This window comes from Hymenobacter metallilatus (genome assembly GCF_003944705.1).
Classification (GTDB): domain Bacteria; phylum Bacteroidota; class Bacteroidia; order Cytophagales; family Hymenobacteraceae; genus Hymenobacter; species Hymenobacter metallilatus.
The window spans coordinates 1-43,805 of sequence record NZ_RWIS01000021.1 but is presented as its reverse complement, the minus strand read 5'-3'; the positions used below and the strand labels follow the sequence as shown (position 1 = coordinate 43,805).

At 54.2% G+C, this 43,805-nt stretch carries 41 protein-coding genes; 13 read left to right on the top strand and 28 right to left on the bottom strand.

The window, feature by feature from the left end:
• The first annotated feature begins 205 nt into the window (after positions 1-205).
• Positions 206-3,295 (top strand): class I SAM-dependent DNA methyltransferase, encoded by a 3,090-nt coding sequence (locus EI290_RS21575; RefSeq protein ID WP_185817115.1) that lies wholly within the window; start codon positions 206-208, stop codon positions 3,293-3,295.
• A gap of 35 nt (positions 3,296-3,330) precedes the next feature.
• Here EI290_RS21575 and mobV read toward each other — a convergent pair whose 3' ends face one another.
• Positions 3,331-4,986 (bottom strand): MobV family relaxase, encoded by a 1,656-nt coding sequence (mobV, locus tag EI290_RS21570; RefSeq protein ID WP_125433722.1) that lies wholly within the window; start codon positions 4,984-4,986, stop codon positions 3,331-3,333.
• A 1,157-nt stretch (positions 4,987-6,143) separates the two neighbouring features.
• On the opposite strand from mobV, the gene EI290_RS21565 reads away from it, so the two are divergent.
• Genes EI290_RS21565 through EI290_RS21555 form a run of 3 tightly spaced genes read left to right on the top strand, consistent with a single transcriptional unit; the run spans position 6,144 to position 8,166 of the window.
• Positions 6,144-7,082, top strand: a complete 939-nt coding sequence (locus EI290_RS21565; RefSeq protein ID WP_125433721.1) for a replication initiation protein — start codon at positions 6,144-6,146, stop codon at positions 7,080-7,082.
• Between the two features lie 26 nt (positions 7,083-7,108).
• The gene (locus EI290_RS21560) at positions 7,109-7,399 is read left to right on the top strand and encodes a hypothetical protein (RefSeq protein WP_125433720.1); all 291 of its coding nucleotides are present in this window, start codon (positions 7,109-7,111) and stop codon (positions 7,397-7,399) included.
• Positions 7,396-8,166, top strand: coding sequence for a Fic family protein (locus EI290_RS21555; RefSeq protein ID WP_125433719.1), 771 nt, complete (start codon positions 7,396-7,398; stop codon positions 8,164-8,166). The genes EI290_RS21560 and EI290_RS21555 overlap by 4 nt, the downstream gene beginning before the upstream one ends.
• A 241-nt stretch (positions 8,167-8,407) precedes the next feature.
• Here the strand turns inward: EI290_RS21555 and EI290_RS21550 are convergent, their stop codons facing one another.
• The 7 genes from EI290_RS21550 to EI290_RS21520 all read right to left on the bottom strand — a co-directional run bounded on the left by EI290_RS21550 (position 8,408) and on the right by EI290_RS21520 (position 12,898).
• Positions 8,408-8,923 (bottom strand): hypothetical protein, encoded by a 516-nt coding sequence (locus EI290_RS21550; protein ID WP_125433718.1) that lies wholly within the window; start codon positions 8,921-8,923, stop codon positions 8,408-8,410.
• A 126-nt stretch (positions 8,924-9,049) separates the two neighbouring features.
• Positions 9,050-9,556, bottom strand: a complete 507-nt coding sequence (locus EI290_RS21545) for a hypothetical protein (protein WP_125433717.1) — start codon at positions 9,554-9,556, stop codon at positions 9,050-9,052.
• Between the two features lie 198 nt (positions 9,557-9,754).
• Positions 9,755-10,276, bottom strand: a complete 522-nt coding sequence (locus tag EI290_RS21540) for a hypothetical protein (RefSeq protein WP_125433716.1) — start codon at positions 10,274-10,276, stop codon at positions 9,755-9,757.
• Between the two features lie 105 nt (positions 10,277-10,381).
• Entirely contained in the window at positions 10,382-10,690 is a 309-nt protein-coding gene (locus EI290_RS21535; RefSeq protein WP_125433715.1) for a hypothetical protein, read from the bottom strand.
• Between the two features lie 76 nt (positions 10,691-10,766).
• The gene (locus EI290_RS21530; RefSeq protein WP_125433714.1) at positions 10,767-11,426 is read right to left on the bottom strand and encodes an AAA family ATPase; all 660 of its coding nucleotides are present in this window, start codon (positions 11,424-11,426) and stop codon (positions 10,767-10,769) included.
• A gap of 218 nt (positions 11,427-11,644) precedes the next feature.
• Positions 11,645-12,133 carry a hypothetical protein gene (locus tag EI290_RS21525; protein ID WP_125433713.1) on the bottom strand — a complete coding sequence of 163 codons (489 nt, stop codon included), beginning with the start codon at positions 12,131-12,133 and terminating at the stop codon, positions 11,645-11,647.
• 249 nt (positions 12,134-12,382) lie between these two features.
• Entirely contained in the window at positions 12,383-12,898 is a 516-nt protein-coding gene (locus tag EI290_RS21520) for a hypothetical protein (protein ID WP_125433712.1), read from the bottom strand.
• Between the two features lie 203 nt (positions 12,899-13,101).
• Between EI290_RS21520 and EI290_RS21515 the strand changes: the two genes are divergently transcribed.
• Positions 13,102-13,764, top strand: a complete 663-nt coding sequence (locus EI290_RS21515; RefSeq protein WP_125433711.1) for a recombinase family protein — start codon at positions 13,102-13,104, stop codon at positions 13,762-13,764.
• A 261-nt stretch (positions 13,765-14,025) separates the two neighbouring features.
• On the opposite strand, the gene EI290_RS21510 is transcribed toward EI290_RS21515, so the two are convergent.
• The 8 genes from EI290_RS21510 to EI290_RS21475 all read right to left on the bottom strand — a co-directional run bounded on the left by EI290_RS21510 (position 14,026) and on the right by EI290_RS21475 (position 21,923).
• Complete coding sequence (locus EI290_RS21510) at positions 14,026-18,027, bottom strand: tape measure protein (RefSeq protein WP_125433710.1); 4,002 nt, start codon at positions 18,025-18,027, stop codon at positions 14,026-14,028.
• Complete coding sequence (locus EI290_RS21505; RefSeq protein WP_125433709.1) at positions 18,000-18,338, bottom strand: hypothetical protein; 339 nt, start codon at positions 18,336-18,338, stop codon at positions 18,000-18,002. Before EI290_RS21505 ends, EI290_RS21510 begins: the two co-directional genes overlap by 28 nt.
• 12 nt (positions 18,339-18,350) lie before the next feature.
• On the bottom strand, positions 18,351-18,551 hold the full coding sequence (locus tag EI290_RS21500; protein WP_125433708.1) for a hypothetical protein: 201 nt from the start codon (positions 18,549-18,551) through the stop codon (positions 18,351-18,353).
• Positions 18,552-18,561: 10 nt separating this feature from the next.
• The gene (locus tag EI290_RS21495) at positions 18,562-19,932 is read right to left on the bottom strand and encodes a PBSX family phage terminase large subunit (protein WP_125433707.1); all 1,371 of its coding nucleotides are present in this window, start codon (positions 19,930-19,932) and stop codon (positions 18,562-18,564) included.
• A complete protein-coding gene (locus EI290_RS21490) occupies positions 19,929-20,405 on the bottom strand; it encodes a terminase small subunit-like protein (protein ID WP_125433706.1) in 477 nt (158 codons plus the stop codon). Before EI290_RS21490 ends, EI290_RS21495 begins: the two co-directional genes overlap by 4 nt.
• Positions 20,406-20,430: 25 nt before the next feature.
• Positions 20,431-21,219: a hypothetical protein gene (locus tag EI290_RS21485; protein ID WP_125433705.1), complete on the bottom strand. Its 789-nt coding sequence runs from the start codon at positions 21,217-21,219 to the stop codon at positions 20,431-20,433.
• 105 nt (positions 21,220-21,324) lie between these two features.
• Entirely contained in the window at positions 21,325-21,540 is a 216-nt protein-coding gene (locus EI290_RS22630) for a hypothetical protein (protein WP_125433704.1), read from the bottom strand.
• Between the two features lie 23 nt (positions 21,541-21,563).
• Positions 21,564-21,923, bottom strand: a complete 360-nt coding sequence (locus EI290_RS21475) for a hypothetical protein (RefSeq protein ID WP_125433703.1) — start codon at positions 21,921-21,923, stop codon at positions 21,564-21,566.
• Between the two features lie 83 nt (positions 21,924-22,006).
• On the opposite strand from EI290_RS21475, the gene EI290_RS21470 reads away from it, so the two are divergent.
• Positions 22,007-22,423 carry a hypothetical protein gene (locus EI290_RS21470; RefSeq protein WP_125433702.1) on the top strand — a complete coding sequence of 139 codons (417 nt, stop codon included), beginning with the start codon at positions 22,007-22,009 and terminating at the stop codon, positions 22,421-22,423.
• A 358-nt stretch (positions 22,424-22,781) separates the two neighbouring features.
• Here EI290_RS21470 and EI290_RS21465 read toward each other — a convergent pair whose 3' ends face one another.
• The 8 genes from EI290_RS21465 to EI290_RS21435 form a co-directional block, all read right to left on the bottom strand.
• A complete protein-coding gene (locus tag EI290_RS21465; RefSeq protein ID WP_125433701.1) occupies positions 22,782-23,426 on the bottom strand; it encodes a hypothetical protein in 645 nt (214 codons plus the stop codon).
• Positions 23,427-23,455: 29 nt separating this feature from the next.
• On the bottom strand, positions 23,456-24,343 hold the full coding sequence (locus tag EI290_RS21460) for a hypothetical protein (protein ID WP_125433700.1): 888 nt from the start codon (positions 24,341-24,343) through the stop codon (positions 23,456-23,458).
• Positions 24,344-24,436: 93 nt separating this feature from the next.
• On the bottom strand, positions 24,437-26,464 hold the full coding sequence (locus EI290_RS21455; RefSeq protein WP_185817114.1) for a primase C-terminal domain-containing protein: 2,028 nt from the start codon (positions 26,462-26,464) through the stop codon (positions 24,437-24,439).
• A 94-nt stretch (positions 26,465-26,558) separates the two neighbouring features.
• The gene (locus EI290_RS22560) at positions 26,559-27,557 is read right to left on the bottom strand and encodes a hypothetical protein (RefSeq protein WP_185817113.1); all 999 of its coding nucleotides are present in this window, start codon (positions 27,555-27,557) and stop codon (positions 26,559-26,561) included.
• Between the two features lie 12 nt (positions 27,558-27,569).
• Positions 27,570-27,983 carry a hypothetical protein gene (locus tag EI290_RS21450; protein WP_125433698.1) on the bottom strand — a complete coding sequence of 138 codons (414 nt, stop codon included), beginning with the start codon at positions 27,981-27,983 and terminating at the stop codon, positions 27,570-27,572.
• A 101-nt stretch (positions 27,984-28,084) separates the two neighbouring features.
• Complete coding sequence (locus tag EI290_RS21445; protein ID WP_125433697.1) at positions 28,085-28,549, bottom strand: hypothetical protein; 465 nt, start codon at positions 28,547-28,549, stop codon at positions 28,085-28,087.
• Between the two features lie 82 nt (positions 28,550-28,631).
• Positions 28,632-29,396 (bottom strand): KilA-N domain-containing protein, encoded by a 765-nt coding sequence (locus EI290_RS21440; protein WP_125433696.1) that lies wholly within the window; start codon positions 29,394-29,396, stop codon positions 28,632-28,634.
• Positions 29,396-29,611 carry a helix-turn-helix domain-containing protein gene (locus EI290_RS21435; protein WP_044000278.1) on the bottom strand — a complete coding sequence of 72 codons (216 nt, stop codon included), beginning with the start codon at positions 29,609-29,611 and terminating at the stop codon, positions 29,396-29,398. The genes EI290_RS21440 and EI290_RS21435 overlap by 1 nt, the downstream gene beginning before the upstream one ends.
• Positions 29,612-29,712: 101 nt before the next feature.
• On the opposite strand from EI290_RS21435, the gene EI290_RS21430 reads away from it, so the two are divergent.
• The 4 genes from EI290_RS21430 (at position 29,713) to EI290_RS21415 (ending at position 36,485) form a co-directional block, all read left to right on the top strand.
• Positions 29,713-30,465, top strand: a complete 753-nt coding sequence (locus EI290_RS21430) for an XRE family transcriptional regulator (RefSeq protein ID WP_125433695.1) — start codon at positions 29,713-29,715, stop codon at positions 30,463-30,465.
• Positions 30,466-30,613: 148 nt separating this feature from the next.
• Positions 30,614-31,657, top strand: coding sequence for a DNA cytosine methyltransferase (locus EI290_RS21425; protein WP_125433694.1), 1,044 nt, complete (start codon positions 30,614-30,616; stop codon positions 31,655-31,657).
• A 23-nt stretch (positions 31,658-31,680) separates the two neighbouring features.
• A complete protein-coding gene (locus tag EI290_RS21420) occupies positions 31,681-34,626 on the top strand; it encodes an ATP-binding protein (RefSeq protein ID WP_125433693.1) in 2,946 nt (981 codons plus the stop codon).
• Positions 34,627-34,634: 8 nt separating this feature from the next.
• Positions 34,635-36,485 (top strand): response regulator receiver domain, encoded by a 1,851-nt coding sequence (locus tag EI290_RS21415; protein WP_125433692.1) that lies wholly within the window; start codon positions 34,635-34,637, stop codon positions 36,483-36,485.
• 488 nt (positions 36,486-36,973) lie between these two features.
• Here EI290_RS21415 and EI290_RS21410 read toward each other — a convergent pair whose 3' ends face one another.
• Both EI290_RS21410 and EI290_RS22555 read right to left on the bottom strand, forming a co-directional pair.
• Positions 36,974-37,420, bottom strand: a complete 447-nt coding sequence (locus EI290_RS21410) for a very short patch repair endonuclease (protein WP_125433691.1) — start codon at positions 37,418-37,420, stop codon at positions 36,974-36,976.
• A gap of 398 nt (positions 37,421-37,818) precedes the next feature.
• On the bottom strand, positions 37,819-37,980 hold the full coding sequence (locus tag EI290_RS22555) for a hypothetical protein (RefSeq protein ID WP_185817112.1): 162 nt from the start codon (positions 37,978-37,980) through the stop codon (positions 37,819-37,821).
• A gap of 388 nt (positions 37,981-38,368) precedes the next feature.
• Between EI290_RS22555 and EI290_RS21405 the strand changes: the two genes are divergently transcribed.
• Positions 38,369-39,613, top strand: a complete 1,245-nt coding sequence (locus EI290_RS21405; protein WP_185817111.1) for a PDDEXK-like family protein — start codon at positions 38,369-38,371, stop codon at positions 39,611-39,613.
• Positions 39,614-39,678: 65 nt separating this feature from the next.
• Here the strand turns inward: EI290_RS21405 and EI290_RS21400 are convergent, their stop codons facing one another.
• Both EI290_RS21400 and EI290_RS21395 read right to left on the bottom strand, forming a co-directional pair.
• The gene (locus EI290_RS21400; RefSeq protein WP_125433689.1) at positions 39,679-40,239 is read right to left on the bottom strand and encodes a hypothetical protein; all 561 of its coding nucleotides are present in this window, start codon (positions 40,237-40,239) and stop codon (positions 39,679-39,681) included.
• Positions 40,240-40,282: 43 nt separating this feature from the next.
• A complete protein-coding gene (locus EI290_RS21395; RefSeq protein ID WP_125433688.1) occupies positions 40,283-40,525 on the bottom strand; it encodes a hypothetical protein in 243 nt (80 codons plus the stop codon).
• Positions 40,526-41,761: 1,236 nt separating this feature from the next.
• On the opposite strand from EI290_RS21395, the gene EI290_RS21390 reads away from it, so the two are divergent.
• Positions 41,762-42,391, top strand: coding sequence for a class I SAM-dependent methyltransferase (locus tag EI290_RS21390; protein ID WP_125433687.1), 630 nt, complete (start codon positions 41,762-41,764; stop codon positions 42,389-42,391).
• 995 nt (positions 42,392-43,386) lie between these two features.
• Positions 43,387-43,805: type IIL restriction-modification enzyme MmeI (locus EI290_RS22960; protein ID WP_317127486.1), on the top strand; the 419-nt coding region annotated here is incomplete at its 3' end.

Below are 43,805 nucleotides of genomic sequence, written 5' to 3'. Positions count from 1 at the left end.
ACGGGAGCACGGGAGCACGGGAGCACGGGAGCACGGGAGCACGGGAGCACGGGAGCACGGGAGCACGGGAGCACGGGAGCACGGGAGCACGGGAGCACGGGAGCACGGGAGCACTCATTTTGACGAAAGGCGTGAGCTGGGTCTAAGCCCCGAAAAACGCCGTTCTGGACACGCCACCCGCGGCACGGCCAAATGGGAGCAGGTCATGCAGACCGCCCGCCAGCAGGCCCTTAACTACGTCCGCGCTCTGCCGGCCGACGAACCCCGCCCCCTCTTCATCCTGGTCGTTGATGTCGGCTACTGCATCGACATCTACAGCAACTTCGTGGGCGTCGGGGACTCGTTCATTCCCTTCCCCGACCAGAGCAGCTTCCGCTTGTTGCTGCCGGCTCTGGCCGAGGAAAGTAACCGAGAACTGCTGCGTCAGATCTTCCTAGACCCGCAGCAGCTGGACCCCAGTCGCCGGGCCGCCCGCGTGACCCGGGAGCTGGCCGGCTACCTGGCCGGTGTCTCTTCTCAGCTCGAACGTGCTGGCAACTCGCCCGACTTGGTCGCGCAGTTTCTCATGCGCTGCCTGTTTACCATGTTTAGCGAGGACGTGGGTTTGATCCCGAAGGCCTCCTTCACCGGCCTGCTGCAGCAGTACGCTACACCTGAGTTGCGGCAACACCTACCGGATGCGCTGCAGAGCCTCTGGCACAAGATGGATACCGGTGGCTTCTCCACCGAGCTCAAAGCCCGGGTACCGCGCTTCAACGGCAAGCTCTTCCACGACGCGACGGCCCTGCCGCTCACGGCCGCGCAGATTGAATTGTTATTGAAGGCAGCCGAAGCCGATTGGACGGAAGTCGAGCCGGCCATCTTCGGTACGTTGCTGGAGCGGGCACTCGACCCCAAGGAACGCCACCGGCTAGGTGCCCATTATACGCCCCGGCGCTACGTGGAGCGGCTGATCCTGCCGACCGTGCTGGACCCGTTACGGCGCGAGTGGGCCGCGGCACAGGCTGCGAGTGCCCGGCGCCTGGAAGATGAGAAGCCCAAAGAGGCCCGGGCCGAGCTCGTGCGCTTCCACAAACGACTGACGAGCCTGCGCATTCTGGATCCAGCCTGCGGGTCGGGTAACTTCCTTTATGTGACGCTGGAGCACCTCAAACGATTGGAGGGGGAAGTACTGACCGCCATCAACAGCTATGGGCACACGGGCCTGCTTGATCTGGGCGGCGGCACCACCGTGGGCCCACAACAGTTCCTGGGACTGGAGCTCAATCCACGTGCGGCAACGGTGGCGGACGTAGTGCTACGTATTGGGTACCTGCAGTGGCATATCCGCACCTACGGCTTGAGTGAGTTACGCGAGCCATTGCTGGATGAGTACCAGAACATTCGTCAGCAGGATGCGGCTTTGCAGCATGACCCGCCCGTGCCCCGTCTAGACGCCCTGGGGCAGCCGGTAACGCGCTGGGACGGTACCACCAAGTTACACCCAGCTACTGGCCAGCCTGTGCCCGATGAAACCGCCCGCACGCCTGTACTCGATTACCCCAATCCTCAGCCTGCCGAGTGGCCTCAGGCCGATTTCATTGTGGGCAATCCGCCATTTGTGGGGAATAAACGGATGCGGGATTTGTTAGGGGACGGATACGTCGATGCCCTCCGCAAAGCTTATAAAGGCAAGGTGCCCGATTCAGCTGATTTAGTAATGTACTGGTGGGACAACGCTGCTGAAGCATTACGGAGCAGCAAAACAGAGCGGTTTGGTTTTATCACGACAAATTCCCTCACCCAAACATTTAACCGCCGGGTGTTGCAGCGGCACATGGAAGCGAATTACAATCCGATTTCTCTATCATTTGCCATTCCTGACCATCCATGGGTCGATGCCGCAGAAGGGGCGGCCGTACGGGTAGCCATGACAGTGGCGCAGCCCGGCAAAGCTCCTGGTACACTTGCTCTGGTTGTGAACGAATTAGTTATAGAAGGCGAGGATTCACATAATGTAACATTGATTGAGCAGCAAGGGGATATCAACTCTGATCTATCATTAGGGGCTGATTTAACAGGGACGAAACCTTTGAAAGCGAATGAAAGGATCAGTAGTCGTGGTGTTATACCTCACGGAGCAGGCTTTCTTATAACAGTCGAACAAGCTCAGTCATTTGGATTGGGTACAATCGATAGTTCCCGTTCAGTCATACGTCCATTTCTGAATGGTAAAGACGTAATGTCAAAATCAAGAGGTGTCTGGGTCATAGATACTTTCGGAATGACTCAGCAGAGGCTCTTGGACGAATTTCCTCAGATTTATCAGCATTTGCTTGAAACGGTAAAGCCTGACCGGGACGTGAACAAGGATAAAAGCATAAAAGAGAATTGGTGGCTACATGCTCGAGGCAGAGTTGATTTTCGTCCGGCTCTCGTAGGGCTGTCACGTTACGTAGCCACAGTTCAAACATCAAAGCACTGCGTGTTTATATTCTTAGATGCATCAATAATTCCGGATGATAAATTGATAGCTGTTGCATTGGATGATGCTCATTATTTAGGTGTGTTATCCAGCCGTATACACATACTTTGGGCATTAGCGGCAGGTGGGCGTATGGGCGTTGGTAACGATCCGGTGTATGATAAGACTCGCTGTTTCGACCCGTTCCCCTTCCCGGCGGCCACGGCGGAGCAGCAGGTGCGCATCCGAGAGCTGGCTGAACAGCTCGACGCCCACCGCAAGCGCCAGCAGGCCCAGTACCCCGCCCTCACCCTCACCGACCTCTACAACGTGGTGGAGAAGTTGCGTGCCGGCCAGCCCCTCACCACGGCCAAGGAGCAAACCATCAACCAGCAGGGCCTGGCCTCCGTCGTCCTGAGCCTGCACCAGCAGCTGGATGCCGCCGTTGCTGCCGCTTATGGCTGGCCCACCGACCTACCCGATGCCGACATCCTCACCCGCTTGGTGCGACTCAACCACGAACGGGCCCGAGAGGAGCAGGCTGGCCACGTACGTTACCTGCGCCCTGCCTACCAGGCTCCTGAGCTGCAGCAATCGGCACTGTCGTTACCGACCATTACGGCAACGGATGCTACAACCGCCGTCACGGACATGCAGCCTTGGCCGGCCGAGTTAGCCGAACAAATGCAAGCCGTGTGGGCGATGGTTCAACAAGCGGGGCAGCCGGTCGATCCGGCGCAAATCGCCAAGCGATTCCGGCGAACGAAGCCCGAGAAGGTACGCCCGCTGTTGGATACCCTCACTGCACTAGCGTTGCTCAGGAAGACGCGCGAAGGAATATATGTAGCATAGCATACGGGCAGGGTCTGTCTATAATGAAGAGGCTCTTACATAGATATTCCCCGATCCATTCCCTTTGGCTCTCGTTCGCGCTCAATCATACGTACCGCACCTTCGCGCCTGTTGCAGTGCGTATAATCTTCCTGTACCTCTACGCCTTCCGCTTGTCGCGCTTGGCGAAATACGGTGTTGATGCTTTCCACGGTAGTCCAATCAAAGACGTAGCTCACGCTTAAAGCCGTACGCTTATCGGGTAATACCGCGGCCTTCCAGACACTGGCGCCGGCCTTTTCCAACACCGTTGCAATGCGCTCTGCCTTGCCCGCCTCCTGTACCGTAATGGTGGCGTGCATTGCGTGCGGATGGCGCGCGACCTCCAGCCTCTTTTGCTGCAACTGCTCTTGCAATTGCTCCCGTTTGGTACGTTCGACGGCTTGCTTCATTTGTTCCTTCAACGGCTGGCCATTGATTCGCAAGGAGACTACCGTAAGCTGCACGGCAGTTTCTGACTCCCGCAGGATGAGTATACCTTCCTTATTTCTGAAGAGTTTATAGCCTTGCTGGTCCAGCATCTCTTTTACCTGCTTCGCATCCGTTACCGCCCCCCGCAACGCGGTGGTGATCAAATGCTCCGCCCGTTGCCGGCTGCGGGCTTGTTGCTTGCTGCCAAACTCCGTCTGATTGGCGTTCAATTCTTCCCCCTGCAGCGTCCGGACAATCAGGCGGTGGTACTGTCCCTGCACGTTGGATAAAGCCTTCTCCTTTTCCGCCAGCACTTGTGTATTTTGGGCCAACTGTGCCGCCAATCGCTGCTCGTGCTCCTTACTGGTGGCCAGTTGCTTTTCCAGGATACGAACCCGTTCCTGTGCCAGCGTATTAGCTGTGGCGATGGTCGAGACCTGCGCCAGCTTGGCGTTGACGGCGGCCACCTGTTGGGCGGCATGCTCATTCAACCGAGCCTGCTCCCGCTCCAGATACGCCTGCGGGCTGACCCGCTCCAGTGCCTTCATGGCCAGCAGCTGGAAGGGAACGTGGGTCAAGGGCTTGGTCAACTCCGCCAGTTCCTGCTGACTGGTTTTCTGGGCCCCATAATAGCGACGTACATCTTCGTGCACAGCCGTGCTGTACATTACACCCCGCTTAAGTCCGTAGGGTGCCATGACTTGGGCATAGTCGGTTTGCAGTTGCCGCAAGGCCACGGGGCTGAACAAATCCCGGGCTGATAGCCGCTCGGCAGCCCCCACCTTTTCACCCTTATGCAGGCGCTGCTCCTGAGTAATCGGAACGACCATAGCATGCAAGTGGGGAGTGCTCTCGTCCTGGTGCAGCATACACCCGATGACGTTCTGGGCACCGTAGCGTTTCTGCAAAAAGTCCAGATTATCCTTCACCCATTGTGAGCCCCGGATGTCTGCCCGCTGGCCGGTTGCTGGATCTTTGGGAAACTTCTCCTCACTGGCCGTGAGTAAGACTTCCACTACCCGGACAGCATCTTTCCGCAGGCGCGGCAGCTGTAGCTCGGCGATACGCTCATTGGCCAGATCCCAGTAGCTGCGTTGCTCGTGATTGATTAACTCTTGGTTGAGGTGCCGCAGAGCTGGGTCGGCGTTAGGCGTGTCCTGCGTCCGGTAGTTGTGATGAGCCGCGCTCTGCGCCTGCTCACGGCTGGCGATTTTCGTGACGCGAATGATAGCAAAGGCCATGATCAAATAGATAAGATGCGTGGTAATTAAAAGGGCCCTCGCGTTTGGTCAATGTGTAGTGGGTTATACATTGAACGAAAATCGTTGCGCCTGTTCTAACGGTTTGCTTGTCTGTTCTATTGCTACTCTCTTCCGAAGGAAGTGTATATTCTCTAGCTATTACAGCTTCCGGTTTATGATTTATACATAAGGCGATACTCCTCTCTCCGGGCATAGTTGGTCATGTTGCAAGGATCTATTTACTGTATGATGGTTCTATCACCAGTAGGTCGTTGAGCAGCTTGAATAGGTCAGCTTTTTATACCCGGCAGTTCTACCCATTTGTGGTGCGATGAGCAGATCACCCTTGCTCTGATCAACGTGGCTATTACCCCTCCGCCCCTACTGCACATGGTGTGGCTGCAGCATCAGTAGAATCACTGGTTACCCATCGACCTTTATAAAATTCAAATTGCCAGCATTTACTGCCAACAAAGAATCCTAGGTCCTAATGACTCGTAACACCGCTTTTGTGTCTGGCAATTGGAGTAGAAAAGGCACATCTGAAAAACTACTTTTTATCAGTCATACCCTGTCAAAGCAGGCTTTACAACAGCATGACCCCTCACAGGACAGCTGTGAGTCTGGACTGACTGATAAAAAGTCGTTTTTACAACTTGTTGGGATTCTCAAACGGATGAGAGTGGTGACTATGATCATACAGTGACAGTACATAAAGTAAAACAGAGACTGGGCACACGAATAATTAAAGTATAATTAAGTATTAAAATAGTGCAATCACTTAATCCGGTTTTGGACTTCTTTGTGCTTTCCGTTTTGCTGCTTTTTCCATGCCCCTTTTGAGCTATATACTCACATCTTAAAAGCTATCGTTTTGGACTCGCGCGCGTATCAACAACTTGTGTATTTTTAGGTATTTGTCTATTTGCAGGGCTCACAACTCATTGATATACTGTTTAATATGTGATTTAAAAACGACTTTTTATCAGTTAAAAACGACTTTTTATCAGCGAACTACGACTTTTTATCAGTTAAAAACGACTTTTTATCAGTCACTTCAGGAGATAAAAACGACTTTTTATCAGTTAAAAACGTCTTATAAAAACAGTTGTAGTTTTTCGTTGCTTTTCTATATTTGTGATCTATCCCGTTCCCCTATGGAAGCATCTGAATCACTGGAAGTCAGACAGCATAATGCCATCACTACGGCCCGCTACGATTACACGGCTTGCCAACTGGATCTGCTGTTCTTCCTGCTCTCCAAGCTACGCCGCGAAGATAAGCCCAACCAAGAGTACCAGATTCACATGAACGAGGTTGTGGCCATGACCGGACGGGAGTGGCACTACAAGCAGCTGAAGGAAGCAACCGAGTCTATGGGCTCGCGCATGTTCGAGGTGGAGAACGACCACTCGTACGTGCAGCTGTGGATGTTCCAGAAGGTGGAGTACGTCAAGGGCCAGGGCTTCCTGCGTATCCGCCTCTCGGAGGATATCCGCCCGTACCTGTTCGAGCTGAAGAACAACTTCACTTCCTTCCAGCTGTTCTCCGCCCTGAAGATATCGAGCAAGTATGCCAAGCGCATCTACCAGATGGCTTCGCAGTGGAAGGACATCGGGGAAACGAAGACCTATGATCTGGACGAGTTCAAGCTGATGCTTCGACTCAAAGATCCGAAAGGGAAAGAACCGGAGCAGTTTCAGCGCATCAGTGACCTGAAGGCCAAGGTACTGGACATTGCCGTGCGCCAGATCAATGAGAACACGGAACTCAAGATCGGCTATACCCTGCTAAAGCAGGGGCGCTCCTTCAACGCCGTGCGCTTCTACGTGACCAAACAGCAGCCCAAGCAACTCCCGATTCCATTTGATGAATCCCCGGAGCAGGCAAAGGTGCTGATGGCTCGCCGGCACCTGGAGTCGCTCGGCATCAAAGACCAAAAGCTGGTTGCCCAAATCATCGGGGATGAAGGACTCGTAAATGAGCTGTTCAAGTTTATGTACCGCCTTAAGACCGACAAGATCAAGGCTGATAAGAACCCGGCCGGTCTACTGTTGACCGTACTCGGGCTCAAATCGCCGGCCAAGACCGCTTAGTCTGGGGCTCTCTCCCCTACCCTGCCATGACCTCTCACAACCAAGAAGCCTATCGTGCGCTCAGAGCCTATCTAACGCACTTACTGACTGATCCGCGGGATAAGGCCCTGGAAGACATCCCGGCTCCGCTACGCGCCAGCGTAGAGGCGTTCATGCAAGGCAAGACGGTGTATCATGATGCCACTGACCGGCCCGTCATCTACGCGCACGATCTGGCAGCCTGGGCCCACCAGGTCATCCACGTCTCCGGACTGGAGTATCCGATCGCACTGGCCACCGTCGACGTTGACCGCCTGCGCCAGGCCATGGCGGCATGAGTGAGTGGGAAGAGATTGAGCGTCTGACTGCCTTGGTGCACCAACTGCCCGAGGCAGATAGGCTATCACGTCAGCAGTTGAACCACGTGCTGGTATCGGCCCACTCAACGATGATCGAGGGCTCGCGGGTAACCGTGCAGTCGGCCTTCGACTTCTTGGTGAAGGAAGAGGCCGTTATCGACCCAACACTTCCGTGGGACGGTTACGACATGCTGGCCGACCATGCGCAGGCATTGGATATGGCCCTGCAGTGGGCCGACGAGAAGCGCCCCGTCTCGGTGCAGCTGCTGCAGGAGCTGGCCGGCGCGGTGATGCGGACTACCGGATTGCGAACCAACAGCATCCTGGGTAGTACGGATGCTGCCCGGGGCGACTTCCGCGTCGACAAGGTATCCATCATCGGGGCCAGTTCATTCCCCAATGCCCAGAAGGTTCCTGCCCTGGTGGAGCAGCTTACCCAAAGGCTCCGGCAACGCATGGATGCCGCCACAACGCTGCAGGACCAACTGCACATCGCCTTTGATGCGCACCAGCAACTCGTGAGTATTCATCCGTTCAATGACGGCAACGGCCGCACCTCCCGTCTGCTGATGAACTACATCCAACAGTATTTCGGGCAGCCTCTCACTGTTGTGTTTCGGGAGGATAAGAGAGAGTACTTCGCAGCATTGGAAGTTAGCCGTCAAAGTGAAGACTTAGATGTATTTCGGATATTTATGCTATCTCAGCACATTAAATCACTGAATCACTATTTATTGAGCAGTTAGTTTACAACTAATTTTACAACCTATATAACTTCCATATTTAGTTTAAAACAACGATACATCGTTGTGATTCATACAGTCATGTACCAATCGTAGGGGCCTATCAGGAAATTGACCCTTTTCGATAATCTGGCTAAGCGTATAAATCCGCCTCTTTGGAAGAAGGCCCCCTGTTATGAGAAGGTCACACTGGATTCAATCTTATCAAAGCTGTTTTTTGGTTATCGATTGGTCGATAACCCATCTAGTCTGTTAGCTTACTTCCTTCTAAGTTCGCGCGCTGGGCAAGCATTAAAGCAATGGCTTCTTTTACTCGGGCATAATCATTCGCCCGGAAGCAATTAGGTATATCTTCCCCATAAAACTGCAGTTCAAGGTAGGGCACTCCCGTATCCCAGTCCTCATCTATCCCAATGTAAAGTCCGGCTTGTTCCTGCTGAGTTACCAAAGCCTGCTCACCTGTTGCCCATCGGCCGTGTATCATCACCTCTTCTATTGGGATGCTATAGTATGGTTTCAGAAAACCACTACCACGAACTTGAATCACCCAAGGAGTAACCGTGATGTGGCAATATGCCAAGCCGTAAACCAGTCCGAAAATGCCGACAATAGCGCCAGCAATTGTTTCCCACGAAAATTCTCTTCCGAAACTAAATAACGCTGCTCCTATTCCAGGAGCACCCACTACCAACCCCGCGGCCAGTATATTCCAGTTTGGCCACCAGCAGTGAACAGTAACTGATGGTCTGTGCTGTTTCATAGGGCTCCTCTCAGAAAACGGAATACATAGCACGTTAAGAAAGTTGCAAAATATATGTGCACAAAACGCAAGTAATTGGCTTGGCTATGCATTGTGTTATGCTTATGGTTGGCTGTGTGCCAGCCTTCAATTGAGTGCTAGTACATAGTATACCTTGACGGGTATATGGAAAAACGCGCGCTTGCGCTTGTGAAACCAAGGGCGATACCGCGGATTAGGCAGAGAGAAGTGGGTGGTACCCAGATAGAGTGCCTCGCCGGATAAAGAGTATTTCCAATAGGAAAGCGAGCTGCCGGTAGTTTTTCGGAAGAACCTCGCTGTTTTGAATCCCACATAAGTACGCCGGTCGGGTGCAAATGGATCGGCATGTCGCACATGGGTTGGACACAAATCCCCGTGCTGGACTTTTACCCATCGGTCCACGCGCTTGGGCAAAAAGGACGTTTCCATAACAAAGAGCTTGATGGTATCGGCCGAAGGGTGAGCAAGTTCGGGTAAGTCGGAAAAGAAATACGATGTGGCAGTAGCTTTCGCGTTTTCGAAAACAGGATCCTCATGTGCCGAAGAATCCAAGCGCGAAGTAGGCATAAATAGCGTGTGGCTGAAACCGATACTGTGGGCGTACTGCTCCATACAATCGGGTGCGTTTTGGCCGTGACAAGAGCTATACGATGATAGGATTATCACCAACAGACAGATAAAGGGCGTTCTCATGATAGAGTTTCCATACGAGGAGGAGCAAACGCGTACCCGGCAAATTTCAGCCCCCACGGCTCCTTTTCACCCCTTAACGTGCTATGTATTCCGTTTTCTGAGAGGGCGCCTCATATGTCAACTGATGACTTTGCCAGTGTGATCCTGTTCAAAACTATCGCGTAATTCTTTCCACATGGCCACATCTGTGTCAAATTGTTCTTCATCCCTTGCAGGCGGGTATTCTCCTGCGATGTAACTTTTATACGCTCCCGTTACCTGCCTGATTTCTGCTTCTACTTGTATAGCCTGAGCAATATTGTCACCTCCCGCATCCTGGGTGCATCCAACGGAGATACCGAACACCACCTTTCCATCGTAAGTGAACTGGATGATAACACAATCAATATTGTCTCGTATTCCTTCGTCAGTATAATAGTTGAAGGCATGATTCAGGTTTGCAACTGCATAAGCAATTAATTCCGCAATAAAGTGCAGGGGAATATCTACCTCTGGAGTATGGTACTTCTCGTTAGCCGAAACGTGTATCCACCTATCCACCACTGGTTCGAGTAGGGAACGGTCACAGAAATGTGAGAGAAAATTTTCAACAGTAGTTGCGTCACGCTTTGACGAAAGCGCATAAACATCGTAGTACATGATGTGATATCACATTGCTTTACGCCATAATACTTTTTCAATCAGAATGATAGCATTGCAAACATAAAACTAAAAACAAAACTATAGTTACAACTAAAAAAGCAACTATTTTGAGTTGCTCTTTTTGGTCATCTTTCCAATCTTTTCCTTCACGGCAGCCAATACAAAATCGTGAATAGAAATACGGTCACGCTTCGGTAAGCTGTCCTGAATGGCTCGAATCTGCGCCAACTCGCTCTCGTAGATTTTAAAAGTAAAGGACTTGAGTTTGTCTTCCTCAGGCTCCGCTTTGGCAGTACTGGTAGCCGGCTCGAGTACCGATCCCCCTTTGTTGATCATCTCCTGCATCGCAGCATTGGACAATGAAGTCGGAGGCGTAGGAGGGAGGCCCAGTTTAGGTTTCTTGATGGCCATGGGTTGTACTTTGTATTGTCGTAACGCATCTGTATAAACAACCTTTTTTAGTTGTAAAACTAGATGCGTAAACGGTTTATTTTTTAGTTGCTTCTACTGCTGATTGCATGCTATGGCACAGCTCGTTGATTTCAGCAGTAGCCTTCTCATCCGTTGGTTTCATCTCCAATACGCCCAGGCCAGCAGCAGCAGCATTAGCAAAGGAGATGCGATTGCCTACCGATGTCTCCAGGAACTGCAGGTACTCAGATCCCCGCAACAGCTCAGCCGCTTCCTCCTTATAGGTGCCGCGGGCATCAGCCTTGTTGATGAAGGTGAGCGAACGCAACCCAGGATTGAAGGGAGCTACCTCGGCAATCAGGTTCTCTACTTTGCGCAGCGTCCAGATGTCGAGCGAGCGGGGAGCGAACGGAACCAAGTACACATGAGAGATCGTCAGGGCCGAGCGTTGGCTGACGGTATCCCGGCCGCCGGTGTCAATGACGATGTCGTCGCACTTGGTGGCCAGGCGTTGCACCTGGGCATTGAGTTCCCGGCCCGTTACTTTAACGGCCGTGTAACCCAGGTCCCCATCGAGCGACTGGTGACGGAAGGATGTGAAGTCCGTAGCCGACTCTTGGTCATCGGCATCAATGAGGATGACATCGCGGCCTTGCTGGAGCAGGTAGATCGTCAGATTCGTTGCTATTGTGGTTTTACCACTGCCTCCCTTAATGCCACCTACCGTGTAGATCATGTTGTCGTACTTGAACTGGTATGGGTTGTCGATTTAGTTGTAAAACTAGTTGTTTCTCTCAAACTGGCAACAGGAAGGTACTTCTCAGTATTCGGCCGTTTGTATTGATAGATCAGGGGGTTCTCCTTCCTACAGGGCGGACATGTTCCCAGCCCAGTGGAGGCAGTAAAGCCAGTAAGAAAAATGCGTCATCCAGTAGACGGTGGGTAACAGCCGCATTATGGGTAATGCCCTGACTTGGGCACGGTATCCCCCGGAACGTGTACTCCCCGATAGTATAGACTGCCCGCGCTGTAGGCGAATTCCGGGTTCGGCAACAAGCGTACTTCCCTGCGCCGACCCAAGGAGAAGAAATAACGTTGGCCAGGGTAGGACACATAGGGGTCGGTATAGATAAAGTGGCGGTCCTGCCAGTAGTTGGACGTGCCCGGTACCCGCCGAAACGTAGCGATGTCAAGCCCCTTCTTCAAGCTGACCGGGCTCAGCCAATCGAAGTACACAGTCTGCTCGTAATTATAGGGCAGGTCCTGGCTGATGTCTTCGTGCACCTCCCGGTACGGCAGACGGATGAAGACCCGGCCCGTTGGGTCGCAGAAGAGCGTACTATCTTCCAAGCCGATAGGCGTCAAGGAGCGTTCGAAGCGGGTGTATTCCGATTCGCAGGAAGTCCCAAGCACCACCATGCTCCCCGCAAAAGCAAGGGACATACAGCTCTGCATACCAGCCAAGAAAGGATACGCCCCACCGTTTATGCCCATTGCATATTCTATCGTCACGATGGCAAGGTAAACGAGCCTAGGCGATGACGCAAGGAAATCAATCGGTTGTCCGGTGATTGACAGGCCATGGTCTATTCACCGATTTTGGTGCCGTTGAAGAAGTGTAGGAAATTGCGATAGAAACGTACGCGGTGCCTTCCTATTTCTTTTTGCCCTGTGCCAGCCGCTGATGCCGTGCTAGTATGCGAAACATCGGCCCGCCTCTGTGGCCGATATCCGTCTGTAAAACCGAAACACAGGCGTAGGTTCTTTCAACGCTTCGGCACTGGAGCCCGAAAAACGTTTGTAATAATGGACCGTTGTATCAATAGGCCATAAGTGGGCTAATTGAAAACCAGCGTGCCGTCCGCCCGCGGGCATGTACTTGTAGCGGTAAACTGTGCCAGCCAACACGCGGTCGGCCAAGCTGCGGGAAAGAAGTAAGGCCGAATGCTCGGTGCTTAATGCGGGTACCGCCGTGGTGTCGAAATGCAGTAAAAGGATACTCTTGTTGAAAGTGAAAGTACCGCTGCCCATCCTCCCACTATTCACGCCATCGTAACAATAGTGGAATCGATTCCCCCTGAACGTTAGGGTTTCCCTATCAGGATTGGATAAGGTGACCTGCGTCATGTAGCTGCCGTGCAGGCGCGGCGTGCAATCGGCCAAGCCGAAGACAACGACCGATAAAAGCAGGAAGCGTTGTAACAGCATACATTCACAATACACCAGTTGGAGGAAAGATAAGACTAAAGCGGATGAGCAAGTAGGTAAGTTACGCCCGGAAACTTCCTGGTGGCGTGTTCAAAAAAATGGTAACTGAGTAACCTGAATGCTCTATAACATTTTCTAAACGCTCGTTTGTAAAATGTTATAACCACTATCTTGCGGGCCGTTTCCTCCCCACTGCCTTTTAAGTGAAGAAGTACATTCCATATTACAGAGTCTCCACGCTGAAGCAGGGCCAGTCCGGTCTGGGCCTGGAAGCGCAGCGCGCGGCCGTGCACAGCTTCGCCGAAGCAGGGGGGCAGTTGGGAGAAGAATTCGTGGAAGTGGAGAGCGGCAAGAAGAACCACCGGCCCCAGCTGGCGGCCGCCATGGCTGAAGCCCGCAGGGTAGGGGGGACGCTGCTCATCGCCAAGCTCGACCGTCTCTCCCGCAACGCCGGCTTCATCTTCGCTCTGCGCGACTCGGGCGTGGACTTCGTCTGCTGCGACATGCCCGATGCCAATACCCTAACGGTCGGGTTGTTTGCCGTCATAGCCCAGCACGAGCGGGAAACCATCAGCAAGCGCACCCGGGATGCGCTGCAGGCCAAGAAAGCCCGTGGGGCTAGGCTCGGCACGCCGGCCAACCTGACGGCCGAGGCCGTAGCCCGGGGCCAGGAGGTACGTCAGCAGAATGCCCGTACTAACCAGGCCAACCGCCAGGCCGCCCGCCTCGCTTCGCTTTTGCAGGCCCAGGGCCACACGCTGCAGCAGATTGCCCACGAGCTCAACGAATCGGGCTACCGCACCCGCCGTGGGAAGGCGTTCTTTCCTATGTCCGTGCAACGCCTGCTGCAGCGGGTATCCGCTTGAGAAATTCCGGTGGAATTCCACCGGAATTCCTCAAGCCCTATGTTGGAATTCCACCGGATTTACCTGGGAATTCCACCGGAATTCCGAAAGAATTCCATCTGGAAATCTGGAAATACATACCCGTAAGCACACTACTTAGTAGTTTTATCCCGCTACTCTGGATTAACAGGTGTGTGTTCCGGAGTAGTAGAGCAAACACCTGTTGCAACACAACGCCTCTCCTGGACGAAGGAGAGGCGTTGCTATGTCCAGCGGGTCCGGTTATTCCTCCTCCAGTGTGTGTAACTGCGTGATGTTGGTTTCCGGATCGAAGGTTGTTGTCACTCCACCGGGCATAAGAGGAACAACCCGAGTTTTGTCGATCAGCTTCAACTGCGCAATGGCCGTATCCAGCTTCTGGTTGGTTTTAACCAACTCCGCTTGTAGCTCTCGATTGATGACTACTTGTTGCTCCTGCGTCTGCTGTCGCGCTTCCTGAAGCCGGGGTAACACATCGGGCGATATTTTGGGTAGATTGAGCGGAGTAGTCGGTACCGACCACTGTGGCAAGGAAAGCTTCTGCAGAGTCGGATCATCCAGCCGTAGCGTATGCAGCCGATCCTGGTGCAGGGCTTCCAGGAAGCTGCGGTTCTCCCGGGTTTTTTTGTGGTCTACCACAAACTCCTGTCCGTGCACCGGGCCCCGCTCCTCGAAGATGCTGCGCCCACCGGTGTAGCCTCCTTTGAAATAGCCCGGGTTGCTACCACCACCGCCTACATCGCCAGCGGCTTTAAATGCGTTTACTTTGGCCTTGATGAATGCCCCCACCAGCAGGGAGGCTGCTGCAATACCGGCAATGAAGCCGGCCGGTCCCAGCGGGGCGAATACCGCCAGCACATTGGCCGCGGCTGTGGCCACGCTGCTGCCCTGAGTGATACTATCTACTACTACCTGGGCCTGGGCCGCTTTGCGTTGATCAGCCAGCGCTTCTTTGCGGATGCGCTTCTGCTCGTTGATCTGCTCGCGCAGGGTGGCAATGTTGCTGGCACTTCCTTCTTTGCGGAGCGCTATTTCCGCCTGCAGTTGGCTTTGCAACTCAGAGATAGCAGTAGAAGCGGTACCCGCCCGATTGGCTGCGGCCTGCTGCTCGGCCTGAAACATCTGGCCGACAGCCGAGATGACATTTTGCGTGAGCGTATTGAAGGCCTGTTCCGCTTTGGCCCGATCCTCTTCCTTCACCCCGAGTAGCTTCAGCACATCGAACTTGGGGGCTTTGCCCAACTTGTTGAGGGCGGCCTCCGCATCCGTAATGCTGTCCTGCAGGGCTTTTTTGCGTTCGATCCCCTGGCGGGTGAAGTTGTTGCGCATAGCACGCAACTCATCATTGGCACCGTCAATCTGCGCGTTAAGGATATCCCGTTGCTTATCCCGCTCGATATCCACGGCTGCCCGGGCCAGCAACCGCCGAAAGAAGTTCTCCTGCCTGGCACCTTCCAGCGCCGGGTTGTTGGTCTGATCAGCCGTGACGTCCGGACCACCTACGCTGATGATCGGCGTCTTACGGCGGCGAATGGCTTCCACCTTGGCCTGGGTTTCGGCCTGAATCCGGGCGACTTCCTGCGCCTCCTGTAGCTCCTGCAGCTGCCGCTCTTTCGCTTCTTCCAGCGCAATGACCAGCCGCTCGTTCTTGGCGGCCCGGGCCAGGCGAATCTCCTCGTCGAACTTGGCCCGTAGCTGAGCGACCTGCTTCTCATCGGAATCCCGCTGCAGGTCCAGGATCCGGGCGTTGGTCTGCCGCTCTAAGGCTTCCAGCGTTTCATCGTGCCGGCGTTGGGCATCGGCCGTGAGCTTGTTGATCTGTGCCTGCTGCTCCAGGCTAAGCTGGCCGTCTGCATCCAGCCCTTTGCCCCCTTTCTTCTTATAGAGCCGCTCCTTCTCGCGGATGGTGTCTTCCAGCTGCTTGATGCTGGCCAGGTCTTGCTTGAGTTGCTCCTCGGCCTGGGCTTTGCCATCCTTCTGCAATTCGGCCAGCAGGGCCTTATCGTACTCTTCCCGCAGCTTTTTACGAGCGGCCAGTACGGCTTTATAGGCCGCTTCCAGTTGATTGCTACGTGCTTTCTGGCCTTTATTCTCCAGCTCGGCCAGCTTCTTGTCAATCGCCTCAATTTGCGTGTTGAACGCATCAACCTGCTTGCGATAAACCGGGTCGTTGAACTCTCCCTGCAGGGCCGTGCGGCGTTTGATCAACTCCTCGCGTTGCGCCCGCAGCTTCTCAATCAATCCCTGCTGGGCAGCCGTGTTGGTAGTTGTCGCACCGGCAGCTTTCGTTTCTTCAATCCCCAGTTCGCGCATCAAGCGGCGTTTTTCGGCCGACAAATCATTGCCCCGCACATCTTCAGCCGCCAGCTCGATCTGGGCCTGGCGGTAGTCTTTCAGTGCCCCAACCAAACTCAGGTAGGCGGCATTCTGGCGGCTGATACCGGCTTCGCCTTTGGCAATGGCATCGGTGGCCAGCTCCGCCTGCGCAGCCAGGTCAAGGCCGGAAAACTCTTCACGTAAGCTGCGAACCGGCCGTCGATCCCCTGTTTCATCCACGAACGTGCTGCTACGCCGCCGCTGGCTCTCGTTCTGCCGCTGAATGTTGACCAGCTTTTCCCGCAGTTGGCGTTCGGCCTCCAACGCGGCAATGCGCTTATCGGCGGTCTTCTGGGCCTGCTCGCCGATTTCCTCCTCCTTGCGTTGGATGACGATGCGGTTGACCAGCGACTCGCTTACCTTGTCGATAGCAAGTGACAACTGCTGATTCGTGGCCGTCTCGGCATTCAGATTCCCCAGATACGCCGGGTACTGCTGCTGCAGCTCTTTGATCAATTCGATCCGCTCCTTGCTGCCCACGTTGGTTTCCCGGATCTTCTGAGCCGACGTCTCCAGATCGACCAGCTCCTGTTGTAGGGATTGGGAGAGCTTGGCCGGCGCACCTACCAGGTCGGCAATGTACTTGACCACCGGTTCAACCAGAGCACCCACGCGGGCGGCCTGCTCGTCGATGAAGGTATTGATCCGGCTCAGATTGGAGCGTAGCTGGGTAGCCGCATCCGCCGAGCCCTGCCCGTAGGATTTCTGCAGCTCGGCCGCGAACTTGGGCAGGAAGTCCGTGGCTACGATCTGGCCTTTGCGCAGCATCTTATCCAGCTCGGCCGTGCTGACGCCCAGGGCTTTCGCGGCTTTGCCGGTAGCATCGGGTAATACGTCGCCCAACTGCCCCCGAAGTTCCTCGGAGGAGACCACGTTCTTGCTGAGCATCTGCTGCACGGCCCGTAGAGCCCGCTCCAGATCCTCATCCGACTTACCCAGTGCTTTGGTTTCGGCCGTGACGGCCTGGAAGATGGAGCGGGTTTGGGCGACGGTCAGGTTGGCTTCCTTACCGGCGGCGTAAATACCGGTATATGCTTTGGCCAGTGGACCCAGCGTTACCCCGAAGGCATCGGCCTGCTGCTTGATGTACACGAACTCTTTGGCCCCGGCCGAGGCGCTGCCGGCCAGGGCAGTAAACGTCGCCTGGAGCCCGCTTTGCTCGGCGCGTTTACTGATGCCCTCTTTGACTTTCTCAATGGCCTTGTCGACCAGCTGCAGGCCGGCAACGACTGGCAGAATGCGGCCGGCAATCCCCGTGAGCAAACTTCCCCCGCCCGTCAGGGAGCTGAAGATACCGCCACCGGACGAGGGAGCTTTGGGAGTGCTTTGCTCGCGCGCGGCAGCGGCGGCGGCTTTGGCGCGTTCCCGCTCGGCGGCCGCGGCATCTTTGGCAGCCGCTACGGAGAGCTTCTGCTGCGTCACTTCCTGCTGTCGGGCCCGGGTGGTCTCCTCGACTGCTTTGCGGTTCTCCTTCTCGGCCTGGGTAGCTTCTGCTAAACGTTGTCGGGCTTTGGTCAGCTCCTGGGTCCACTTCTGCACGGCTTCGGAGTTGTTGGCCCGCTTCCGGGCGTCAGCCAGCCGCTCCTCGGCTTTGGCGGCGTCTTTGGTTGCCTGCTCCACGGCGGCCTGGGCTGAGCGGAACGCGGCCGTGGCCGCTCGTTGCTCGGCAGCCAGCTCCGCCACGCGCTGCTGAAAAGCCAGGGCCTGCTCGGCCATGCGCTGGTAGTTGCGCTTGCCTACATCGTTGAACGCGTTGATTTCCCGTTGCAGGTTGCGCGCGGCTTCCCCCAACTGATTCAAGCCCTCAATTGGCTGACCTAAGTCCAGCCGGATACCTCCATCTATGTCCATGCGCGCAACTTCGCCCACGCTCGCGCGGTGAGCGAACGGGCCCGGGCGCGCCAACTGAGCACGGGTTCCGGCTCCTGGCGAATCACGTTGATCTGGTGGTCGAGCACGAACTTGCGGAAGTCGTCGTTCGCCCGCTCAATAGCCGGAGGCACGAGCTGATCCAGCAGCATCCCTGCTTGCTCCGGAGAATACTGTAGCGTCGAGCTGCAGAGTGTGGCGGTCAGATGCGTGAGTACGGCAATGTGGCCTTGCTGCTGGATAACCATGGCGCACAGGGCGGTAATCTTGTCGTCGGTAGTTCCGTCCAGGCGGATGGTCACGGTGGGCATCGTGGGGCAGAGTTAAAGCGTGATGGGGTCAAGAGATACCTGCTGCCCGTCCACGAAGACCGTAACGGTTTGCCCGATCAGGGGCAGCTGCTTGCCGGCCAGCAGCACGACGACCGCATCGCGCGGGCCCGCTGCCTGAATCGTCTGGGTTTCTTCCTGGCCGTCTCCCCGGACCAGGCGGACCGTGTAGGAGGTAGTAGGGTATGTTTTCATGAGTGTGTGGTTAAGAGGTAGGGGGTAGGCCCCGGCGTAGGAATTGCTGGAGCTTATCGGGGAAGAGAGCGCAGAACAGGTAATCCACGTCGTCGCTGCAGTGGCCGCGTACTTCGTAGGTGATGCCTTTCTCCTTATCGACTTTCTTTTCTTTGAGCTTCCCGTCAATCCCCAGCTGGGTAAGCTCCAGGTCGGCAATCGTCTCGGTGCAGGACTCGTCGATCCACAACTCGATGTCGGGGTAGTAGCCGCTGAAGATGGCATTGAGCCAATCCCGCCGGCGCAGCACGTTCGGGTTCTGGCGCAGCCACCGGTCCGAGCCACCGGTCAAACACGGGAGCAACTCACTCTCAATGTCCTTCTTGAGCGTTTGATTGCCCTCTCCGGGCTTGCGGTTGTTCATGCTCGCATCTCCCGTGTAGAGCACATCCGAGCTTTGCCAGTGCTGCTGCCAGTCCCGCAGAAACGCCCGGGCCGTGGGCCGCACCCCGGAGTTGGGGGCGGGCAGGGTGTACTCGCGGAAGATGCGCACCCGAAAGCGCCCCTCCGGAAGCTGCTGCAGCTGGGCGCAGAGCATGGCCGAGTATGGGTGGGCATTGGCATCCCAGACCTGCAGAATGGCTACCCCCGGTAAGTAAGGAACGCACCGCACGTGGCGACTGCGCTGGAACTGGTCATAGAACTCGTTGCCGGTCTCGACCTTGCCCCACTCGTTCTGCACGTACACCCGGTAGTAGTTCTTACTGATGGCGGCCAGCTGCAGCAGCGTCTGCCGGTCTTCTTCGGGCAGGAAGTAGTTATCCTGGAACGTGGTCAACAACACCGTTGCCCGCGGGTCGGGGGTATCGAAGAAGCGCTTCTTAAGCCAATGTCCTTCGTCGATGGGGTTGAAGGTGATGATGAACTGTTTGTAGTACTGGGCTTTGCCCCGCAGGCGGATGTCGAGCTGGGTGAAGTCTGTCAGTTCCAACTCGGTGGCTTCCTCAATCCAGATGGAGGTGATGCGGGTGATGGACTTGAGCTTTTCCGGGTCGTCAATACCGGCAAACAGGATTTCCGAGTTGGTGGTCCGGCACTTGATACTGAGCGGGGAAGTGGTGGTCGTCACGTCGTCAAGCATGTCCCAGGCCCGCAATACGTCCAGCAGCTGCTCGTACACGGACTGACGCAGGGTATCCTTTACCTTGCGCACGACCAGCAGGCGGTGGTTGTGTTCGCTTGTCAGGCGCATGGCCAGCTTCTGGGCAGCCCATACCGACTTGCCGCTTCCCCCGCCACCCCGCAACACCAGGTAGCGGCTGGGGTTCTCCAGTAAAGGGATGTAAGCGTCATTGACGTAGCGGGGTGCTGCTTCGGGTGCCTGCGCAACTGCCGTGCTCATTCAGCTTCGGCCGGTAATGCTCCCTCGGGCGGCCGCTGGCTGGCGGGCAGAATCTGGAAGGTGCGGGGGGCAGCCGGCAGCTTCTCGCCCCCACTGGTCAGATCCAGCTTATCGCCGTACTTCTTCGGCTGGCGTTTGCTCAGCAGCCATTTACGGGCTTCAATACGAATTTTAGAGCGGGTGGTGACTTCCTTGTTCTCGACGTTGTATTCTTTATCCCCCTTGGTGATGGTCATGTAATCGTTGGTGCCGTCGTCGGCAATCTCCAGGATTTCCTCCGCCAGCAGCTCGTCGCCCACTTCCCGGGCGCGCACGTACTGGTCGCGGAATTCGGGGTGAGCCGCCACCCAGCGCAGAATCGTGGCCTTATTGGGCATGCCTTCCTGCTCGCTGATCCAGCGCAGGCTCCGGCCCTCGGCCAGGTGCTCACAGACGGCGGCCGTCAGCTCGGGAGTATAGGTAGTACGGGACATGAGGAGTGAGTCAAGCGAATGGGGATTACCGGCGGCGCTTGCGCTTCAGGCGTTTGCGCTCCTGGGCCCGACGAACGTGCTGCTGCACGGGAACCACGTGGATCTTGCGGGGACGAAGCATGGGCTTGGCCGGCGGGCTGGTGGGTTGTGGGGTTTCTACTACTGGTGAATGGCGCTCTACTGCCGGCGTGGGAGATGTGCGGGTCCGCTTGCGCACCGTCGTGGGAGTGGGCGTCGGGGCCGGCGTAGGGGCAGGTGAGGTAGCGGGCACATCGAACGGATGAATCAACTCCGGCGTAGCGTCCAACTCCGACGTAGTCTCTTCGGTGGGCTTGCACAGCTCCCGGCCGAGTCTACCTAATCCCGCTGCCTGGTAGAGGCGGGTATCATCCGGTAGGCGTTCGGTGAGCGGGGCGGTTCTGTGCAGCAGGGGGCGCAGCTCGTGCCAGATCAGGCGGATGCCAGCCGCCAGCTCTCCCGCGTCCAGTAAGACGGCTACTCGCTCCAGGTCTGCCCGGCACAGGCGGGTGATGAGTTCGGGGATGTCGTGCTCTACCCGGCTGTCGGCTTGCCAGTAGACCTGGCAGGGGTCGCGGCGGGTGTGGGCCAGGGCGAAGTGCTCGGGAAAGCTTTCTTCCAGCAGGCGGTCCAGTTCCTGGGGACCTTGTAGCGTTTCGCGGAGCAGGTAGCGGTAGCGCTTCTGGGTGCGCTGCTCCAGCACGTAGTCGGAAACGTGGGCGTCGGCCTGCATGCCGCCCAGCGAAGGAACGAGGCGGTGCGCCTGGGTGATACTGCGAGTGGGGAAAAGTGCCATACCCAAAGATCCTTCGGGTAGGGGGCGGATACCAGATAAGGCCGGATTACTTCCGTACAACCGCTACGGGCCGTTTTTGAAGGTGAGATTGTCGTGCGAAGCAGGTTACGCAGCCGCCTGCTGATCCTGTTGGACCAGCCACCCGGCGAAGGCTTGCCGCGCCGGCTTATCCGATTTGCTGGGGATGAGACGGGAGGTCTTAGTAAGCGGATGTGTGTAGTAAACGGGCTCGGTGAACATCCGTTTGATTGTCCTCCCTGCGTGAATGATCGCCCAGAGAGTGATGCCGGCCTGCAGGATGCTGAGAAGGGAGTAAACCATGGGAGTAGCGTCGTTGGGAGTAGTTATGATAGGGGCCGTAGAGGAAACAGGCCTGGTACAGGAGAGGAGGTTGTATCGGGTACCAAGACGATCTTCTGCTTGGGGGAGTTGTGAGGGAACACCCGCTCCAGCCGGTAGCCGCTGCGGAACTGCCAGGTGGCGCGGTTCTCACTCACGGGCTGGGGAGCATCCGGTCGCAGGTCCAGCCACCAGGGCTCCGTGGCCGAGCCGGGGCGGAGTTCGGCTACGGGCCCAATGTTGAAGTGCGCGGCCGCGGCTTTGGTCAGGCGCACGCGGCCGTCGCGGTAGATGGTGATCCGAGCGTTTACTTCTTCCTGCCAGGGGGTGTGATCGGCCTGCTCGTGTGGTCTGGTTGGTTTCATGTGGTTGAAAGGAATACTTCTTGTGGTGGATGTTTAGCTGTACTTTGCGAAGCGTAGGCGTTTCTCTTTCTCCCGTAGTTTCTGTGCCATCTCCTGCCATCTATTTCGAAAACACCTTGGCCGTCATCACGCAAGAGTCGCGAGGCAGGTATGTGCGAGTGCGCTGGAAGCGGGTACTGTGGGATCTGTTGGCCGGCCAAGAAGCCATGAATTCCTTGCTGGAATGCTTGCTTTACAGTGGTTGGAAGAAAGTGTTGATCAAGCAACCACCTCTGCGGGGCTTCCCGCTATCCTACCATACCTGGCTACTGTATGACTGGCTGCCCAGGGCGCAAATGCTGGGTACGGTATCCTATGCCCTCATTCCGCCCCAGGATTTGAGTGCGCATGTTGGCTTTGCTGATTTCCTCTCGCAGTTACACCGCTTTAAGATTTGCTATTTCGTGGCGAATTCGCGCGAGCAAGCGGTTGCATGGCTAAACAGCCAATCAACAGACTAGCAATCAACTGCGTGAAGCATATCAAATTATTGCCTTGTTATTGTTCAGTTTGAAAACCGAATTTTTCTAGTCACAATTCTAGGGTACTGCGCCTGGATAGTAGGCAGATGTAGCGAATACCTTTGGGGGCTCGCTCTGATTAACTCACACTGTATGGCCACCAATCCCCTCCTACCGTCCCAGCAGCCTCTGCTGGCGATGGTTGCCCTGCTGTTGCTTCAGCCAATGGCAATCGAATTCCCTTTACTCACGATAGAACCCACTTTGGAACCACAAGCAGCGACTCCGGTAATTGCCTGGGAGCAAGCTGCCCCCGGTGTGCTCCAGGAAGCGGCTTGATGCACGTACACCAGCCTGCTTACCGGTCAAGTAGCTTCAACATCTCCTGCAAGCTCCCCCGCGTGCGGGCCAGCTCCTGCACTCGTAGCATATCCTCGGCGTAAGTGGTAGCAAACAGGCTTTGTTCGGCCGCTTCCATCACGGTACGGTTACCCTTTCGGAGCAGCTCACTACGGGTCATGGGCCGGCTGCTGCCGTCGTCGTTGAGGTAGAGCAGTATCCCATCCTTGGCTTCCACGTCGCGCTCGGCCCGGTCGGCAGCTACTTCCGGTAGTAGTTCGATGAAGCGCAGCAGGGCCGGGCTTAGGGTCATGCAGGAGATGTTGGCGCCGCCGGCCAGGTATCCCAGAATGTCGGCATAGGGGTCGTAGGGTAGCTCGGGCGCTTCCATCTCTTCAGTGAACTCATAGCCGAACTCCCGGTAGTGCTCCGGCTCGGTGCCTTCCAGGCCGTGCTTGCATGCCTGGGCGATGTGCTCCAGGCTGTCGCAGTGGTCGTCGATTTCCGCCTGCATGATGGTGGCCTGCCCGACGCTTTTGGTGTAATGGTCGAATATCTCCGGGGTGAACTCATACTGGTCCAACCGGAGTAGGCGGTTGACGAAGTAGTTGGCGCGGATGGAGAGGTGGCCGTAGACGGTTTCGAGGTGATTGATCTTGCTCATGAGTTGGGATGGTTTCTGCTGGTTGGGAATTACTCTGTGAGGCCGGCAAAGCCTCGCGGGGCTTCGAAGCGGGGGATTTCGTGCACGATCGTGTTGAGCCAGCCGTGCAGCTGCAGGTAGAGGGGGAGCGAGTCCAGGGGCATGGTGTGGTAGATCTGCGCCAACTCCTCACACTTGGTGAGCACGGCGTTGAACTCAGCTACCAGGTTGGCGTTGACGATGTCCTCGTTGAGCTCGTCCTCGATCTGGTCGGCCAGGGATACCGGGGAAGTGGTACCGTCGGGTTCCACGCGGCTGATAGAAAGCTCCTTGCCCAGCACCTGGGTAAAGAAATTACGCAGTGAGAGCTCGGTCTGCGTGGCCACGGCGTGGGAGTAGACGGCGTAGTCCTGCGCGCGGCTCGTGCCGATGAACTCTCCCCGCTCGTCGTAGCCAGCAAAGAATTGCGCCAGGTCGTGGTGCAGGGTGTAGGGGGCCAGGCTCTCCGGATCGTCCTTGTAGGTGACCTTCCAGACTTGTCCTTCCTCGTCGAAGCCGTCGGGCTCCCAGTCGGATTCGTCCTCGCTGCCCCACTCGTCGATGCTGCGCATGCGGCTCTCGGCGGCGTAACGAGTCAGGTCGAGCTCATAAGTGGTGAGGAAGGTGGTCAGCAGCCGTAGGGCCCCGGCTATGCTGCGGTGGAGGCTGTGCAGGGAGTTGCTGAGCACCGTCATCTCGTAGTAGCGGCGGGCCTGGTCGGAGATGGGGTACTTGGGGAGCTTGCCTGCTTCCTGTTGGGTAAACAGGGCGTTGCAGGCCCGCATGGACTCGCGGGGAACCGTGACCATGTCGAAGGTGGAGAGTCCGCGCAGGTAGGCGTTGAAGAGCAGGACCAGGTTGTCAGTGGCCGTCAGGGGTTCGAGGATGCGGTGGCGCATGGGGTTGATTGAGATTTGATGGATGTTGGAAGCAGTGGCTCGGTAGAGAGTGCGGGTGGGAAGTGGTCCACGCTCATGGACTACTTGGTCACCCTAGAAGGGGTCGTCGTCCTTGGCGGCCTGGCGGGCTTTCTTGTTGTATTCCCGGATAAAGGCGTCGTGGTCGGGGTAGTTGAGCAGGGGAGCCGGCGAGGGGGCGAAGGATTTGCGCAGGCCGTCGAACTCCAGTAGCTGGTTGAGCATCTTGCCCGAGCCCCGCTTGTTGTAGTACTTGACGTGAGCCAGGTGGGAGCAGTACTGGATGTTCTCCGGCGTACTGCGGGGCACATCGATGATGTTGGCAAAGCAGATCGAGAAGTCGGAGTTGTCGAGGATCTTCTCCGAGCCCCGCACGAAGGGTCTTGCGTCCCGGGTGTGGGCGGCGCAGGCCTTGGTGGTGTGGCAGATCAGCAGGATGAAGAGGTTGTAGCGCTTGGCCAGCTCCTTCAATTCCAGGGTGGCCCGGCTGTAGCGCTCTGTCTCTTCTCCTTTTCCGCCCATGGCACTCAGCCCGTCGATGGCCAGCCCGTCCAGCGAGCCGTAGAGCTCGATCGTGCGCTGAATGTCCCGTTCGTAGTCCTGCACGGTCTTGCCCCCGTTGCTGGTCAGGATGAGTTGATCGGCCACCGTCTGCGAGCCCATGCGCAGCAGCTCCCGGGTTTGCTCCTTGTTCTCGCGGGCGTTCTTCTGCAGGACCTTACTGGCGGATACCCCGTCCTCGGCGTCGAAGTACATGTCCAGGAAGCGGTTGACGGTTTCGGGCTTGCCCATCTCCATCGAAGAGTACAGGAACCGGTTGCCGTAGCCCAGCACGTTCTGGGCAATGATGTTCTGCAGGAAGTAGCTCTTGCGTGTTCCCCCGGAGCCGATGAGCACGGCCAGCTTGCCTTTCAAGCTCATTTCCTGGTCCTCGTCGATTTCCGGCAGCAGGCAGGTCATGGGGCTGGGCGTCTGCGTGTAGTAGTCCAGCCACTCCTCCGTCCAGTCCGACCAGATTTCCACCTTGTCGCCGCTGGCGGCTTCGGGCGTGAGCACCGTCGCGGCGGCCTGGCCCTTGGTGCGGGTCGTGCGAGTGAAGGCCGACTTGACGATCTGCCGCACCTCATCCTCGGGTAGGGGATCGGAGCCGGAGAGGTTGACGCTCTGCACCAGCTGCAGCACGTGGCTTTCGTAGAGCTCCGAGTGGTCGAACAGGTGGCAGGCCTGGCGGAACAGGTCGTTGTTGCGATTACCTGGGGTAGGGGGCGCGAAAAAGTCCCGGTCGATGGGCCCGCTGCCGCGGCCGGCCGACTTGCTGCCCACGGTCGCCTTGGTGAAGGCAGCCACGTCCAGCGTGCGGGCATACTCCCACAGGGCCGAGAGGTCGGGGATGGGGGTCTGGGCCGTGAGCTTGGCTTCGGGCTTGTAGTCGGGCCGGGGAGCATCCGCCAGGGTCAGGATCTGCTCCAGGGGGAGCGTCAGCAGCTCCTGGCTGGTCAGGCCCACCTTGTAGCGGCCGCTTTTGCGGTTGCGGGAGTTGATCACCCGAAACAGGCGGTTGTTGTTGTAGATGCCCAAATCCACGTCGGCGAACTGGCCGCCGGCCTGCTTGGCTTCGTAGGACTTGGTCTGCAGCTCCGCGAGCGTCAGCTCGTGGCACTCGGCCAGCAAGCGGGCCGCCAGCACATTGAGTTGCAGGGGCAGTTGGGGAGAGGGAGCGAACCCGCCGAACAAACTCTGGTGCAAGCCGACGTGAAAGCCCTTACTGCCCGAAAAGCACAGGAAGAGCTGCTTGGGCGAGAGTTGGAAGCGGTTGTAGAGCCGCCGTAGCAGGTCCCGGGTGGCTTCCAGACTGCCGGGTAGGTCTCCGTCCCGGTCGATGTCGAAGTACAGGAACTCGGCGAAGTAGCTGCCGGCAAAGCCTGAGACGGTGGTCTTGCCGGTTTGCGGGTCGCGGTTGACTTCCAGGTGCTCGAAAATGGAATTATCGAAGCCGAACAGGCTCAGGTAAAACTCCTCGTCGGTGGGGGTCAGCTCGATCTGGGATTTGGGTTGCACGAGCCCCCGGTTGGTGAGGGCACCGCGGACGGTTTCGTAGTTCACGGGCGGTTGGGGATGAGGGTGAACGAATAGGAAGGGCCGTAGAAGCCGCTTTTCTGCCCGCTGTGCGACGCAGAGGCCTTTGGGCGGGGCAGAGTCAGCTTGCGGCTGTTTCACGCTTCCTGCGGTTTCGCAGCCAGCTTTGCACGGTGAGGTTGGCTGATTCGTAGTCGGTGAGCAGGGTCCGGCGATTTTGCATGTCCAGCAGCACGCCGGTGATTTCACCGCTGCCGTGCTGGCGGGTCAGCTTGACCAGCTGGGCCGGTAGCAGGGGTTCGGCCATCGAGAAGACCTTGGGCAGCGGGTTGTCCTGTTCCCAGGCCACGAACCGCTCCCAGGTGGCCCGGCCGTCGTCGTCGAGCTCAGCCACGAGTTCCGGCCAGCGGGAGTGGAGTGGCGGTGGGGCCGTGATCGGCACCGACCGGGCGGCGCGGCCCTTGCTGGCCCGTTTGCCGGGTGTGGTCGGCTTTCGGGGCGGTGGGGAGGAAACGGGTTCCGGGCTGGCAGCCTGCTCTTCCCCGGTTCGGTCCCAGGAGGGGTCCTGCTCCGGGCTGGTTGTCTGCTCTTCCCCGATTCGATCCCGACAGGAGTCTCCGGGTGGATGATCCTCACCTTCTTCCAAATCCAAACTTGGATCACGCTCACTCGCCGTGACAGCGTTAGCTGTCTTTCCTTTTGTTTCGTTTAGTTTAGTTTTATGTAGTAGCGGGGTTCCAGGGGGGTAAAGGGGTGGCGAAAGGGTAGGGGAAAGGGGTGGCATAAGGGGGGTGTTTTTCTTACCCCTTTCAGTTTCTTCTTCCTGTTGCTGCTCTTCCGCATCCAGCAGATAGTAGGTCGTCGTGCGCCCCCGGCCGTCCCCGTTCCGAAAGTCAATCAGGCCGGCTTGCTTCAAGCGGTTGCGGGCCGTAGTGAATGGGTCCTTGGTCTTGAGTCGCAGCTTCAGCAGTAGTTCGTCTACTGAGAAGTTGAAGGGATTCTTCCACCCTAATGCGTTGCTGCGCTCCAGTAGTCTGAAGTACACGGCGATGTCATTGGGGGTGAAGGAATGCTCCAGATCCTTGGCCCAGAACTGATTGATCAGACTGAGGTAATTCATGGGGCCCGGCTGTTAGGCAGCCTGGGATGTGAGACCGGTCAGCAGCTCGACTGCCGCCCACTGCTCGGGGCTGCCGTCCAACCCGCACTCGTTGATGCCGCGCTCCACATGGGCGGCCTGCTCCAGCACCCACTTCTCCTGCTGGCTGAGTTCCTTTTCCAGCTTGTCAATCAGCGGCTGCAAGGCGGCTTCCAGCAGTTCGTGGGGAACGAGTAAGGAAACCTCCGCCGTATTGGTCTGCACCGTAAGGCGGGCCACGCTCTCGTTGAGCGTGTTGAATAACGTGTCGTAGAGAGCACGCTTCACGGCGTATTCCTGGCGATAACGTGCCAGCAGCGTCGTGGAAGGGGTCAGTATGTGGCTGTGGAAGCCGTTAGCCTGTTGGTGCTGCAGCACCTGGGGAGCGGTGAACAGAGGAGTTTTCATGAGATGCACGAAGTCGATTAGGTAGATGGGATAGAGGTGACGAGCGGATTCGAGCTAGGCAGCCGGCCGGTGTAGGGTGTATCGGGCTCGAACCAATGCCCCTAGGCGGCCGGCCGGCGCTTGGCTTTTGAGGCAGGCGTATCGGTCAGGAAAGGGCCAGCAGTACCCGAGTCCGGCAGCGCGTGCCCGGTGGAGCCCACCGGGGTGAGTAGCAGGCCCAGCAAGTGCAGGCGCTCGGCACTCTCTCCGTCTTTGGCCAGCGTGGCGTGGGATTCGGCAATGAGCCGGGCCGTCCGGTGCGCGTCGTTGCCCAGGCTTTCGTAGAGGTCCTGGGCAACCGTAGCGCCCACGTCGGTGGAGATGCCCATCGTGATGGAGATGCTGCGGCTGCGCACGGTGATTTCCGTGATGCCTTCGGCCTGCGCCAGCAGCAGCTGGTCCCACAGGGCCATAAGTGTGCGTAGCGACTGCTGGTAGGCGGCGATTTGGCGCGGGAAGTAGTTGGCCTCGAAAGCCCCTTCTACATCCTGAGTAGACTGCGTGATCTGTTGGTGAATCGTTTTCATCTGTAGTGCGTTAGCAGGGTGAATAAGGAGTTATTCATCTTGGCAAGGCGGGTATCTGTTAGGGGGTGCCCGCCTTGTTTTTTCAGGGCTTGTCCGGGCCCTGTTCGTGCTCGACGATCATCTTGGCCACCGAACGAGCCGCCCGCCGGCACTCTTCCGCGCAGGCCGTGTTGCCGCGCACATTGCCTTTCTCAATCCCCTCGGCGGCTAGCAGTTCAGCCAGGTGCAGGCCCACGAGTTCCTTCTCGCTCATGTGCTCACGGGGGTTGGCCTTCTCCGGCAGGTTCTTGCGGACCCGGATGTCGGCGGCCTCCCCACCCCATAGGGGCTTGTATGTAGCGTTGGTGCAGAGCCGGTAGCCGTGCTTGTGCACGCCGTGGCGGGCCAGTACCGTGACCAATCGGTTGCGGGTCGCCTTGCCCAGGAAGCGGGCCCGGATCTGCGCCTCCGTGAAGCCGCGCCGGCGGTAGGCGGCTTCGGCCCGGTCCAGAATCTTGTCGGGGTCCTTCTGCTCGGCCTGCCGCTCAAAGAAGACCTGGTTGACGGCCAGATGCAGTTCCGGGGAAAGCCACTTGGCGTAGGAGAGGGCCAGCGTCTGCTGCGCGTAGGTGCCACCGTAGCGGCCGGCCTGGGAGGCGATCAATTCTAATTGCCCCATTTGTGGGGTAATTAGATTCCGGGCTACTTCCAGCAGTTCCTGGGTGGATTCGCGCGCCAGCCACTCGGCCGGCTTCTTCTTGCGCGGACTCTTGGCAGCCTTCCATAAGTCGGTCATACTCACCCGGCTGGATTCGTCGCGGCGGATGATCACGCCATTGAAGGCGAAAGGGATGGGGGCCGTGCTCATTAGGCGGCCGCGTTAAGGGTAGCCAGGTCCTTCGCCGTGTCCAGTGCCCCGCACTCGCGGGCAATGCGCATGGCTTCGATCACGACCGGATTACCGGGTTTGCAGCGCTTGAGGGCGTCGCCGACGGCCTGCCGGCTCATATTGAGTTTTTCGGCGATTTGGCTTTGGGAGCCACGCGGAAGTAGGTCCGAGAGTTTCTGTGCTCTGTCTTGCATGGTGTCTAGAATTACTTACTTTTGCCCGTCTTTAACTTGACATTATAAATGTAGTACAGTTTATCTGTACTTGCAAGACCCGGTAAAAGATTTTCTTAGCCATGCAAGCATTTTCTTCAGAAAAGGAAAGTATTTCTAAACCAAACCATATTGGCATTAGAATCAAACAGCTAAGAGAACAGTCTGGCTTAACTCAAGAAGAACTTGGGGCAAGAATAAGCAAGACTAAAACAGCAATATCTAATATTGAGAGTGGGCGCAACGGTGCACGCATGTCCACTTTAACTGATATCGCGAATGCTCTGCAAATCACAGTACAGGAAATCTTATACCCAACGCAGAACAAGCAGAGTAGCTATAAAGACAGCATTGGTCATAACAATGTGCAAGCAGTCGGCTTCTTGGCCGACATGGTCGCCGTTGATCTGCCCTTCGTGTCATTCCGGGCCCGAGCCTCATTCATTGAGTTGGGCATGGGTGTACAGCATCCCGATAACTTCGAGACCTTGCGACTATATGTAAATAGTGAGGAGGATGCAGCGCGCTATATTGGTGCGCTAGTGTTCGAAGTAGAAGGGGACAGCATGGAGCCACTTCTACGAACTGGGGAGAAAGTAATAGCCTGGCAGGTGCCGGAAGGTAAGTGGGAGCAGGTGTACAACCAAGTATGCGTGATAGCCTACGATGACACCGTTACCATAAAGGCTGTGCGCGAGAACGAGCTGTTCACGCGCAACCTGCTCACCTTATATGCTCAAAATCCAGCTGCGGGGTTCTTGCCGGTACAGCGCCAGCAGATCCAGAGTGTATGGCGGGTAGAAGAGTTTTTTGACCGGCCAAAGATTCGACTTTAATAGCCCGTAGCCTGAAATTACAAATTGACATTGGCTTACTTGCATCAAGTGCTACCTTCGTGATTTTTCAGCATAGAGCACGGTGTAGCTACAAATTTTCTCTACTAATCAGTACTGCTGAGAACCCTTTTACAATTTTAGGAACAATATGAAGGCTATTGATCTGTTCTGCGGCTGCGGAGGACTCACGGAAGGTCTTAAGAACGCTGGATATGAAGTAGTAGGTGCTGTAGACAATGAGCCTATTGCTGTAAAAACATACCGCATTAACCACCCTGGTGTATATGTGTGGGAACAGGACATCAAAGACTTAAAAGCAAGTCATATATTCAAGGAAACAGGTTTAAGAGAAGGTCAATTAGACTTATTAGCTGGGTGCCCGCCTTGCCAGGGCTTCTCACGTTTAACTACACTAAATGGGTCAATAGATACAGGCAAGGAGCGTAGGGCTAAAAATGAACTGCTCTTCCAATTTGAGCGATTAGTGAAGGTGCTACGACCGAAAGCTATCATGCTGGAGAATGTGCCAGCCCTTTACGATAACTCGCGTTTACAGCGCTTCTTGAAAACGCTGGATAAACTTGGCTACCACAGTGATCCGAAGGATGTAGTAAAGGTGCTGAATGTAGCTGCTTATGGTGTTCCTCAGCGACGCCGACGACTTATTCTAATGACGACTTTGGGTGGTCCTGTCGAATTTGCCAAACCGTTAAAGGAAAAACAGACTGTACGCGATGTTCTCGGCCTATTGCGGCCAGCTGGTCAGTCCGGTGACAGCTTACACGACTTACCAGATAGAAGAAGTGAAGCAATGATGCAACGAATTCGCGATACAAAACCCAATGGCGGCAGTCGTGGCGATTTACCATTAGAGCAGCAACCCCCTTGCCACCGCGAACAGACCGGCTTTCGAGATGTATATGGCCGCATGAAGTGGGATGATGTTTCCCCAACGATGACTAGTGGTTGTAATAATCCATCGAAGGGACGCTTTCTACATCCAGAGGAACATCGAGCAATTACTCTTCGCGAAGCGGCCCTGTTTCAGTCCTTCCCTAAAGATTATCACTTTTGTCTCGATCGCGGTAAACAGGCTGTTGCCCTAATGATAGGCAACGCTCTGCCACCTGTATTTATTGAGGCCCATGCCGTGCATATCAGCGAAGCACTACGCAAGTATCAGTTAGCTTAGCAATTGACGTAGGCACCCATTTAATGGCTAGATTCAAAACAAGAGCGCGTGCTGTCGACATGCTCGGTCGACAGCAGATTTCTGGTATTCCCACTGCTATTAGCGAGCTGTTCAAAAACGCTTACGATGCTTATGCCGACCGAGTAGAGGTAGATTTCTACCGCTCCGACCGCCTCTTTGTGCTCCGGGACGACGGCTTGGGCATGACAAAGGATGACTTTGAAACCCGCTGGCTAACACTAGGCACAGAGAGTAAGGTTGGAGGCAATTCTGGTATGGCACTGCCACCAAAGGCTTTAAACAAGCCTCCCCGCCCAGTATTGGGAGAAAAAGGCATTGGCCGTTTGGCTATTGCAGCTATAGGCGATCAAGTATTTATTGTTTCTCGTGCCAAACGCGACGAAGTATTGCAGGATACAGTCGTAGCATATATTCACTGGCGCATCTTCGAGCAGCCAGGTATCGACTTAGATGAAATTCAAATTCCTGTTCGTACATATGCAAATGGTGTATTACCAGATGAACAGGAAGTTAAAGAGATGTTAGACGAATTCGCTCTTAATCTCAACAAACTAAAATACATTACTCCAGAAGATCGCAATCGTTTCTATTCAGATTTTGAAGCAATCAAATTTAGTATAGAAGAAATAGACAGCTATGTGCCTCATATGAGCCTTACTGAACAAGGCCTCGGCACACACTTTATTATTGCACCAGCAAGTACTCTACTGGACGCAGACATTGAAAAAAGCACGAATGAAGAAGCTTCCCAATTAGAAAAGGCTTTATTAGGCTTTACTAATACAATGACGCCCAGTCATTTAAAACCAGATATTATAACTGCATTCAGGGACCATAAGGAGGGTAAACCAGAACGAGATATAATAGGCGAAGGAGAATTCTTTACAACTGAAGAATTCTTAAGTACTGACCACCATTTTGACGGAGAATTTGATGAATATGGCCAATTTAGTGGTCTTATATCAATATACAGGTCACAGGCTACCTCATATACTATTGAATGGAGTGGAGCAAAAGGCAAGAAAACATCTTGCGGCCCTTTCAGAATAAGTATTGCTTACTTACAGGGTAAGGTAAGTCAAACAACTTTAACAGTCGAAGACTTCAATTTACTTTTTCAGAAGGCAGAGCGTTTTGGCGGATTATATATATATAAGAATGGCATTCGTATTCTACCCTATGGCGATACAGACTACGACTGGTTAGAAATAGAAAAACGAAGAACATTAAATGCTGGGCGAAATTTTTTCTCTCATCGGCGTATGTTTGGTGCAGTTGAAATTGATCAATTAAAGAACAAAGAATTAAGCGAAAAAGCAGGTAGAGAAGGCTTTAGAGAAAACAAGGCTTATCGCGAATTTCGGGATATTCTCAAACATTTCTTTCAAAAACTAGCAGCAGATTTTTTTAATGACTCTGGTGTTCACAGCGGTGAGTTCCTCGAGCGCAAAAACGAGTTGCAGCAGGTTGCAAATGCAAACAAGAAGAGAGAGGAGCAGAGTAAGCAAAAACGCAAAGTATTTGCAGCACAGCTAGCTGCATTTGAGCAAGCTTATCGCAATAACGACCCCGAACGTGAGGCATTCGAACTCACCGAAAAATTTCAGCGAGAATTAGCAGCGGCTTCCAAGATTGTCGACGGCCGTCGAGCGGCTCATGAGTTTCTAAGTATAGAGGAAAATGCTCGTCAACAATTGCGTGCCTTGGAGGAGAAGTATCGAGTGTCTAAACCGCGCGGCTTCGCTATTACAGCAGCCTTGGAGCGCGACTACAACGATTATCTCCACAACAATCAGCGGCTACAACAACAGACCTTCTCCGTTTTTCGTGAATTAGTAGATGGGGAAGTCAATCAGGCAGCCCACCGGGCGAGGATTGAATTGGACCGGCGCGTACGAGTCGAGCATTCTCTACGTGAGTTAACGGCGCAGGCTGAGAGCGTAGGCCGAGCCGAGAGCAAGGATACCATTATCGCTCTGGAAACAGTTGAAGATAAAGTCCGAGAAAAAGTCCGAGAAAGCGTCGCGCAGATTAGCGAAGAAGTACGCAACGTGCTAATAGAGTTTAATAGTATTGACCTTACCAGTCTGGAGGATTCAGCTGTTTTTGACATTAGGAACAGATTGGAAAGCCGAATTATTGAGGTCAAAGACCGTAAACAGGCAATATTACAAGCTGTGCGCATGCAGCTCGAGAATATCAACTTGTCTGATGAGTCCGTGCAGCAAGTCGACCAACTGGATGCTTTAGAGCAGCGGGTGCTGACCCTAGAGGAGCAGGATGACGAACAAATAAGGCTCAGTCAATTGGGTATGGCTGTGGAAATTATCAGCCACGAATTCGAATCAACCGTTCGGGGTATTCGCGAAGGTTTGCGTCTTCTGAAAGCTTGGGCAGATTTAAATGATGACCTCTCTGGACTCTATCGAGATTTAAGAGTCAACTTCGAACATCTGGATGGTTATCTTTCTCTATTCACTCCTCTGCAACGCCGCCTCTACCGGCGCTCTGCTCCTATATCGGGCCCCGATATTTCTGAGTATATTATTAATTTATTTAAAAATAGATTTGAACGTCACAAAATAAATCTTATAGTAACCCCTAAGTTTAATAAAATCAAGATTACAGGATATCTATCCTCATTTCTCCCAGTATTTGTTAACATTGTTGATAATGCTATTTATTGGACTAAAGACAGTCCTAAAGACCATATAATTGAGTTCGACGCAGATGAAGAAGATTTTTTAATTTCCAACAATGGGCATAAATTAATAAAAAGCCGTTTCGAATCAATCTTTCAACATGGGGTTTCCTATAAACCTGGAGGACGAGGGCTCGGACTTGCTGTCTCACGAGAGGCACTAGAAAAAGCTGGCTATACCATACTGGTAGATGAGACTGCCCGTCCGGACATGAGCGTTACATTTCGACTTTCACCTATTAAATAAATTACTTAATGTCACCCCAGAACGCTTACAAGAAATTCCATATCTACTCTCAGGGAATTGCTGCAGAATTCCTGCAGAGCGTAGTAGTTGTCGACGATAAAGCTCAGACAAATCCTGAAACCAAAAAAGCTACTGATGATACGGCTCCAACTGCTGGCTTATCTCAGCCTGGTCGCGGAGGTCGTAAGCAGGTAACAGCTAAAAGTGAACTAGTAGAACCTATAGACAATACGGCATCAATTAAACAGACGGAAGATCTGTCGACGCCACCCGCACCTACAGAGCCTATATCACCTATGCCGCAGTTGAAAGATGCGGAGGTGTTACCCATAAAAGCGTTGAATGAAGCTTTTGCGCAACACGGTATTGTATGCGGCTTCCTCAGTCCTGCTGCTAGTGGTACAGATAGAGAAGAAATAATTAAACGAGTGGTAAAATCAGCCAAACGAGCTGATATCGTTATTCTTGATTGGAAAATGGAGCGAGGTGAACGAGCCGGATCCACAGCACTTGAAATAATAGATAATATCCTCAAAAGTGACGATGGGAAAAGAGGCAATAGTTTTCAATCCAGAGGGCGATTGCGCCTTATTGTGATTTACAGCCAAACTATTGACTTAGCAGGAATCGCAAGTGATATCTATAATCATTTAAATAAAGATATTAAACCAGAGGACAGCTTTAAACGTCTAGATGATTTTTCATTAAATCATGAATCTACTCGCATTTGCGTTTTCAGGAAATCTGGCGGAACTGCCAGCAAAGATGGTCGCACTTACGATGTCAATGCTTTAACGGATAAGATAATTGACGAGTTTACTCTATTGACAGAAGGTCTGTTGTCTAATGTTGCAATTGAAGCACTTAGCGCATTAAGACAAAACACTCACAAAATTCTACAAAAATTCAACTCTGGCCTTGATGCGCCTTATCTAACGCACAGAGCCCTTACAAATCCGTCGGAGGAAACTCAATCGCATCCAATTGCATTACTTGCATCAGAGATGCAGGATGTTCTAGAAGGCAATGGTATTACCGACTCAGTCTCACCTGATCGTATTAAATTATGGCTCCGCAGTTTACCTGAGCGCATTTTACCGAACAATATCACAGTTAATTCAAAGTTTAGAAATATGACTGTTGAAAATCAATTAGACTTCGTTGCCGATGCAGTTGAAAATGGCGTGCATGAACCGACTGATTTGAGCGCAACTAATTCCGAATGGACCACTTTCATTAACAAACTCAAATCACCTAAAAAGGACGAGCATAGCGATTTTACTAATCTCATGCTGGCTGATATGTCAGGAGCTAGCAAAGATCGAGAGTTTTCAATGCTGACTACTATTCGTTCTCATTACACAACTCCACCACCTTACCTTAATCTTGGCACCGTTATAGCTATCCGTAAGGGTGCAGTGTCAGAGTATTATGTATGCATACAACCAGTTTGTGATTGTGTTCGATTAGAGTGTGCCACAAGATTTCCTTTTCTAAAACTGGAACTACCACCTAAACCTGATCCTGCGAAGCCTAAACAACCTAAGTTTGATTTTATCATTAGGGACGGCGCAAACCTTCTAGAATTAAAAGTAGATTATAAGCCATACAACATGGAGCTAATTAGTTTTACTCCTGATCATAAACTTATTAAGGCAGAGCAGGTGGCAATTGAGGGGAACATAGATAATAAAGAGTGGGTTTTCACTGGCACAACTGATTCAGGTAGTACAATTCAATGCGTTTGGCTTGCAGATTTAAAATTTGCGCATGCTCAGCGTATTGCTGGACGTTTTGGCAGTGAGATTACTCGCGTAGGGTTGACTGAGTCAGAATGGCTACGGAGAATGGCTGGTTAATAGTAAAACATATACCCATACCGTCGCGCACCTGATGGCATCATCACTCAACAAAATCTGTGTCACTACTTAACACCTTGACTGACGGCTCAGTTGAATACCCTAAAGTGTTCTTAACCTTAAACTGCCCAGTAAGCCAACACTTATCGCCTCATACTCAGAGGCGCCTACTGGCTCATTGGCCGAAGCATCACAAAGGCGCGTGGCACATACTCGTGCGGTGTAGCCACTGTCGACTGGACTATGTGTGGTATACCAATGATATCCCCGCAGGCCTGCAGCCTTTTCAAGTGCGGCTACATGCCTCAGCGGGCCCGCATCCATTGGGTAACGGAACCTTACCGGAATTGACGGAAGAGTTCATGGTGTTGGCTACGGACCGCCAAGCTGCTTATCGCCAGTCGCAATTCTCCAGCGAAATGCCAACGGCTGGCCAACTGCTGACTACATACATAGACGGTGAAGTAGAACGGGACGAGCGCTTCTAATCAGGCAGCTTCCCAGAACTCATCATTACCCAAAATATCCGCGGTTAGTCGAGTGAGCGTGGCGCCACGGTGCGCCCGCTTCAACTCGCACTCCCACACGACCAGTACCTTCCAGCCAGCTGCCTGCAGCGCGTCCTGCACGAAACGGTCACGTTGCACATTGCTTGCCAGCTTTACTTCCCAGAACTCGGTATTGGACTGCGGCACCCGGGCTTTCTTGCTGCAGCTCGGCCCGTGCTTATGCCAGAAGCAGCCGTGGATGAAGATCACGGTTTTATGCTTCGTCAACACGATATCAGGCTTGCCGGGGAGTTGCTTATCCTGCAGCCGATAGCGAAAGCCCTGCCCGTGCAAGTAACGGCGCACCAACATTTCGGGATTAGTGTCCTTTGTGCGAACACTACTCATGAGCTTACTGCGCTCGACAATAGATAAGGTATCGGCCATCTACAGTTGGGTTGCCGATGATAATCCCGAATGCCATCTGTTGGTTCATTGCCTGGACGTGAAATTGCACTGAATAGAACGGGTGTTGCCGCCCGCACACACCTGGCATGCATCAGCATAGGGATAGCACCCCATCAAATTCACGTTGTCAGATATACTTTAGAGCCCTCAGGTTAAACGATCATTCCTGTGGATGGAGAAACACGAGGAACATTCACTGTTCATGCGTCGGTGTGCGTCACCAACACACACGCACAAAAAATAATAGTAAGAAAGGGTTATGACGGTACAACAATTTGTAAGGTTTGTAAGTATATCTTACAGTACTTACAAACGCAAAAGCCTTTACTCGTTTGAACAACGAGTAAAGGCTTAAGCAACCTGACGCTCTGCGTCGGTTATGGTTTCGGAAGGAAGGTTTTGCCAACTACCAAGATGGTAATAAGCAAGTCCGGTCTTAGAGCCACTATGGCAAGCACGACAAAGAATGTGCCCAGCAGGGCATAGAACTTCAGCTCTTTTAGCAAGAGTCTGAGTTCTTTCAAAAAAGAATTTTTCATCTGACGAGGATGATAAATGGTGGATTACTCCGCCGCAAGAGACCGCCCTGGCAGGCGGTCTTTTTGCGTTCACGCGGTTCGGCCCCGAAACACCTAGTGCAAACAGAAGCCTATGTGGTGAACTCTACTACATTTAGAAAGGAAAGTATTAATGTTGATAATTCTTGAAGCTGTGATAAGATGCTGCCTATATCACTTGTCACTCAGTCTACGGAGAAAGCTGACTATCTGTTGGACCACCCATGAATTATAATCCTCAGGTTTCGGTAAAGGCTTCTTATACTAAGGTAAGCCTGACAAGTGCACATTGTTACCCAGCAATTCATCTATTCACTACATGGAATCCCTCCTATCCTGCCTACAGGTAGTATCCTCCACCGCCCAACGAGTGGAGCACGAGAACCGCCTCGTCAACCAGTACACTGCCCGCGACTTCACACCCTTCCGGTTCATGGCCTGGAGCGAAGTTCCGTCGACGCACATGCTGGCCTTCTTCCTCAATCCGGACGAGACACATGGCCAGGGCCCACTGTTCCAGGATATCTTTCTGCAACACCTGCGCCAGCTGCCGGTCGTCGGACCTCGACTGCCGCATGCCCGCTGGAAGGTAGAGGCAGAACGGCGCCACGGGGAGCTGGGCCAGATTGACTTATTACTGACGACTATTGATCGAAGCTTCTCTATTTGCATTGAGAACAAGCCCCGCGACCAAACCATCGATCAGTACCGCCAACTGAAGCGTTACCGCAAGATTCTTAGGGGCCGTCATCAGGAAGGGTACTTACTTCTCTATCTGAGCCGCAAGAAGCGAAACCCCGATAAAGAAAGTCTTCGGCCACGACTTCGTAGAGCGCTCAAAACCAGCGGACACTACGCTAACATCACCTACGAGTCATTCATTTTACCGCTGATCGACGCGTGGCAGCAAGCAGTCTATCCGGAAGCGCTACGCACTTTCCTACGCCACTTCCGCTATCAAATAGAGCAGTGGCTCAACCTCCCCAGTACCAAGCCCACACAACTTATGCTAGAACAAGAAGTCGTTGACAAACTGGCCACCTCCGGTGAGCACGTGCGGGCTGCCATTACAGTTGCACGTTCCATAGAACAGTTGAAACGAACCCTACGCGAGAAGTTGGTGAACAGCTTGGCTGACCCGGCGATCGGGCTGGTAGGAGAAGAACACTGGGAATGGAATGGCCATCTGGACGGGCGTCATAGCAAGCCCTACTTGTTGAGACGAGTTACGGCCGACACTGCGCCGGCGTGTTGGCCATGGGGTCGCTTCTCTATCTGCGTCGAGTTCGACCAAGGGCGTCTGTTCTACGGTATTCGTTTCGATCTCTCGAATTGGTACAAAGGTGATGCTAGCCAAGCTGCTTGGCCAGCAGGCACGTCCGAACAGCTTGCTGGTGAATTTGCTGGCGAGCCGAGTGGCCGGCCGACGGAATGGTGGCCTTGGTGGCGCTGGGCAGGTCCGGAAACGGAACAAGACTTATATGCATCTATCGCAGACAGCTCGCTGGTGAAAACGCTACAACAAGAAGTGCAACGGCTCGTCAAGGTGCTGGATCAGTTCACTGCCACTATTGAACTCCAAGAAACTGCAGCTACCAAGCTTCCCATTGCATAAGCGTCTTCGTCTCTATGTACCCATACAAATGAAAAAGCCCCGGCCGGATGGTCGGGGCTTTTTCTTTACATCAGGTCGTCTGATGGTTTGATGGTTTCACCTGCGAGCCCTGTTGTATCGCCAAGTTTGGCAGGTATGATATTTTCGGAAAGCTGGGCATCCAAGTCGCGCTTCTTCAATGATTGTCGAAATGCTTCCATTCCGATGAATGGCAGAATAAACTTAGGCCATAATGAGCCATGAAAACGAGGTAGCAGGTGACCACGAGCAGCACTCACACATAAGTTCAGGGCATCATTGAACGGGGGGATAGAAATGTCGAGTAACGGGGGAAACTGTTGTCTCTCTCCTTCCTTATCGAATAAGACGAAGTCAGTCACACATCCAAGCGCTACGAAGCGCGCCATCTTGTTATCTGCTTTTACATAAAAGCCCTCAAGGGAGAGTGCGACTGAAATAACAGTCCTGTCATGCTCATAGGGAATGATAATAGCGTCACCGAAAAAACGCATATCCTTGATTTCGGGCATCTTGCCCTCAATGTGTTGCCAGTAATCGTTGACATAGGAGGAAGCAGGTTGTAAAGAATAAAGAGCAAGTTGAACAAGGGACGGCTCGAATACCATAGATGATAAGTGAGAGAACGTACGAATGAGTGAAATCGGTGAGTTACAAAGGCAGTCCCAGCGCCCGGTGTACGTAGCCGCTCACCACTTCCCGACCAACGCGCTCCACCTCTTCCGGATACTCCAGCAGATAGCGGTCCACCACGTAGCTGATGGCTTGACTCGGGCCCATCGCTTGCCAGCCCAGGCGGCTGATGGCGATGTAGGCTGGGTGGTCATTGAAGAAGTTACGCTGGAACTCGAAGATGAGCGGGTCGGCGCCGGCATCCAGAAGACGGACTGCCAAAACGAACTGAACAGAAGAGTATTTTGCCATCATGGTTAGTATTTACATTCAATATACTACTATTGTTAGTAAATCAATCTACCATATCATGCACTCTTCTCAATTCATTCAAATCCGACAAGAGCACTCAGATGTTGTACTGAATACAGCACACATCATTTCAATTAAGAGGCACCAGCATTCGGTTACAGCTGAGAATCGCTCATGGTACCCGTTGATACCGCTTGATAGCGATGTTGCCTACACAGTGCATATCAACACTACTGCGACTGAAATACAGGGTGGCGAGACCATCTTTTACTGTGTAACCAAGGGGGAACGGGATGTAATATATCGTACCATCATATCCGCTTTGAATGCCGTGGTTATTCCCGCATCATGACTGTTCCACTCTACCAGCTTTCACAAAAAAGCCAACAACAGCCCTTCTATTCTCAAGTTGACTAAAGTTGATCTCAAGTAATCAATTTTAGTCAACGAAAACTCAAACCATAACTGACTATACTCTGTATATTTGTCGAAGAAATTTCAACAGAAAAATAGCGGGCCAAGCCAAGGCCCGACCCGCTACCTCCTAGTGGCGATCCAACCAGTGGGAAACCACTGAACGGATTACCGCTCCCAGGGCTGCTTTACACAGTTCCAGGGAGACGCGAAACCAACCGCTTTCATCGGTCCGTTTCGTTTTCGCACGTTTACCCATTTTGCATCGGGAGTAAGGGTGCTTGATCCACCCACTTCCTGAAGCCCCGAGGCCGGCCAGCCTTGGGGCTTCGTCTTTTCAGACAAAGCCGGCTGGGTGACTTACCGTGCTAGTGCATCAAAGGTACTGGCTATTCCCCCTACTTCCAGCTGTAAAGCGGCACGCAGTAGGATATAGCCTCATTTGTGTCACTAGCTATTCATGCCAGTTCATAACAGACCGCGCGGGCTACGACAAGCCACCCACCCCCGGGCAGATACCACCGAGGCAGCCCGTGGCAGCTGCCGGCAGATGACAGTGCAAGCTGGGGTGAATAGCTATACCGGTGAGACTGTAGGATGCTGATACAGGGTAAAAAGCGTGTTATAGGGGCATGTGCAGCAAACAAGGTGAGATTGGCTTTTAACTTTCATCACGCGCACCCCAAAACTTGACACAGGCATGTTGCTACCCCTTTTTGCGCGCGTTACCCCCCATGGTTCGTTGGCCTGTAGCTGTTATATCCGTACACCTGCTCTGTGCGTAGAGTACCCATGCTCCCATCCACTTCCTCCACGCAGCACATTAATCAAGAGGCCTTATCTCTACTGGCTCTAACCAACTTACCCCTAGAAGTACCCATTCTTGACTTAGGTGCTGGCGCCTGTACCTTCTTGAATTCGCTACTAGAACAGGGCTATACCAACCTGATTGCAGTCGATGTAAGTGCGGTGGCCCTCGAAGAGCACCGCCGACAGCTCAGTGCCGAACAGGTGGAGCGCGTGCTATGGTTGGTCGATGACGTGACTCACGCTGAGGAGTTGCGCTTGCTCGACCCCATTTTGCTCTGGCATGATCGGGCCATGCTATCACTGCTGGGCCTGCCGGAACAGTTGCACGCTTACCGTGCCCTGCTCGATCACATGGTAGAGCCGGGACAAGGATGGGTACTGCTGAGCGTGGAAGTCCCCGTGCAAGCCCCCCATCTAGGTGACTTGTCTCGACAGCCCTACTCGTTGGCCGGGCTCGTTACCTTCCTGGGGGCTGATTATGCACTGCAGCAGCACCGGGAGTACATGCAGCAACTGCCTTCCGGCGCCAAGGTGCCCTGCTTGTATGCCCTGTTCAAGCGGCATCTGCAAACGACTACGCCTTTTCGCCCGACATCACCAGTCCAGGCTTGAGCGCCTGCTTCTATAACTTTTCAAAAGTATCAAAGTACTGAAGTTCGCTTCAGCAGATAGCGGGCAGTCAGCAGATAATGCAGATCATCTATGGTACCCCTTGCTCTACCATGCCGGGCATGTCACTTGCCCCATTATCACTGGTTAAAACGCACTTAAGGCTTTACCTCCCGCAACCGATTTGCTGTCTTTGCAGCCAGGCTAGTGCCGGAGGCTCTTCCGTAAACCAGCTAGCATGCAAGGCAAACGAAGTCCAATCCTGTGGTTCTTCATACCCCCGCTCCTGTAGCCCCTGCCACACATCTGGCTTCACTAAGAAGGACACATGAAGCTGTTGCCCTAACACTGCTCGCACTCGCGGAAAGTATTCTTCGCGCATCCACTCATGAAGCACTACGGGCTGATGCCCGGCATTCGCGCGGCCATCCAGTAACCAGTAGGCGCACCGGTACTGAACTGCCGCGGCTAAGAGTAGCTCACAGGATTCCGTTACCTCCTCCGGGCTTAGGGCCCGTGGGTTACTACCTCGCAACACGAGGAGAGATTCCTGAAATGTAACTTTATAAAATGGGAGCACCAGCGACCCGTGTACTAGTTGTGGGGCTGGGAATGAACTCATAGTTAAAACAAGATTAGACTCGCAAACAATCAATGATTTCCTACTGTTGGCCTTGGTTAAACAATAGGTTCAGAAGTCGCACATCTTGGCTAGCGTTCTCGACGAGCTATAGAGCCCCGGTTGCGCGATCAGCAGCTAGTCTCCATTGACTATACTTGTCCTTAGTTACATCTCCCTCGACTGTATTTTACCAACTATTGTTGTACTATGCAAGATAAAATGATAGAAGAAAAGCCTGTTTGTAGTTGTACTCGTTTACATTTATACCAACAATACCCGCCACGCTTCTCGTCAGATCAGCGCACCAGGGCGGGTTTTTCGTTGCCCATAGTTTAATTCTTTACTTGCAACGTCATCTATTTATTCATTCTTTTCCGTGACGTATTCTGAATTCGAAGACCGCTGGCGTGTATCCGGTGGCGCTGAGCGGGCCAACTACGGCTTGTTCCTGCAAGATCTCTGCGACCTGCTTCAAGTGCCGCGCCCAAATCCAACAACCGATAGGCCGGCGGAAGATGCCTATGTACTGGAGCGCGCGGTGCAGTTCAACGATGGAGCAAAAAAGAGCACTGGGCGCATTGATTTGTACAAAAGAGGGTGCTTTGTATTGGAAACGAAGCAGGGCGTTAGTAACTTTGCCGGCTTAAATTATACGGGAGCACGGGAGCACGGGAGCACGGGAGCACGGGAGCACGGGAGCACGGGAGCACGGGAGCACGGGAGCACGGGAGCACGGGAGCACGGGAGCACGGGAGCACGGGAGCACGGGAGCACGGGAGCACTCATTTTGACGAA

Excerpts from the sequence above, each read along its gene's own strand:
- EI290_RS21485 (WP_125433705.1), bottom strand. The coding sequence starts at position 21,219 with ATGGCACTTTTCCCCACTCGCAGTATCACCCAGGCGCACCGCCTCGTT.
- EI290_RS21530 (WP_125433714.1), bottom strand. The coding sequence starts at position 11,426 with ATGATCTACACGGTAGGTGGCATTAAGGGAGGCAGTGGTAAAACCACA.
- EI290_RS21525 (WP_125433713.1), bottom strand. The coding sequence starts at position 12,133 with ATGTCCCTTGCTTTTGCGGGGAGCATGGTGGTGCTTGGGACTTCCTGC.
- EI290_RS21545 (WP_125433717.1), bottom strand. The coding sequence starts at position 9,556 with ATGGAGCAGTACGCCCACAGTATCGGTTTCAGCCACACGCTATTTATG.
- mobV (WP_125433722.1), bottom strand. The coding sequence starts at position 4,986 with ATGGCCTTTGCTATCATTCGCGTCACGAAAATCGCCAGCCGTGAGCAG.
- EI290_RS21490 (WP_125433706.1), bottom strand. The coding sequence starts at position 20,405 with ATGTCCCGTACTACCTATACTCCCGAGCTGACGGCCGCCGTCTGTGAG.
- EI290_RS21560 (WP_125433720.1), top strand. The coding sequence starts at position 7,109 with ATGACCTCTCACAACCAAGAAGCCTATCGTGCGCTCAGAGCCTATCTA.
- EI290_RS21420 (WP_125433693.1), top strand. The coding sequence starts at position 31,681 with ATGGCTAGATTCAAAACAAGAGCGCGTGCTGTCGACATGCTCGGTCGA.
- EI290_RS21555 (WP_125433719.1), top strand. The coding sequence starts at position 7,396 with ATGAGTGAGTGGGAAGAGATTGAGCGTCTGACTGCCTTGGTGCACCAA.
- EI290_RS21550 (WP_125433718.1), bottom strand. The coding sequence starts at position 8,923 with ATGAAACAGCACAGACCATCAGTTACTGTTCACTGCTGGTGGCCAAAC.
- EI290_RS21435 (WP_044000278.1), bottom strand. The coding sequence starts at position 29,611 with ATGCAAGACAGAGCACAGAAACTCTCGGACCTACTTCCGCGTGGCTCC.
- EI290_RS21445 (WP_125433697.1), bottom strand. The coding sequence starts at position 28,549 with ATGAAAACGATTCACCAACAGATCACGCAGTCTACTCAGGATGTAGAA.
- EI290_RS21535 (WP_125433715.1), bottom strand. The coding sequence starts at position 10,690 with ATGGCCATCAAGAAACCTAAACTGGGCCTCCCTCCTACGCCTCCGACT.
- EI290_RS22560 (WP_185817113.1), bottom strand. The coding sequence starts at position 27,557 with ATGAATTACCTCAGTCTGATCAATCAGTTCTGGGCCAAGGATCTGGAG.
- EI290_RS21400 (WP_125433689.1), bottom strand. The coding sequence starts at position 40,239 with ATGGTATTCGAGCCGTCCCTTGTTCAACTTGCTCTTTATTCTTTACAA.
- EI290_RS21475 (WP_125433703.1), bottom strand. The coding sequence starts at position 21,923 with ATGAAACCAACCAGACCACACGAGCAGGCCGATCACACCCCCTGGCAG.
- EI290_RS21425 (WP_125433694.1), top strand. The coding sequence starts at position 30,614 with ATGAAGGCTATTGATCTGTTCTGCGGCTGCGGAGGACTCACGGAAGGT.
- EI290_RS22555 (WP_185817112.1), bottom strand. The coding sequence starts at position 37,980 with ATGAAAAATTCTTTTTTGAAAGAACTCAGACTCTTGCTAAAAGAGCTG.
- EI290_RS21505 (WP_125433709.1), bottom strand. The coding sequence starts at position 18,338 with ATGCCCACCGTGACCATCCGCCTGGACGGAACTACCGACGACAAGATT.
- EI290_RS21450 (WP_125433698.1), bottom strand. The coding sequence starts at position 27,983 with ATGAAAACTCCTCTGTTCACCGCTCCCCAGGTGCTGCAGCACCAACAG.
- EI290_RS21495 (WP_125433707.1), bottom strand. The coding sequence starts at position 19,932 with ATGAGCACGGCAGTTGCGCAGGCACCCGAAGCAGCACCCCGCTACGTC.
- EI290_RS21520 (WP_125433712.1), bottom strand. The coding sequence starts at position 12,898 with ATGCTGTTACAACGCTTCCTGCTTTTATCGGTCGTTGTCTTCGGCTTG.
- EI290_RS21390 (WP_125433687.1), top strand. The coding sequence starts at position 41,762 with ATGCTCCCATCCACTTCCTCCACGCAGCACATTAATCAAGAGGCCTTA.
- EI290_RS21460 (WP_125433700.1), bottom strand. The coding sequence starts at position 24,343 with ATGCGCCACCGCATCCTCGAACCCCTGACGGCCACTGACAACCTGGTC.
- EI290_RS21540 (WP_125433716.1), bottom strand. The coding sequence starts at position 10,276 with ATGTACTACGATGTTTATGCGCTTTCGTCAAAGCGTGACGCAACTACT.
- EI290_RS21430 (WP_125433695.1), top strand. The coding sequence starts at position 29,713 with ATGCAAGCATTTTCTTCAGAAAAGGAAAGTATTTCTAAACCAAACCAT.
- EI290_RS21575 (WP_185817115.1), top strand. The coding sequence starts at position 206 with ATGCAGACCGCCCGCCAGCAGGCCCTTAACTACGTCCGCGCTCTGCCG.
- EI290_RS21410 (WP_125433691.1), bottom strand. The coding sequence starts at position 37,420 with ATGGCCGATACCTTATCTATTGTCGAGCGCAGTAAGCTCATGAGTAGT.
- EI290_RS21415 (WP_125433692.1), top strand. The coding sequence starts at position 34,635 with ATGTCACCCCAGAACGCTTACAAGAAATTCCATATCTACTCTCAGGGA.
- EI290_RS21565 (WP_125433721.1), top strand. The coding sequence starts at position 6,144 with ATGGAAGCATCTGAATCACTGGAAGTCAGACAGCATAATGCCATCACT.
- EI290_RS21500 (WP_125433708.1), bottom strand. The coding sequence starts at position 18,551 with ATGAAAACATACCCTACTACCTCCTACACGGTCCGCCTGGTCCGGGGA.
- EI290_RS21440 (WP_125433696.1), bottom strand. The coding sequence starts at position 29,396 with ATGAGCACGGCCCCCATCCCTTTCGCCTTCAATGGCGTGATCATCCGC.
- EI290_RS22630 (WP_125433704.1), bottom strand. The coding sequence starts at position 21,540 with ATGGTTTACTCCCTTCTCAGCATCCTGCAGGCCGGCATCACTCTCTGG.
- EI290_RS21465 (WP_125433701.1), bottom strand. The coding sequence starts at position 23,426 with ATGAGCAAGATCAATCACCTCGAAACCGTCTACGGCCACCTCTCCATC.